This window comes from Serratia sp. NCCP-200, assembly GCF_059697885.1.
The window spans coordinates 1-57,671 of the sequence record NZ_BAAKUJ010000011.1 but is presented as its reverse complement, the minus strand read 5'-3'; the positions used below and the strand labels follow the sequence as shown (position 1 = coordinate 57,671).

50 protein-coding genes (1 of these 50 running past the window's edge) are annotated in these 57,671 nt (G+C 53.0%); 9 read left to right on the top strand and 41 right to left on the bottom strand.

Annotation, left to right across the window (positions count from 1 at the left end; genetic code table 11):
* The 27 genes from phoU to asnC all read right to left on the bottom strand — a co-directional run.
* Window positions 1-608, bottom strand: the 5' portion of a protein-coding gene (gene phoU / locus AC6HVW_RS24495) for a phosphate signaling complex protein PhoU (RefSeq protein ID WP_024484696.1). It extends 124 nt beyond the left edge of the window; 608 of the gene's 732 nt are visible here — the first part of the coding sequence; it begins with the start codon at window positions 606-608; the stop codon falls past the left edge of the window.
* Between the two features lie 12 nt (window positions 609-620).
* Window positions 621-1,391: a phosphate ABC transporter ATP-binding protein PstB gene (pstB, locus tag AC6HVW_RS24490; RefSeq protein WP_370454353.1), complete on the bottom strand. Its 771-nt coding sequence runs from the start codon at window positions 1,389-1,391 to the stop codon at window positions 621-623.
* A gap of 53 nt (window positions 1,392-1,444) precedes the next feature.
* Window positions 1,445-2,335, bottom strand: a complete 891-nt coding sequence (gene pstA, locus AC6HVW_RS24485) for a phosphate ABC transporter permease PstA (protein WP_071682665.1) — start codon at window positions 2,333-2,335, stop codon at window positions 1,445-1,447.
* 1 nt (window position 2,336) lies between these two features.
* Entirely contained in the window at window positions 2,337-3,293 is a 957-nt protein-coding gene (pstC, locus tag AC6HVW_RS24480; protein ID WP_021181416.1) for a phosphate ABC transporter permease PstC, read from the bottom strand.
* Window positions 3,294-3,383: 90 nt separating this feature from the next.
* Entirely contained in the window at window positions 3,384-4,424 is a 1,041-nt protein-coding gene (gene pstS, locus AC6HVW_RS24475) for a phosphate ABC transporter substrate-binding protein PstS (protein ID WP_021181417.1), read from the bottom strand.
* A gap of 327 nt (window positions 4,425-4,751) precedes the next feature.
* A complete protein-coding gene (locus AC6HVW_RS24470) occupies window positions 4,752-5,831 on the bottom strand; it encodes a GNAT family N-acetyltransferase (protein ID WP_071682664.1) in 1,080 nt (359 codons plus the stop codon).
* 1 nt (window position 5,832) lies between these two features.
* Window positions 5,833-6,948: an ATP-grasp domain-containing protein gene (locus AC6HVW_RS24465; RefSeq protein ID WP_071682663.1), complete on the bottom strand. Its 1,116-nt coding sequence runs from the start codon at window positions 6,946-6,948 to the stop codon at window positions 5,833-5,835.
* A gap of 122 nt (window positions 6,949-7,070) precedes the next feature.
* Window positions 7,071-8,900: a glutamine--fructose-6-phosphate transaminase (isomerizing) gene (gene glmS, locus AC6HVW_RS24460; protein WP_021181423.1), complete on the bottom strand. Its 1,830-nt coding sequence runs from the start codon at window positions 8,898-8,900 to the stop codon at window positions 7,071-7,073.
* Window positions 8,901-9,089: 189 nt separating this feature from the next.
* Window positions 9,090-10,460 (bottom strand): bifunctional UDP-N-acetylglucosamine diphosphorylase/glucosamine-1-phosphate N-acetyltransferase GlmU, encoded by a 1,371-nt coding sequence (gene glmU, locus AC6HVW_RS24455; RefSeq protein ID WP_071682662.1) that lies wholly within the window; start codon window positions 10,458-10,460, stop codon window positions 9,090-9,092.
* 294 nt (window positions 10,461-10,754) lie between these two features.
* A complete protein-coding gene (locus AC6HVW_RS24450; protein ID WP_004933814.1) occupies window positions 10,755-11,174 on the bottom strand; it encodes a F0F1 ATP synthase subunit epsilon in 420 nt (139 codons plus the stop codon).
* Window positions 11,175-11,194: 20 nt separating this feature from the next.
* Complete coding sequence (gene atpD, locus AC6HVW_RS24445; protein ID WP_024484688.1) at window positions 11,195-12,577, bottom strand: F0F1 ATP synthase subunit beta; 1,383 nt, start codon at window positions 12,575-12,577, stop codon at window positions 11,195-11,197.
* 32 nt (window positions 12,578-12,609) lie between these two features.
* The gene (gene atpG / locus AC6HVW_RS24440) at window positions 12,610-13,473 is read right to left on the bottom strand and encodes a F0F1 ATP synthase subunit gamma (RefSeq protein WP_059199283.1); all 864 of its coding nucleotides are present in this window, start codon (window positions 13,471-13,473) and stop codon (window positions 12,610-12,612) included.
* Window positions 13,474-13,530: 57 nt separating this feature from the next.
* Window positions 13,531-15,072 carry a F0F1 ATP synthase subunit alpha gene (gene atpA / locus AC6HVW_RS24435; RefSeq protein WP_071682661.1) on the bottom strand — a complete coding sequence of 514 codons (1,542 nt, stop codon included), beginning with the start codon at window positions 15,070-15,072 and terminating at the stop codon, window positions 13,531-13,533.
* A 12-nt stretch (window positions 15,073-15,084) separates the two neighbouring features.
* The gene (gene atpH / locus AC6HVW_RS24430; protein WP_024484687.1) at window positions 15,085-15,618 is read right to left on the bottom strand and encodes a F0F1 ATP synthase subunit delta; all 534 of its coding nucleotides are present in this window, start codon (window positions 15,616-15,618) and stop codon (window positions 15,085-15,087) included.
* A gap of 14 nt (window positions 15,619-15,632) precedes the next feature.
* Window positions 15,633-16,103 (bottom strand): F0F1 ATP synthase subunit B, encoded by a 471-nt coding sequence (atpF, locus tag AC6HVW_RS24425; protein WP_024484686.1) that lies wholly within the window; start codon window positions 16,101-16,103, stop codon window positions 15,633-15,635.
* Between the two features lie 56 nt (window positions 16,104-16,159).
* A complete protein-coding gene (gene atpE, locus AC6HVW_RS24420; RefSeq protein ID WP_004393045.1) occupies window positions 16,160-16,399 on the bottom strand; it encodes a F0F1 ATP synthase subunit C in 240 nt (79 codons plus the stop codon).
* A gap of 49 nt (window positions 16,400-16,448) precedes the next feature.
* On the bottom strand, window positions 16,449-17,228 hold the full coding sequence (gene atpB, locus AC6HVW_RS24415; RefSeq protein WP_065683402.1) for a F0F1 ATP synthase subunit A: 780 nt from the start codon (window positions 17,226-17,228) through the stop codon (window positions 16,449-16,451).
* A gap of 22 nt (window positions 17,229-17,250) precedes the next feature.
* Window positions 17,251-17,634 carry a F0F1 ATP synthase subunit I gene (gene atpI, locus AC6HVW_RS24410; RefSeq protein WP_024484684.1) on the bottom strand — a complete coding sequence of 128 codons (384 nt, stop codon included), beginning with the start codon at window positions 17,632-17,634 and terminating at the stop codon, window positions 17,251-17,253.
* A gap of 634 nt (window positions 17,635-18,268) precedes the next feature.
* The gene (gene rsmG / locus AC6HVW_RS24405; RefSeq protein ID WP_071682660.1) at window positions 18,269-18,889 is read right to left on the bottom strand and encodes a 16S rRNA (guanine(527)-N(7))-methyltransferase RsmG; all 621 of its coding nucleotides are present in this window, start codon (window positions 18,887-18,889) and stop codon (window positions 18,269-18,271) included.
* Between the two features lie 139 nt (window positions 18,890-19,028).
* The gene (mnmG, locus tag AC6HVW_RS24400; RefSeq protein WP_497569723.1) at window positions 19,029-20,918 is read right to left on the bottom strand and encodes a tRNA uridine-5-carboxymethylaminomethyl(34) synthesis enzyme MnmG; all 1,890 of its coding nucleotides are present in this window, start codon (window positions 20,916-20,918) and stop codon (window positions 19,029-19,031) included.
* Window positions 20,919-21,299: 381 nt separating this feature from the next.
* Window positions 21,300-21,740, bottom strand: a complete 441-nt coding sequence (mioC, locus tag AC6HVW_RS24395) for an FMN-binding protein MioC (RefSeq protein ID WP_024484681.1) — start codon at window positions 21,738-21,740, stop codon at window positions 21,300-21,302.
* Between the two features lie 471 nt (window positions 21,741-22,211).
* Window positions 22,212-23,723 carry a basic amino acid/polyamine antiporter gene (locus tag AC6HVW_RS24390; protein WP_071682659.1) on the bottom strand — a complete coding sequence of 504 codons (1,512 nt, stop codon included), beginning with the start codon at window positions 23,721-23,723 and terminating at the stop codon, window positions 22,212-22,214.
* 75 nt (window positions 23,724-23,798) lie between these two features.
* Window positions 23,799-26,168, bottom strand: coding sequence for an Orn/Lys/Arg family decarboxylase (locus tag AC6HVW_RS24385; protein ID WP_166733724.1), 2,370 nt, complete (start codon window positions 26,166-26,168; stop codon window positions 23,799-23,801).
* Between the two features lie 79 nt (window positions 26,169-26,247).
* Entirely contained in the window at window positions 26,248-27,714 is a 1,467-nt protein-coding gene (locus tag AC6HVW_RS24380; protein ID WP_071682657.1) for a basic amino acid/polyamine antiporter, read from the bottom strand.
* 194 nt (window positions 27,715-27,908) lie between these two features.
* Complete coding sequence (hdeB, locus tag AC6HVW_RS24375; protein ID WP_071682656.1) at window positions 27,909-28,223, bottom strand: acid-activated periplasmic chaperone HdeB; 315 nt, start codon at window positions 28,221-28,223, stop codon at window positions 27,909-27,911.
* 48 nt (window positions 28,224-28,271) lie between these two features.
* On the bottom strand, window positions 28,272-28,859 hold the full coding sequence (locus AC6HVW_RS24370; protein WP_071682655.1) for a DUF308 domain-containing protein: 588 nt from the start codon (window positions 28,857-28,859) through the stop codon (window positions 28,272-28,274).
* 394 nt (window positions 28,860-29,253) lie between these two features.
* A complete protein-coding gene (asnC, locus tag AC6HVW_RS24365; protein WP_021181440.1) occupies window positions 29,254-29,715 on the bottom strand; it encodes a transcriptional regulator AsnC in 462 nt (153 codons plus the stop codon).
* A gap of 155 nt (window positions 29,716-29,870) precedes the next feature.
* Here asnC and asnA point away from each other — a divergent pair, with 155 nt between their 5' ends.
* Window positions 29,871-30,863: an aspartate--ammonia ligase gene (gene asnA / locus AC6HVW_RS24360; RefSeq protein ID WP_021181441.1), complete on the top strand. Its 993-nt coding sequence runs from the start codon at window positions 29,871-29,873 to the stop codon at window positions 30,861-30,863.
* A 3-nt stretch (window positions 30,864-30,866) separates the two neighbouring features.
* Here the strand turns inward: asnA and viaA are convergent, their stop codons facing one another.
* Together viaA and ravA are read right to left on the bottom strand one after the other, a co-directional pair.
* Entirely contained in the window at window positions 30,867-32,330 is a 1,464-nt protein-coding gene (gene viaA, locus AC6HVW_RS24355; protein WP_497569722.1) for an ATPase RavA stimulator ViaA, read from the bottom strand.
* A 2-nt stretch (window positions 32,331-32,332) separates the two neighbouring features.
* A complete protein-coding gene (ravA, locus tag AC6HVW_RS24350) occupies window positions 32,333-33,841 on the bottom strand; it encodes an ATPase RavA (RefSeq protein ID WP_497569721.1) in 1,509 nt (502 codons plus the stop codon).
* Between the two features lie 309 nt (window positions 33,842-34,150).
* Between ravA and kup the strand changes: the two genes are divergently transcribed.
* The 7 genes from kup to rbsR all read left to right on the top strand — a co-directional run bounded on the left by kup (window position 34,151) and on the right by rbsR (window position 42,001).
* Window positions 34,151-36,019 carry a low affinity potassium transporter Kup gene (gene kup / locus AC6HVW_RS24345; protein WP_071682652.1) on the top strand — a complete coding sequence of 623 codons (1,869 nt, stop codon included), beginning with the start codon at window positions 34,151-34,153 and terminating at the stop codon, window positions 36,017-36,019.
* Window positions 36,020-36,185: 166 nt separating this feature from the next.
* Window positions 36,186-36,605: a D-ribose pyranase gene (rbsD, locus tag AC6HVW_RS24340; RefSeq protein ID WP_021181445.1), complete on the top strand. Its 420-nt coding sequence runs from the start codon at window positions 36,186-36,188 to the stop codon at window positions 36,603-36,605.
* Window positions 36,606-36,612: 7 nt separating this feature from the next.
* Window positions 36,613-38,118, top strand: a complete 1,506-nt coding sequence (gene rbsA / locus AC6HVW_RS24335) for a ribose ABC transporter ATP-binding protein RbsA (RefSeq protein ID WP_021181446.1) — start codon at window positions 36,613-36,615, stop codon at window positions 38,116-38,118.
* 6 nt (window positions 38,119-38,124) lie between these two features.
* Window positions 38,125-39,093: a ribose ABC transporter permease gene (gene rbsC, locus AC6HVW_RS24330; RefSeq protein WP_071682650.1), complete on the top strand. Its 969-nt coding sequence runs from the start codon at window positions 38,125-38,127 to the stop codon at window positions 39,091-39,093.
* 25 nt (window positions 39,094-39,118) lie between these two features.
* Complete coding sequence (rbsB, locus tag AC6HVW_RS24325; RefSeq protein WP_021181448.1) at window positions 39,119-40,006, top strand: ribose ABC transporter substrate-binding protein RbsB; 888 nt, start codon at window positions 39,119-39,121, stop codon at window positions 40,004-40,006.
* Between the two features lie 62 nt (window positions 40,007-40,068).
* The gene (rbsK, locus tag AC6HVW_RS24320; RefSeq protein ID WP_071682649.1) at window positions 40,069-40,995 is read left to right on the top strand and encodes a ribokinase; all 927 of its coding nucleotides are present in this window, start codon (window positions 40,069-40,071) and stop codon (window positions 40,993-40,995) included.
* 4 nt (window positions 40,996-40,999) lie between these two features.
* Complete coding sequence (gene rbsR / locus AC6HVW_RS24315; RefSeq protein ID WP_071682648.1) at window positions 41,000-42,001, top strand: ribose operon transcriptional repressor RbsR; 1,002 nt, start codon at window positions 41,000-41,002, stop codon at window positions 41,999-42,001.
* Here rbsR and mdtD read toward each other — a convergent pair.
* From mdtD to ibpA, 5 genes are all read right to left on the bottom strand, one after another.
* The gene (gene mdtD / locus AC6HVW_RS24310; RefSeq protein WP_059199295.1) at window positions 41,998-43,416 is read right to left on the bottom strand and encodes a multidrug transporter subunit MdtD; all 1,419 of its coding nucleotides are present in this window, start codon (window positions 43,414-43,416) and stop codon (window positions 41,998-42,000) included. The genes rbsR and mdtD overlap by 4 nt on opposite strands.
* A gap of 37 nt (window positions 43,417-43,453) precedes the next feature.
* Window positions 43,454-44,143, bottom strand: a complete 690-nt coding sequence (locus AC6HVW_RS24305) for a FadR/GntR family transcriptional regulator (RefSeq protein WP_024484665.1) — start codon at window positions 44,141-44,143, stop codon at window positions 43,454-43,456.
* 553 nt (window positions 44,144-44,696) lie between these two features.
* Window positions 44,697-46,355 carry a putative transporter gene (locus AC6HVW_RS24300; RefSeq protein WP_071682676.1) on the bottom strand — a complete coding sequence of 553 codons (1,659 nt, stop codon included), beginning with the start codon at window positions 46,353-46,355 and terminating at the stop codon, window positions 44,697-44,699.
* 167 nt (window positions 46,356-46,522) lie between these two features.
* On the bottom strand, window positions 46,523-46,951 hold the full coding sequence (gene ibpB, locus AC6HVW_RS24295) for a small heat shock chaperone IbpB (RefSeq protein ID WP_021181373.1): 429 nt from the start codon (window positions 46,949-46,951) through the stop codon (window positions 46,523-46,525).
* Between the two features lie 70 nt (window positions 46,952-47,021).
* Entirely contained in the window at window positions 47,022-47,435 is a 414-nt protein-coding gene (gene ibpA / locus AC6HVW_RS24290; RefSeq protein ID WP_021181374.1) for a small heat shock chaperone IbpA, read from the bottom strand.
* 304 nt (window positions 47,436-47,739) lie between these two features.
* Between ibpA and AC6HVW_RS24285 the strand changes: the two genes are divergently transcribed.
* The gene (locus tag AC6HVW_RS24285) at window positions 47,740-48,099 is read left to right on the top strand and encodes a YceK/YidQ family lipoprotein (protein ID WP_021181375.1); all 360 of its coding nucleotides are present in this window, start codon (window positions 47,740-47,742) and stop codon (window positions 48,097-48,099) included.
* On the opposite strand, the gene AC6HVW_RS24280 is transcribed toward AC6HVW_RS24285, so the two are convergent.
* The 7 genes from AC6HVW_RS24280 to dnaA form a co-directional block, all read right to left on the bottom strand.
* A complete protein-coding gene (locus AC6HVW_RS24280) occupies window positions 48,100-49,380 on the bottom strand; it encodes a YidR family protein (RefSeq protein WP_071682675.1) in 1,281 nt (426 codons plus the stop codon).
* 75 nt (window positions 49,381-49,455) lie between these two features.
* A complete protein-coding gene (locus AC6HVW_RS24275) occupies window positions 49,456-50,196 on the bottom strand; it encodes an acid phosphatase (RefSeq protein ID WP_186486402.1) in 741 nt (246 codons plus the stop codon).
* Window positions 50,197-50,525: 329 nt separating this feature from the next.
* Entirely contained in the window at window positions 50,526-51,341 is an 816-nt protein-coding gene (gene yidA, locus AC6HVW_RS24270) for a sugar-phosphatase (RefSeq protein WP_186486403.1), read from the bottom strand.
* Between the two features lie 125 nt (window positions 51,342-51,466).
* Window positions 51,467-53,881 carry a DNA topoisomerase (ATP-hydrolyzing) subunit B gene (gyrB, locus tag AC6HVW_RS24265; RefSeq protein WP_059199267.1) on the bottom strand — a complete coding sequence of 805 codons (2,415 nt, stop codon included), beginning with the start codon at window positions 53,879-53,881 and terminating at the stop codon, window positions 51,467-51,469.
* Between the two features lie 18 nt (window positions 53,882-53,899).
* The gene (gene recF / locus AC6HVW_RS24260; protein WP_179250969.1) at window positions 53,900-54,985 is read right to left on the bottom strand and encodes a DNA replication/repair protein RecF; all 1,086 of its coding nucleotides are present in this window, start codon (window positions 54,983-54,985) and stop codon (window positions 53,900-53,902) included.
* Between the two features lie 154 nt (window positions 54,986-55,139).
* On the bottom strand, window positions 55,140-56,240 hold the full coding sequence (gene dnaN, locus AC6HVW_RS24255) for a DNA polymerase III subunit beta (protein WP_021181393.1): 1,101 nt from the start codon (window positions 56,238-56,240) through the stop codon (window positions 55,140-55,142).
* A gap of 5 nt (window positions 56,241-56,245) precedes the next feature.
* On the bottom strand, window positions 56,246-57,640 hold the full coding sequence (gene dnaA, locus AC6HVW_RS24250; protein WP_021181394.1) for a chromosomal replication initiator protein DnaA: 1,395 nt from the start codon (window positions 57,638-57,640) through the stop codon (window positions 56,246-56,248).
* Window positions 57,641-57,671 lie beyond the last annotated feature (31 nt).

Below are 57,671 nucleotides of genomic sequence, written 5' to 3'. Positions count from 1 at the left end.
CCGATACGCTCGATAGAGCGGGCACAGAACAGCGCCGTCAGCACGCTCGGAATGGTGCGCGTATCTTCCATCATATAGGTCATCAGCTGACGCACGATACCTTCATATTCCTGATCGACCTTCTTGTCTTCGCGGTAAATCCGGATCGCTTCATCCAGATCCATACGCGCAAAGGCATCCAGCACGTCGTGCAGCATCTGCACGGTGTGGCGGCCCAATGACTCCAGGCTGACCAGCAACGGCTGATGCTGGTGCGAGAATTTCTCCAGTGCGGTGCGACAGATCTTATCCGCTACGTCGCCAATGCGTTCCAGCTCGGAAATGGTCTTGATGATCGCCATCACCAGGCGCAGGTCGCTGGCGGTCGGCTGGCGTTTGGCAATGATGCGCACGCAGGCTTCATCGATCGCCACTTCCATCATATTGACCTTGGCATCGCCCTCAATCACCCGCTTGGCCAGTTCACCGTCCTGGTTATGCATCGCGGTAATGGCGTCGGTCAGCTGTTGCTCCACCAGCCCGCCCATGGTCAGCACCTGGGTGCGGATGTGCTCGAGTTCAGCGTTGAACTGGCCGGAAATGTGTTTGTTTAAATTCAGGTTATCCATGATGCATCCTAATCAACCATAGCGGCCAGTAATGTAGTCTTCGGTCTGCTTTTTCTGTGGCGCGGTAAACAGAGTGTCAGTATCGCTGAACTCGATCAACTCACCCAGATACATAAATGCGGTGGAGTCGGAACAACGCGCCGCCTGCTGCATATTGTGGGTCACGATCACCACGGTGTAGTCAGACTTCAGCTCGCTGATCAGCTCTTCAATCTTGCCGGTAGAAATCGGATCCAGCGCTGAGCAAGGCTCATCCAGCAACAGCACTTCCGGGCGAATGGCAATGCCACGCGCAATGCACAGACGTTGCTGCTGGCCACCGGACAGGCTGTAACCGCTTTGGTGCAGCTTGTCCTTGGTCTCGTTCCACAGTGCTGCCTTGGTCAACGCCCATTGGACACGCTCGTCCATATCCGCACGGGACAGCTTCTCGAACAGGCGCACGCCAAAGGCGATGTTGTCGTAAATCGACATCGGGAACGGCGTTGGCTTTTGGAACACCATGCCCACCTTGGCACGCAGCAGCGCGATGTCCTGGTTATCCGTCAGGATGTTTTGCCCGTCCAGCAGGATATCGCCTTCGGCACGCTGCTCGGGGTAGAGCTGGTACATCTTGTTGAAGGTCCGCAGCAGCGTCGATTTGCCACAGCCGGACGGGCCGATAAACGCGGTCACCTTGTTCTTAGCGATATCCAGCGTGATGTTTTTCAGCGCATGGAATTTGCCGTAGTAAAAGTTCAGATCGCGTACCTGAATTTTGCTGCTGGAAGTGGAGTCAACCATACTCATCAAGACTTCTCTCTTTTCACGGTGTCGCCTGAGCGGCACCTAAATTTTTATGAATGCTTTTTCTTGGCGAAAATCACACGCGCCAGGATATTCAGTAACAGTACGCACAGGGTGATCAACAGCACCCCGGCCCAGGCCAGCTGTTGCCATTCGGCAAACGGGCTCATGGCAAACTTGAAAATGGTGACCGGCAGGTTGGCGATCGGCTGCATCAGGTCGGTGCTCCAGAACTGATTCGACAGCGAGGTAAACAGCAACGGGGCGGTTTCCCCTGCTATACGCGCAATCGCCAGCAGCACGCCGGTGATAATGCCGGAAACAGATGCCTTCAGCGTAATGGCGGAAATCATGCGCCATTTCGGTGTGCCCAACGCATAGGCCGCTTCACGCAGCGTGTCTGGTACCAGCTTGAGCATGTTCTCGGTGGTGCGGATCACGATCGGGATCTGTAACAGAGCCAGCGCAATAATCCCGGCCCAACCGGAGAAGTGTTCCATCTTCGCCACCACCACGGTGTAAACGAACAGGCCCACGACGATCGACGGTGCGGATAACAGAATATCGTTGATAAAGCGGATCACTTCCGCCAGCCAGGATTTACGGCCGTATTCCGCCAGATAAATCCCCGCCATGATGCCCAGCGGAGTACCGAAGATGGTTGCCCACAGGATCAGCAAGCCACTACCGGCGATAGCGTTAGCCAGACCACCACCCGCCGTATTCGGCGGCGGCGTCATTTCGGTAAACAACGCCAGCGACATGCCGTCGATGCCCTTGGTGATGGTCGAGAACAGGATCCACACCAGCCAGAACAGGCCAAAAGCCATAGTCGCCATCGACAGGAACAGCGCCAGACGGTTTTTCTGCCGACGCCAGGCCTGCATTTTACGGCGGCTTTCCGCCAGTGCTGCCGGGTTTTGCATATCCATCGTTGCCATGTTAGCGACCCTCACGCTTGGCCAGGCGCATCACCATCAACTTCGACAGCGCCAGGACGATAAAGGTGATCACAAACAGGATCAGCCCAAGCTGCATCAATGCAGAGGTATGTAGCCCGGATTCCGCTTCGGCGAATTCGTTGGCCAGTGCCGAGGTGATGCTGTTGCCCGGCATATACAGCGAGAAACTGTCGAGCTGGTAGGTGTTACCGATAATAAAGGTCACCGCCATGGTTTCCCCCAGGGCGCGCCCCAGGCCAAGCATCACGCCACCGATCACGCCGTTTTTGGTGAACGGCAGCACAATGCGCCAGATCACTTCCCAGGTGGTGCAGCCGATGCCATAGGCTGACTCTTTCATCATCACCGGCGTTTGTTCGAACACATCGCGCATTACCGCCGCAATGTAAGGAATAATCATAATGGCCAGGATCACCCCGGCAGCCAGAATACCGATACCAAATGCCGGGCCGGAGAACAGCTCGCCAACGATCGGGATACCGGACAACACTTCCCCCACCGGGGTCTGGAAATATTTGGCGAACAGCGGGGCAAACACGAACAGGCCCCACATGCCGTAAACGATGCTCGGGATCGCCGCTAACAGTTCTATTGCGATCCCCAATGGGCGCTTGAGCCAGTTAGGGGCCAACTCGGTCAGGAACAGGGCAATACCAAAACTGACCGGAACGGCGATAATCAGCGCAATCACCGAGGTGACGACCGTGCCGTAGATCGGCACCAGCGCACCAAACTGCTCGGCTGGCGCATCCCACTCTTTGGTCCACAGGAAGGCAAAACCGAATTTCTGCATACTGGGCCAGGAGGCGATAATCAGCGAAACGATGATGCCGCCCAGCAACAATAGGGTAATCAGCGCCGCCAGTCTGACCAGCGCGCTGAAGATGATGTCACCGTTTTTACCCGGTGCTTTCATGGTCGGCTTGTACTCAGCCATAGATTACTCTTCTGTTTAAAGCTTGGAGGGCCTGGCACGCCAGGCCCCGACAGTCAGGTTGAGGCGCGGTTTTCCGCACCCCCTACGTTGTTAGAACAAGGCCTTACCGGAGCTGTCTTTGATGTTGGTCTTCCAGGCAGCACGGATTTGCTCAACCACTTCGGCAGGCAAGGCGGCGTAATCCAGTTCGCTGGCCTGTTTGGCACCGGTCTTGTAGGCCCAGTCAAAGAACTTCAGCACTTCTGCGCCCTGCTCAGGCTTCTTCTGCTCTTTGTGCACCAGGATGAAGGTGGTGGAGGTGATTGGCCAGACGTTGTCGCCTTTCTGGTTGGTCAGGTCCTGCGCGAAGGTTTTGCTCCAATCCGCGCCTTTGGCTGCGGCGCTGAAGCTCTCTTCGGTTGGGCTAACCGCTTTGCCATCGGCAGACACTAATTTAGTGTAGGCCAGGTTGTTCTGCTTGGCGTAAGCGTATTCAACATAGCCGATAGAGCCAGGCAGACGCTGAACGAACGCGGCGATGCCGTCATTGCCCTTGCCACCCAGGCCGGTTGGCCAGTTTACGGTTGAGCCTGCACCAATTTTCTCTTTCCACTGCGCGTTAGCCTTGGCCAGATAGCTGGTGAAGACGAAAGAAGTCCCGGAACCATCAGCACGACGCACCACGGCGATAGCCTGATCCGGCAGCTTGACGCCCGGGTTCAGCTTAACGATCGCCGGGTCATTCCATTTTTTGATGTTGCCCAGGTAGATATCACCCAGGGTTTGACCATCCAGAGTCAGCTCACCGGATTTGATGCCCGGAATATTCACCGCCAGTACCACGCCACCGATCACGGTAGGGAACTGGAACAGGCCGTCCGCAGCCAGTTTTTCATCGGACAGCGGGGCATCAGAAGCACCAAAGTCAACGGTGTTGGCGATGATTTGCTTCACACCACCAGAGGAACCGATCCCCTGATAGTTAACCTTGTTGCCGGTTTCTTTCTGATAAGAATCTGCCCACTTGGCATACACCGGAGCGGGGAATGTCGCACCTGCACCGGTCAGGCTAGCAGCAGCGAAGGCGGACACAGAGGCCAAAGAGAAAGTCGCTGCCACAATACTGGCGACGGTGGTACGCATCAGTTTCATAATCCCTCCTAATGGGATATTTCAAAAATCGACGTTGAGTCGTTTTCATCAGAGTAAGTATTGCTGCAGGAGGGAAAATAGGACAGTTTGGTGACAGTAAAATGTACGAAATATGACAGTTATATTACAGTGGAGAGTGATTGATATTTATTTGATTAAAATCAGTGAGATGACGTCATTCTTAGCCGAAAACCAATCTGCAAAAACCTGCCTGTTGCTGCACTACCTCTCTGAATATGAGCAGTTTTCGCTCTTTTTTACACGCTTGTCATATTGCCAATCGTTGGCGCACTATCCCCAAGTTGCAGGGCGATATCTTAGTAATATTCATAACTGATAGCGTTCCAATAACGGCTGATAGACCTTGCGGGAAAGCCAGGAAATTACCGTCCAAATGCTACGCTGATAAACGTTCAGGTGCCGGACATAAACCATGCTGTATTCAATCACCGGTTGGCAACCGCGAACCCGCTTAAAATCTGGCGCGCCAGAACTCAAATTGAGAAACAGCTTACGATCCATGGTGTAGCGTAACGCAAAGGCGATCAGACGACGATATAGCGCCAATGATGCGGGTAATTCCGTCCGATAGCCGACGATCGGCACCGTTACCGTCTGTTCCAACTGAACCATTCCCAACACCCCCACCATTTGCTGCTGGTGGAACAAGCCGTACAGTTGCAACACACCAAGCTGCGAGGCCTGAGATAAATAACCGGCGGTGAACTGCACATTCTGGCGGCTGTATTTATCCAAGTAGAGCTGGTTATAAAGGCGTTCGGCACACTGCATCTGCTCGGGATCATCGACAGACAACCGTTTGAACTCCCATCCCATCTGATGCAGCAGTTTGTCATCCCGGCGCGCATTGATTTTTCCCCACCAGCGTAAAGGATCGTCCAGGCAATAAACCTGACGGCTGACGATAGGCAGCCAACCTTGCCGGGAAAGCCGCGCCAACAACTCGGGGGTCTGCTGCCCATTGAGCGAACGGATCATCAAAGTATGCCGGGGATAGCGCTGCAATGCCTGTTGCCGCAACGTGTCGGTATCCAGGGATTGCCAGTGGCTGCTGGTCATATTGGTGGAAAGGCACTGATTATTCAGCACCTGGAGCCGATCGACGTGTGCCAGCAATAAGGGCCACTTCAGCAACAGCGTCAGCCCATTGCACAGCGCCCGCAACGCGCTGTTATCGATTTTGATAATTTCATCCCGCGCGTAATCGACGATCAGCGCCAGCGGGGAAACCACATAGCAATTACCGGGCACGTAATCATTGACCGTCGCCGGTATCCAGAAGCCATCCTGTTGATACTCGGTCATCGACGTCTGAAGATTGGCAATCATGCCTGGCTGTTGCAACAGGGTCACTTGCAGGCGCTGCCAATGATTAACCTGTTCCATGCTAGCCATCCCACTCGATGTCGAAGGTGCTGGCATCGGTGAGAGGCCGCCGATAACGCAAGCTGCGGTATCCCATTTCCAACAATGCACACCACTGGGCTCCGGCACTTATCGGCCAACGGTGATCGTTGAGCAGATTAGGCGCTTGGCGAAAGTCCCGCCATAGCGTCACCAACTGCTTATCGCGCCAAGCCTGCCAGGCAAAGAATAACAGTATGATCACGCCCACATGTCCTGCCTTGGGCGGCGCTGGCTGGTATTGCAATTGCCCATCGGCAGCGATGGACATTTGAGCCCCCAGCAAATGTAGGCCGCTGGTGGCCCTGGGATTACACTCAATAACAAAAATCACCCCGTCCTGTTCGATAAAATCGAACGCCACCTGGCCATGAAAGCCGGTTTTTTCCCCAAACTGGAGCACAAAGTCGTCCAGCCGCCGATCCTGATGGGGAACAAAGTAGCTGCCTGCAGCCTGATTGAAGCAATATTTGGGTTGATAAGCCTGATGCACGATCAGCCTGCCGTGCTCAAAAACGGCATAGTTGCACAATGCCACGCCGTTTAATTTCTGCTGCTGCACCCAGGGGATATGCTCGTTGAGCTGCCGATCGTTCAATACACCCGGTTTTGGCGTACGGATCACTTGGCGACCAAAGCGTGAATAAACCGGTTTCAAAATGGTCTGGGGATTGTCGGCAATTTGCGAGCAAGAGTTCAGTAATCGGGTCGCGGGAGTCCGCACCTCACCCAATCCCGTTAACAGGCTCAGGCTTTGGTACTTATGATGCAGTTCAAATAGCAACCGCCGTTCAGGCATCAGCCACTCGGTAGGCCCGATATACGCAGCAAACGCCTGAGAGAGGTAGAAGATCTCTTCACAGGTGGGGATAAGCAGCCCAATGTCATGTTGATCGAGATAACCTTGCAGCTGCTGTTGATAACCGGCAAGGTCCTGGCGCGGGGAGGGAAGCCGTAGATAACCTTCAATCCCTTGTAAAAAGCGGCCCAGCGGCCATTTAAGGCTGTCCGCCAACCAGACGCGGTGCCCGCTGCGCAACGCAATACGTGCCCACTCTATTGCGACCGGAGCCCGTGCTCCAGTAATCAAAATATTCATTATCTACGTATACCCTTCCCTGTAGCATCACCCGCCAATCATAGCGTTAATGGTAAAACTGGGGCGAAAAAAATACCGTGTTGAGTCACCCAACACGGTATTCATAGCAGGAAGGTTAATGATTATTCCACGGTAACCGACTTCGCCAGGTTACGTGGCTGATCCACATCGGTACCTTTGATCAGGGCGACGTAATAGGACAAAAGCTGCAACGGCACGGTGTAGAAGATCGGTGCAACGATTTCTTCCACGTGCGGCAGTGGGATGATGGTCATCCCTTCGCTGCTGACGAAGCCGGCATCCTGATCGGCGAACACATACAGCTGGCCACCACGAGCACGTACCTCTTCGATATTGGATTTAAGCTTCTCCAACAGCTCGTTGTTAGGCGCAACCACGATCACCGGCATGTCGGCATCGATCAACGCCAGCGGGCCGTGCTTAAGCTCACCGGCGGCGTATGCCTCTGCGTGGATATAGGAAATCTCTTTGAGCTTCAGCGCCCCTTCCATCGCGATCGGGTATTGATCGCCGCGGCCAAGGAACAGAGCATGATGTTTATCAGAGAAACCTTCCGCCAGCGCTTCGATGCTCTTATCCAGTGACAGCATCTGCTCGATACGCGCAGGCAGCGCTTGCAGACCGTGCACAATGTCATGCTCTACGCTTTCCGCCATCCCTTTCAGGCGGCCCAAACGCGCCACCAGCATCAGCAATACAGCAAGCTGGGTGGTAAAGGCTTTGGTTGAAGCAACACCAATTTCGGTACCGGCCTTGGTCATCAGCGCCAGATCGGATTCACGCACCAGCGAAGAACCCGCCACGTTGCACACCGCCAGAGAACCCAAATAGCCCAGCTCTTTGGACAGGCGCAGCGCTGCCAGCGTATCGGCTGTCTCACCGGATTGAGACAGGGTGATGATCAGGCTGCCTGGGCGTACCGCTGACTTGCGATAACGGAATTCAGAGGCGATCTCGACGTCACAAGGCACACCGGCCAACGCCTCGAACCAGTAACGCGCCACCATCCCGGAGTGGTAGGAAGTCCCACAGGCGATGATCTGCACGTGCTGCACTTTTGACAGCAGCTCGTCGGCGTGCGGGCCAAGCTCACTCAGGTCGATCTTGCCATGGCTGAAACGCCCCTCAAGGGTGTTTTTCAGCGCCATTGGCTGCTCAAAAATCTCTTTTTGCATGTAATGACGGTACGCGCCTTTGTCACCGGCGTCGTATTGCACCTGAGATTCGATCTCCGGGCGCTCAATCGCATTACCCTGCTTGTCAAAAATGCTGACGGTGCGGCGGGTCACTTCTACCACGTCGCCTTCTTCCAGGAAGATAAAGCGGCGGGTTACCGGCAGCAGGGCCAGTTGGTCGGAGGCAATGAAGTTTTCGCCTACGCCACGGCCAATCACCAGCGGGCTACCTGAACGGGCAGCCACCAATACGCTCGGATCACGGCTATCCATCACCACGGTGCCATAAGCGCCACGCAACTGCGGGATCACACGCTGAACCACTTCCAGCAGCGTACCGCCCTGCTTCTGTTCCCAATGCACCAGGTGAGCAATCACCTCGGTATCAGTTTCAGAACTGAAGTGATAGCCACGCTCAATCAGTTGTTCGCGCAGCGGTTCGTAGTTTTCGATGATGCCGTTATGCACCACCGCGATGTAATCTGAAACATGAGGATGCGCGTTCGCTTCTGAAGGTTCACCATGCGTCGCCCAACGGGTATGGGCAATCCCGGTACCACCATGCAGATCCTGTTGCTCTGCCGCTTCAGCCAGTTTTTGTACTTTACCGACACGACGTAGACGGCTGACGTTCCCCTCGCTATCCACCACGGCCAGACCCGCTGAGTCATAGCCCCGATATTCCAGGCGGCGTAAACCTTCCAGCAGGATCTCAGCGATATCACGTTGCGCTACTGCACCTACAATTCCACACATCTGTTGTATTCCTAATTAAACGCCTTGCGGGCGCTTTCGATGTCTCGACCTGATTTTTGCCGGTTTTACCGTGCTTCCCCGAGCCTGTAGAGAATGGGGATTATTATGTTTTTCTCTGTACTCTTTAGCGAAAGTACAGAGCAAAACCCTATCACCACCCCTCTCCCAAAGGAGAGGGAGGTAAAAATATTACTTTTTCTTGGTTGGACGCTGCCAGCCTTGAATGTGCACCTGCTTGACCCGGCTCAACACCAGCTCATTATCCGCAATATCACGGGTCACCGTGGTACCGGCAGCGATCGTCACCCCTTTGCCTACGGTGACCGGAGCCACCAACTGAGTGTCCGAACCGACAAACACGCCGTCGCCGATAATGGTTTTGTGCTTGTTGGCACCGTCGTAGTTACAGGTAATGGTACCGGCACCGATATTCACATCGTCGCCAATTTCGGCATCGCCCAGATAGCTCAGGTGGCCGGCTTTGGAGCCTTTGCCCAGGCGGGCCTTTTTGATTTCCACGAAATTACCAACGTGGGCACCTTCTGCCAGTTCGGCACCAGGGCGCAGACGGGCAAATGGGCCAACGGTACAGGCCGCTTCCAGCTGCGCATTTTCCAGCACGCTGTAAGGGCTGATCTCGCAGTCATCGCCAATCACGCAGTCTCTCAGTACGCAGCCAGCACCGATCTTCACGCGGTTACCCAGCTTGACCATACCTTCGATAATCACGTTGGCATCAATGGAGATATCACGGCCATGATCCAGCACGCCACGCAGATCGAAGCGTGCCGGATCCAGCAGCATCACACCAGCCAGCAGCAGCTTCTCTGCCTGCTCGGCCTGATACACGCGTTCAAGCTGCGACAGTTGCAGGCGGTTATTCACGCCTTCAACTTCGCTCAGGCGCGCCGGGTGTACCGCCTCAATCTTGTTACCCTCGGCATGCGCCAAGGCAATGATGTCGGTGATATAGAATTCACCCTGCGCGTTATTATTATTCAACTTGCCCAGCCAGCGCTTTAGATCGCGGCCATTGGCCACCAGAATGCCGGTGTTGATCTCATTAATCTGGCGCTGCTCATCGTTGGCATCTTTATGTTCGACAATGCCCACCACGGTGCCGTTTTCACGTACGATGCGGCCATAACCGCTCGGGTCTTGCAGCTTCACCGTCAGCAGGCCAATGCCACCCTGAGGTTTGGCTGCCAGCAGACGCGTCAGCGTTTCGACGGCGATCAAGGGCACATCGCCATACAGCATCAGCACGTCTTCATCATCGGCAAAATGCGGGGCCGCCTGCTGCATTGCATGGCCGGTTCCCAACTGCTCGGCCTGCAACACCCAGTTTAGTGCATCATTACGCAGGGTGCTTTTCAGCAGTTCGCCGCCGTGGCCGTAAACCAGATGGACGTTTTTGGCACCCAGCTTCATGGCCGCATCAATGACGTGCTGCACCATTGGCTTACCCGCCAGCGGATGTAACACCTTGGGAAGGTCGGAATACATGCGTGTTCCCTTGCCCGCGGCGAGGATAACCACGCTCATTGCGCTGTTAGACATAAGCAACCTGATAACTCCATTTTGATGGACGAAAGTAAAACCGTTTGATGGCGGAATTACTACATATTTCTCTACACGAATCCGGCGCAACCCCTGTGGCTCTAGGCCTGCCATTATCCGGAGTATTCTTATTCAACCGAAAAAAAACTGTCGGCGATCGGCGACGCTTCACGGCGCCGTCAGCGCTAATACAGCACAATGCCTGGCCGGTTGAAACGCTTATTTTAAAACAAAAAAAAAGCGACCCACAGGGGCCGCTTTCTTATTTCCACACGCTGCAGGCAACGCGGGAGTTTACATCGCTTTTCTGGTGAGCTCGATAACGCGCAGTTTCGCGATCGCTTTCGCCAGTTCAGCAGATGCCTGAGCATAGTCGACATCGCCATGAGAGCTACGGATGTGCTCTTCAGCTTTACGCTTAGCTTCCAGCGCTCTCGCTTCGTCGAGGTCCGTTCCACGGATGGCAGTGTCCGCCAACACGGTTACCACGCTCGGCTGTACCTCAAGGATACCGCCGGACAGGTAGATGAACTCTTCTTCACCGTGCTGTTTAACAATACGCACCATGCCAGGCTTGATGGCAGTCAGCAGCGGCGCATGGCCAGGGAAGATCCCCAGTTCGCCTTCGCTGCCTGTCACCTGGATCTTCTGCACCAGGCCGGAAAACATCTGTTTTTCCGCGCTGACGACATCCAGATGGTAAGTCATAGCCATATCACCCTCCTCTCAAGGCGTTACAGTTTCTTGGCTTTTTCCACTGCTTCTTCAATGGTGCCAACCATGTAGAACGCCTGCTCCGGCAGGTGGTCATAGTCGCCGTCCATAATGCCTTTGAAACCACGGATGGTGTCTTTCAGCGATACGAACTTGCCCGGAGAACCGGTAAAGACTTCTGCCACGAAGAACGGCTGAGACAGGAAACGTTGGATTTTACGCGCACGGGATACAACCAGCTTGTCATCTTCTGACAGCTCGTCCATACCCAGGATGGCGATGATATCTTTCAGTTCCTGGTAGCGTTGCAGAATAGACTGCACGCCACGCGCTACGTCGTAGTGCTCCTGGCCAACTACCAGCGGATCCAGCTGACGGCTGGTGGAATCCAGCGGGTCAACGGCCGGGTAGATACCCAGAGAAGCGATGTTACGGCTCAGTACCACGGTTGCATCCAAGTGAGCAAAGGTGGTGGCTGGTGATGGGTCAGTCAAGTCATCCGCAGGAACGTAAACGGCCTGCACAGAGGTGATTGAACCAGTCTTGGTAGAGGTGATACGTTCTTGCAGAACACCCATCTCTTCCGCCAGCGTTGGCTGATAACCTACCGCCGATGGCATACGGCCCAGAAGTGCGGACACTTCGGTACCGGCCAGGGTATAACGGTAGATGTTATCGACGAACAGCAGTACGTCACGACCTTCGTCACGGAACTTCTCAGCCATGGTCAGGCCGGTCAGCGCAACGCGCAGACGGTTACCTGGTGGCTCGTTCATCTGGCCGTAAACCAGGGAAACTTTGTCCAGTACGTTGGAGTCGGTCATTTCGTGGTAGAAGTCGTTACCCTCACGAGTACGTTCACCCACGCCCGCAAACACAGAATAACCGGAGTGCTCGATCGCGATGTTACGGATCAGCTCCATCATGTTTACGGTTTTACCTACACCAGCACCGCCGAACAGACCGACTTTACCACCCTTGGCGAACGGGCAGATCAGGTCCATTACCTTGATACCGGTTTCCAGCAGATCCTGGGAACTGGACAGCTCTTCGTAGCTTGGCGCCGGGCGGTGAATAGCCCAACGTTCTTCTTCGCCGATGTCGCCCTTCATGTCGATTGGTTCACCCAATACGTTCATGATACGGCCCAGGGTAGCTTTACCTACCGGTACTTCAATTGGGTGCTGCAGGTCGGTTACGGCCAGACCACGACGCAGACCGTCTGAGGTCCCCATTGCGATACAGCGAACCACGCCGCCACCCAGCTGTTGCTGAACTTCCAGCACCAATTTCTCGGTGCCGTTTGCAACCTCAAGAGCGTTGTACACTTTCGGTACGGCATCCTGAGGGAACTCGACGTCCACCACGGCGCCGATTACCTGGATAATCTTTCCAGTAGCCATCTTGAATCCTCTACGTAATTCGTAAACCTAGCTTAAACCGCGGAGGCTCCCGAAACGATCTCGGTGAGTTCCTGAGTGATGCTGGCCTGACGCGCCTTGTTGTATACCAACTGCAGCTCTTTGATCAGGCTACCGCCGTTATCGGTTGCGGCTTTCATCGCGACCATTCGTGCGGCCTGCTCGCTGGCCAGGTTTTCCACGACGCCCTGATAAACTTGCGATTCCACATAACGGCGCAGCAAGGTATCAAGCAGCACTTTTGGATCGGGCTCATACAGGTAATCCCAAGATTTTTTCTTCAGTTCACTGTCATCAGAAGGTGGCAATGGCAGAAGTTGCAGTAACTGCGGTTCCTGGGACATCGTATTAACAAATTTGTTGCTGACAACGTACAGCTTGTCTAAACGACCTTCGTCGTAGGCTTGCAACATCACTTTCACTGGACCGATCAGATCCGACAGGGAAGGGTTATCCCCCATGCCGGTCACCTGGGCAACCACGTTGCCGCCCACGGAACCAAAGAAAGAGGCCGCTTTTGAGCCAATCAGCGCTAAATCAGCTTCAACGCCTTTTTCAGACCAGCGTTTCATCTCTGCCAACAGCTTCTTGAACAGGTTGATGTTCAAGCCGCCGCAGAGACCACGGTCAGTAGACACCACCAGATACCCGACGCGCTTAACGTCACGCTCATCCAGGTACGGGTGCTTATATTCCAGATTCCCTAAAGCCAGGTGACCAATCACCTCGCGCATGGTCTCTGCATAAGGACGGCTGGCCGCCATGCGTTCCTGCGATTTACGCATTTTGGAGGCGGCGACCATTTCCATCGCTTTAGTGATCTTCTGCGTGTTTTGCACGCTGGCGATCTTACTACGTATCTCTTTTGCGCCGGCCATCTCTGCTTCTCCTCATTGCCAGTGGCCTGCCGTCTTACAACGGCAGGCCACTATGCGTTACCAGGACTGGGTTGCCTTGAAGGTATCGAGGATGCCTTTCAGCTTGCCTTCGATCTCATCGTTATAAGCACCAGTTTGGTTGATGTGGTTCAGCAGTTCGGCATGCTCGCGGTCCGCAAAAGCAACCAGAGCGGCTTCGAAGCTGACGACTTTCGCCACTTCTACGTCGTTCAGGTAGCCACGCTCGGCGGCAAACAGCACCAGAGACTGTTGTGCGACGGACATCGGCGCATACTGTTTCTGTTTCAGCAGCTCGGTCACTTTCTGACCGTGGCTCAGCTGTTTACGCGTTGCATCGTCCAGATCGGAAGCGAACTGAGAGAACGCAGCCAGTTCACGATACTGTGCCAGAGCGGTACGAATACCACCGGACAGTTTTTTCATGATCTTGGTCTGTGCTGCACCACCCACACGGGATACGGAAATACCCGGGTTAACCGCCGGACGAATACCGGAGTTAAACAGGTTTGATTCCAGGAAGATCTGACCATCGGTAATCGAGATTACGTTGGTCGGAACGAACGCGGAAACGTCACCCGCCTGGGTTTCAATGATCGGCAGAGCGGTCAGTGAACCGGTTTTGCCTTTGACTTCACCTTTGGTGAAGGCTTCAACGTATTCGGCGTTAACACGCGCAGCACGCTCCAGCAAACGGGAGTGGAGGTAGAATACGTCGCCTGGGTAAGCTTCACGACCTGGTGGACGGCGAAGCAGCAGGGAGATCTGACGGTAAGCAACGGCCTGTTTGGACAGGTCATCGTATACGATCAGCGCATCTTCACCACGGTCACGGAAGTATTCACCCATTGCGCAACCGGCATATGGCGCCAGGTATTGCAGTGCAGCGGATTCTGACGCGGTAGCCACAACCACGATGGTGTTGGCCAGTGCGCCGTGCTCTTCCAGCTTGCGCACCACGTTAGCGATGGTGGACGCTTTCTGGCCGATAGCCACGTAAACGCATTTGATACCGGAATCGCGCTGGTTGATGATCGCATCGATCGCCAGGGCGGTTTTACCGGTTTGACGGTCGCCGATCACCAGCTCACGCTGGCCACGACCGATTGGGATCATGGCGTCGACCGATTTGTAGCCGGTCTGTACAGGCTGATCAACAGACTGACGTTCGATAACGCCAGGTGCGATAGTTTCAACCGGAGAGAAACCGTCGTTGTCAACCGGGCCTTTACCATCGATAGGTGCGCCCAGGGTGTTGACTACGCGGCCCAGCAGGCCACGGCCAACCGGAACTTCCAGAATACGGCCGGTACATTTTACCTTCATGCCTTCGGCCAGATCCGAATACGGACCCATTACCACGGCACCTACAGAGTCACGCTCCAGGTTCAATGCAATTGCGTAACGGTTGCCTGGCAGTGCGATCATTTCGCCCTGCATAACCTCGGCCAAACCGTGTACGCGGATGATCCCGTCGCTGACGGAAACGATGGTACCTTCATTGTGAGCTTCGCTCACTACATTGAACTGAGCAATGCGCTGCTTGATCAGTTCGCTGATTTCGGTGGAATTCAGTTGCATGCTCCAGTCCCCTTAAGACTGCAAGACGTCTGCCAGGCGCTCGAGACGGCCACGTACGCTGCCATCGATCACCAGATCACCGGCACGGATAATGACACCGGCCAGTACAGACTTGTCAATTTTGCAATTCAGCTTAACTTTGCGTGACAGACGTTTTTCCATCGCAGCGACAATCTTGGCTTGCTGTGTGTCGTTCAGTGCGCTCGATGAGAGCACCTCGACTTCGACGGTGGATTCCAGCGCGGCGCGCAGTTCAATGAACTGTTGCAGCACCGCAGGAAGGACCAGTAAACGCCCATTTTCGGCCATTACACGGATAAAGTTCTGGCCATGTTCGTCGAGCTCATCGCCACAAACCGCAATAAACGTGTTGGACAAGGTTTCAGGTGCTACCGCACCGGAAAGCAGTTCCGCCATCTGTTCATTACGCGTGACAACAGCAGTAAACGCCAGCATTTGCTGCCAGCGTTCTACGCTTTGGTTCTCAACGGCAAAGTCAAAAGCTGCTTTGGCGTAGGGGCGAGCTACGGTGATAAATTCAGACATCAGCCCCTCCCTCCTTACAGTTCAGCGACCAGTTTATCAACGATGTCGCTGTTAGCAGCTTCATCCACGGAACGTTCGATGATCTTCTCGGCACCGGCAATTGCCAGCATCGCGACTTGCTTACGCAACTCTTCACGAGCGCGCTTACGTTCGGCTTCGATCTCAGCCTGAGCCTGCGCGACGATTTTGTTACGCTCCTGCTCGGCTTCTGCTTTCGCTTCGTCCACGATCTGAGCTTTGCGTTTGTTTGCTTGCTCAATAATCGCCTGGGCTTCCGCTTTGGCAGTTTTCAGCTGGTCGGTCGCAGTGGCCTGCGCTAAGTCCAAATCTTTTTTGCCACGTTCTGCAGAAGCGAGGCCATCAGCAATTTCTTTCTGACGCTTCTCGATGGCTGCCATAATCGGCGGCCATACATACTTCATGCAGAACCAGACAAACAGGATGAACGCGATAGCCTGGCCGAGGATTGTTGCGTTAATATTCACAGCACAATGCCTCTTTAAAAGTTAATTAATGGTTGTTTGTAGAGGGTTACCCCTACTTACGCGACAGCAAACATCACGTAAAGACCCAGACCAACAGCGATCATCGGGATGGCGTCAACCAGGCCCATAACGATAAAGAACTGTGTACGCAACAGCGGGATCAGATCAGGTTGACGTGCAGCGCCTTCCAAGAATTTACCACCCAGGATGCCGATACCGATCGCAGCACCGATTGCCGCTAACCCCATCATAATAGCGGCAGCCATGTACAGCAGATCCATATTCAGGTTTTCCATGACAGTCTCCAGTTTGTTTCAGTTTAATAGTGCAAGTGTTTTAAGAAAATCAGTGCTCTTCAGACGCCATCGACAGATAGACGATCGTCAGAACCATGAAAATAAAGGCTTGAAGCGTAATGATCAGGATGTGGAAGATTGCCCAAGGCAAACTCAGCATCCACTGTGACCACCACGGCAACAGACCAGCAATCAGGATGAAGATCAACTCACCCGCATACATGTTGCCGAACAGTCGCAGACCCAGTGAAACAGGTTTGGACAGCAGGCTGACACCTTCAAGGATCAGGTTAATGGGAATAAATACCGGGTGGTTGAACGGCTGCATGGTTAACTCTTTGACGAACCCACCAATGCCTTTCATTTTAATGCTATAGAACAGGATCAGGACAAATACGGCCAACGCCATCGACAGCGTGATATTCACGTCGGCGGTAGGCACCGCACGCAGTGCTGGCAGACCGAGATAATTCTCAGCGATAAACGGCAGGAAGTCGACCGGGATAAGGTCCATCAGGTTCATCAGGAACACCCAGACGAATACCGTCAGCGCCAGCGGAGCAATCACCTTGCTCTTGCCGTGGTACATATCTTTAACGCTGTTATCGACAAAGCCAACGATCAGCTCAACGGCGGTTTGCAACTTTCCGGGCACGCCGCTGGTGGCGTTTTTGGCTACCTTGCGGAAAACCGCCAGAAAGACCACCCCGAGGACAATGGAGAAAAACATCGAGTCGACGTTAATCGACCAGAACCCCGTCCCGACCTGAAGCTGCGTCAGGTGGTGACCGATATACTCCTGTGGAGTCAAGACTTCTCCTGCAGACATGATGCCTCTTACCCTTATTTAGTTAAGTTCGGTAACTGTTAATCACGGCTGGTGCCACTATCTGCACAATCAACACCGCTAAATAGGTCAGGCCAAGCGGTACAAACGCCGCTTTGAACACCCCAAGCGCCACGATCAGCAAAACGATGGTGATCACGACCTTTAGCCCTTCACCAATGGCGAACGACCAGGCAACCCGTCCGGGTGCCGGCGTCTGTGCCTGATGACGCAAGGCAAACAGCATAAACATGGCATTGGGTAACCAGGCAGCCAGGCCACCTGCCAGTGCCGAACCGCTCCACTCCAGACTTTTCAGGCCGAAAGCAGCGCTGATCAAAACAAAAGTCATTAACTGCAGCAACAGCAACTTGCGTGCAACTTTTCCGCTGTACAGGGACACAGACATGACGTTTGTTCTCTCCGTACCCCTGAGGGGGTATGCCGACGTATAAAACTGCCTTTGCGGTTCTGAGTCAAGCAGCAAAAAACGTGCAAATTATACGGGCCACTCCAACGAATTCAATCGATAAGTAGCGAAAAGGTGAACAATTATTTAAATTTCCCCTTTTCGGGCTATTTTCACAAGAAAATGGCCGGAATAATCGCTCGTATTTATTTGTCTGACTATTCCACAGTTGCGGTAAGAAACGTGCAACCGATCACAATACTGACTATTAATGAGTTATAGCCCAGGTTCACGAGCTAGGTCTTTAGCTTTTTGGGCGATCAAAAAATATTATAAATCAAATCATTACAACGTAACCGTTCAAAAACAATCCTTATACCCCATAAAAACCTTTTATTGACATTCACAGGAATAATAAAGCAACACTCAATTAACACTGACAGCAAATCGGAATCTTTCACACATTGTTGCTAACGTGACTATCACCCACTGCAATGATGCGTTTTTAGCATAACAATGTTAATTAAAGGTAAACAAACTACGGGAGGCCTATCTGATTAGCCTGCTTGCTATTTACCTTCTGTACCCTACACCAATCGCTGATTATTTGATGCTAAACAATTCTGATTTGGCTTTAGTGAGCTTTCAGGACGATCAAATGGCGCTCGCCCTCCAGCTCCGGCACTTGCAAACGCACCACCGACTCCAAAGCAATCCCTTCTGGCAACTGAGCCAACTCGTCTTGCGGGCAAACCCCTTTCAGCGCATAAAAACGCCCCTGCCCTTTGGCTGGCAGATGGTGACACCAGGCCAACATGTCTTGCAGTGAAGCAAAAGCACGGCTGATCACACCATCAAACGGCGGTTCTGCCACAAACTCTTCTACGCGGCTCTGTACCGGCTCGATATTGTTCAACCCCAGCTCATGCTGAACCTGCCGCAGGAAGCGTACGCGCTTGCCCAGGCTGTCTAACAGGGTGAAATGGGCATCTGGCCGCACTATTGCCAACGGAATGCCAGGCAAACCAGGGCCGGTGCCAACGTCGATAAAGCGTGAACCTGTCAGATGGGCATTCACCACGATGCTGTCCATGATATGACGCACCAGCATTTGCTGCGGATCGCGAACGGAAGTGAGGTTGTAAGCCTTGTTCCACTTGTCGAGCATAGCGACATAGCCCAGCAATTGCTGTTTTTGTTGATCGGGAAGCGAAATTCCAGCCGCCGAAAGCAACGAATCCAATTTTTTTTGCACAACAGAGTCCTCTGACAGGCGTGGAACAGCAGGCCAATCTGCAACTGCTCTCTTAGGCAGTCTATGATAATTCAGGCTTGAGGTGATGTCAGCGACCGTTTGCTCAGCAGATAGGCAAACGGCCACTCGGTAAGCGTATTTATGCGCTGCGGCGCAGTAAGCCCTGCTTTTTCAGCCAGATAAGCAAAATGGAGATCGCTGCTGGGGTGATACCGGAAATGCGCGAAGCCTGGCCGATCGAGTTAGGTTTGTGATCGTTCAATTTGGCGATCACCTCATTGGACAATCCGGAGACCTGACGATAATCAAGATCCAGCGGCAGCACGGTATTCTCGTTGCGTTGCTGTTTGTCGATCTCATCTTGCTGGCGAGCGATGTAGCCTTCGTATTTCACCTGAATTTCCACTTGCTCAGCGGCTTCGGTGTCTGCCAGTGCAGGAGCAAAAGCTGCCACCGCAGTCAGTTGACCATAATCCATTTCCGGGCGGCGCAGCAGTTCTTCGCCGTTGGCTTCGCGTGACAGAGGCGCTTTCAGCAGGACGTTAACCTGTTCGACGTTCTCTGAATGTGGGTGCACCCAGATATCACGCAGACGCTGGCGTTCCTGTTCGATGTGCTCAAGCTTTTCGCAGTAGCGCTGCCAGCGCTCATCGTCAACTAGCCCCAGTTCACGGCCTTTTTCCGTCAGGCGTAGATCGGCGTTGTCTTCACGCAACATCAGGCGGTATTCGGCACGTGAGGTAAACATGCGGTACGGCTCTTTGGTGCCCAGCGTACTGAGATCGTCCACCAGTACCCCCAGGTAAGCCTGATCGCGGCGTGGTGACCAGCCTTCGTCTTCAACGGCATAACGTCCGGCGTTCAACCCGGCCAACAGACCCTGTGCGGCAGCTTCTTCGTAACCGGTAGTGCCGTTGATCTGGCCTGCGAAGAATAGCCCCTGGATAAATTTGCTTTCCAACGTCGGTTTCAGATCGCGTGGATCGAAGAAATCGTACTCGATGGCATAGCCAGGGCGAACGATACGAGCATTTTGCATCCCTTCCATCGAACGCACGATTTGCATCTGAACGTCAAACGGCAAACTGGTGGAAATTCCGTTCGGATAGATCTCGTTGCTGGTTAACCCTTCAGGTTCCAGGAAAATCTGGTGTGCATTACGATCGGCAAAGCGCATCACTTTGTCTTCGATCGATGGGCAGTAGCGTGGGCCGATCCCTTCGATGATCCCGGCATACATCGGGCTACGATCGAGGTTATTGCGGATCACGTCATGTGTTTTTTCATTGGTGTGCGTGATGTAGCACGGCACCTGTTGCGGATGCTGGCTAGCGTTGCCCAGGAAAGAAAACACTGGGATTGGCGTATCGCCATGCTGCTCAGCCAGAACGCTGAAGTCTATGGTACGTGCATCGATACGGGGAGGTGTACCCGTTTTCAGGCGATTGACACGCAGAGGTAGTTCACGCAGACGCTGTGACAAAGAGATCGACGGAGGATCCCCGGCACGGCCACCGCTGTAGTTTTCCAGGCCGATGTGGATCTTGCCATCCAGGAAGGTGCCCACGGTCAGTACTACCGCTTTGGCACGGAATTTCAGCCCCATCTGGGTCACTGCACCCACCACGCGATCGTTCTCGACGATCAGATCCTCAACCGGTTGTTGGAAGATCATCAGGTTTGGCTGGTTCTCCAATGCGGTATGAACGGCTTGGCGATACAGGACGCGATCTGCCTGAGCTCGAGTGGCTCGCACTGCCGGGCCTTTGCTGGCGTTTAGTATCCTAAACTGAATGCCTGCATGGTCGATCGCCTTGGCCATCAGCCCGCCGAGTGCGTCGATTTCCTTGACCAGATGCCCTTTCCCGATACCACCGATCGCCGGATTACAGGACATTTGTCCCAGCGTGTCGATATTGTGGGTCAGTAATAAAGTCTGACGTCCCATACGTGCCGCAGCCATGGCGGCTTCGGTTCCGGCATGGCCACCACCGATGATAATGACGTCAAATTGCTCTGGATAAAACATGGAACAGCACCTCGGAGTACTTGCGAACGATCGTTGTTTGCCCTGGGGGGAGGATTCTACTCAAGTTTAGTCGATCGACCAAGCGGTCAGGATCTTAGGTAATTAAAAGAAGATCTTTTTTATTTAAAGATCTCTTTATTAGATCTCTTATTAGGATCGCGATCCTCTGTGGATAAGTGATTATTCCACATAAAGATCAGCCGATTAAGCAGGATCGTTTGCTGTGAATGATCGGTGATCCTGGCCAGTATAAGCTGGGATCTAAATGGCATGTTATCCACAGGACAGAAAGCATACGACGGTTGTTATTGGGATAACTACCGCTTATACCCTGCTTTCAAGCCTAGTTATACACAATCGTTCGCGCGATCTTTAACCTAATTAGAGTAAAATAATCCAATTCTTCAGCCATTCTTCGGCAGGATCCTCGGGAATTTCATGTTGGGTCACGTCGATCTCGAGACGATCGCCGATCCTTTTCGCTCCACGAGCCTGGAAAAGATCGTCGATCTGTTTGATCGCACCACAGAAGGTATCGTACTCGGAACTGCCCAAACCGACGGCACCAAACTGCACCTGAGATAAATCAGGCTGCTGCTCTGCCAGTTGTTCCAGCAGCGGCTGCAAGTTATCTGGTAAATCACCGGCACCGTGAGTGGAGGAAACCACCAACCAGCGGCCTGACAGCGTCAATTCATCCAATTCAGGGCCATGCAGCATTTCTGTTGAGAAACCTGCTTCTTCGAGTTTCTCGGCCAAATGTTCAGCCACGTATTCTGCGCTGCCAAGCGTGCTGCCACTGATCAGAGTGATGTCTGCCATGAATGAATGATCCCAACCTTAAACTCAAGAGGCCGTATTGTACTCTGTGAATCAGCTGGGATCTACCTGTGGATAATATGGGTATAACGATCGGGGGAACCTGGATCCATCGACAACATCAACGGTTCATCAGACACAATTATGGCGCTATTTTTTCATAATTTATTGATTTAATTAGCTAGGAAATCATTGGACGTGGTCTGAAGCCATCTTGCCAACCTTGCCGTGGTGGTTGCTATGTGAGGATAAGTTTTATTTTTCAACTGGTGGATAAGACAGAGGGTCGGGCGAAAGCCCTGTGCATGAGCGCAGAAGCAGGGGGTTACTGGCGGTATGATGACATGATTAACCGCGGCTATGGTTAACCATGTCACCAATTCCTTAAACACTGGCTCTTTCAATGAAGCCTAAGGTCATCAAATAGCAGCTTTGCTCCCCTAGCTTCTTCCGGGCTAGGGGGCAAAAGATCGGTTATAGCGTGATGCGCCCCATCATTAGCAACCAGATGACGATGGCATCAAGCAGCAACAGGATCGCCAGATAAAAAATTTCTTTATTCTGGAACAGCGGCTGATTGTCGCCCTTCTCTTTACGAGACCATATGAACACCGGTAGCCCGCAGGTCAGCAGAATGGGAACCAGCGCCACATACTGGATTTGGCTGGCATAAAGGATAAACAGGCAGAATATGACGCCAAGAATGCCGCTGACAAGGGCAAATTTACGCCCCTTTTTGGCATACTGATCGTACTCACGATTGAGGCAAATTTTCGCCATATACAAGGTCGTAGTGATATATGCAGGCACCACCATCAATGCACTAATGTTGTACATCGTGTTCCAGGCGTCATTAGAAAAATAGACTAATAACATCGCAGCCTGCATCACAAAACTGCTGACCCAAAGGGAAACATTGGCGGCCTGTTTGCTATTGGTGCGCGCAAAAGCGCGTGGGAAAGCGCCTTTTTGCCCGGCAACCATGGGAATTTCAGCGCAAAGCATCGTCCAGGCTAACCAGCCAGCCAGTACTGAAATAATCAGCCCCACGTTCATTAACCAACCGCCCCAGTGACCGACTACTTTCGCCAGGACGCCTGCGGTCGATGGATTACTGACCTGAGCAAGTTCAGCCTGCGGCATAACGCCAAACGGCAATATTGACATCAGTATGTAGATGATAAGCGCCAACAGAAAACCCAGTAGCGTGGCCTTACCGACATCTTTCTTGTTTTTGGCTCGTCCAGAAAGAACGACTGCGCCCTCTACGCCAATAAATGCCCATAGAGTCACCGTCATTGGGGCCAGAATTTGCGACATCAGTGATACGGGCTTAGCGTGGTTGCCGACCCCTTCAACGATTTGTGGTGCAGTTCCCCAAAAGTTGCTAAACAGCTGAGAATAGTTGATTAAGAAGCCCAGTATGACAACAAACAGCACCAGTGGTACAAGTTTGGCGATAGTACCGAGAGTGTTCACAAAACCTGCAACTTTTGTCCCGGACAAGACCAGGAAGTTGTAACCCCAAATCAAAACCGAACCGCAGATAATAGAATTGAGGTTATTCCCATCGGTGAATACACCGGGGAAAAACTGGTTTAACGCATCCATCAAGATTACGGCGAAGGCGACGTTGCCAAAGGCAGTCATCAGCCAGTATCCCCAGGCGACGTTGAAAGCAATAAATGAGCCGAAGCCCTCCTGGGCATACATATAGACGCCCGCCTGTAGGTCTGGGCGCAGGTCGGACAACAGGCGGAATGAGTTCGCGATAAAGTAGATACCAATACCTGCGATAAGCCACGCGATAATGATCGGCCCTACTGCCGAGGTAGCAGCTGTGTTTTGGGGCAGGCTAAATACCCCACCGCCCAGCATAGAACCTACAACAATGGCGATTAATGCAATTAGCCCGAGCTTGTGCTCGCCGTCCGTCTTTGCTGCGTCAGTAGCACTCGTTGCTGATGTTGAAGATTGATTTGACATAAATAAAACCCTTGCATCGGAATAGACATCACCCCGGCCCTGGCGGGTCGGAGTGATGAGATAACTAGCTGATTATTAGCGACCTTTTTTAATTGTTGGAGAAACCCGGCGTTTGAAACGGATCTGTTCCGGCCGCTTCACAGCTTTGCGTTCATCTTCAATGATGGCTCTTACCCAAAAATCACCATTTTCATCAACGTTGATACCCTGGATCTCATGTTCAAAACCTGGGAAGTGCTTATCAAAGTCCTGTAAAGCACGCAGATAGCCCATAATGCCTTTGTCGCCCACTGGCAGACGTTCACCCGGCATTAAGACTGGGATACCTGGTGGGTAAGGAACCAACATGCTGGCGGCAATACGGCCAGAAAAATCATCCAGGCGGATGTGTTCCGCCTTATAGCGCAGCACTTTCTGATAGGCCGCAGACGGAGTCATCACCGGTTCAGGGTCGGTATTAACCGCCTCATTAATGTGGTTCATCAGATCCAGCTCGCGCATTTTTTCATGCATCTGCTGGCAGAGTTGTTTCAGGGTCAAGTTATCGTAATGCGGTGATTGGCCTTTCAAGGACGCAATAGCGTCAACGGCAAGCGCATCAGAGTCATAGAGTTTTTTAAAGGTCAGCAGGCTTTCAATTAACGTGCCCCATTTTCCTTTGGTGATACCAACAGAAAACAGAATGAGGATCGTGTAATCGCCTGTGCGGGCAATTTCAATCCTTTTGTCATCGAGGAATTTGGTAATCAAATAGCCAGGGATCCCCTGTTCTTGGTAACTACCGTCCAGATTAATGCCTGGGCAGGTAATGGTGACTTTTACCGGATCAAGCATGCTATTGGTATCAACCAGATCTTCATCGTGAAAGCCGTGCCAGCTATCGCCCGCACACAATTCCCAACATTCAGGGCCCTGGTTGAGTAGCTCAAGCGGAGCCTCTTCAAAGCTGTACTGTTTACCCGTTGCCTTATCATGAACCTCCGTCGGTTGTAGAACGTCAAAAAACCAGGCTGATTCGCCCTCTTGCTCACGAATCTGGCGTTTAACGGAAACGACGGCTTTACGGAACGCGATGGCTTCATCGATCGACTCCTGTACCAAGGAACGACCGGAATCTCCCTGCATCATACTTACCGCTACATCAATTGAAGCAATGATCGGATAAAAGGGAGATGTGGTGCCGTGCATCATGAAGGAATCGTTAAAATCATCAAAATCCAGCGGCGCGCGGTGGCTTTTTTTCACATGGATCATTGAGGCCATTGATAGAGAAGGCAGCATTTTATGGGTCGACTGCACGGCAAAAATGGTCGGACGATCGGGAGTGTCTTCAACGTCCATGGCGAAACGGTTCTTATACATCGGATGGAAACGGGCATATGCATACCAGGCTTCGTCAAAATGAATACGTGGTACGCTGGCTCCCAGATATTTCACCACGTCATTAACGTTGTAACAGAAACCATCATAGGTACAGTTAGTGACAACCGCATAAGTAGGCGAGGTGTCTACCGCATCTGAAGTCAGCGAGCTTTTGGCGATCAACTCATCAATACTTTCTTTTTTCAGACGTTGAGTCGGTATTGGGCCAATCAGCCCATAGGCATTACGCGTGGGCTTAAGATAAACTGGACGTGCCTGGGAAAGGGTAAGACCATGATTTAGCGATTTATGGCAGTTACGGTCGACAATGGCAATTTCATCCGCTGCGACCGCACCTTGAGCCACGATACGATTGGAACCGGATGAGCCGGAAACGCCATAGAACGTCCAATCAGCGCCAAAAAGCTCTGCGGCGATGTCTTCTGATTTTTTGGACGGCCCAGCATGAATGAGGTAATCCCCCATTTCAGCTGTAGCGACTCCGATATCGGCCCGCATCATGTTTTCGCCGAAGAAGTTGATAAATTCAGTACCGACAGGATGCTTTAAATAGGCCATGCCGCCCATGTGTCCTGGACAGTCCCAGTAATAGTCGCCGTCTTCGGTAAAGTTTTTTAGCGTTTTAAAGTAAGGCGGCAGCAGGTTTTCAGCATATCGGTGAATAAGCGTATAAATACGATTGGCTGTGAAGGTCGGGGTTTCAGAAAATAAATAAATATACTCATTTACTTCTTTGAGTATAGCAAGGGGTACCCTGTCAGTGACATTGTCTTCAGATAATAAGAAAAGAGGTGCAGTGGCATTTCGCTTACGGAAATCCTCAATGAACTCCTGACATTCAATACCTATTTTAGGATTGCTTGGGTCCCAGTAAATCGCTACTGCACTGTACTTTTGGCTTTCATTAATAACCTTCACGGCATCGCTAATCTGATCCACAATGAAGGTGGTAAATCCTCTGGCTTTAACCGCCGCGTTGAGCTCTTCAAGAGCTTGTATCGCGGGGTTATCTTGTTTTAACCCTTGAGAGGATACAAACAAAATGTTGTGATTAAACTTCATGATTAATTACCTTTTTTAATAAACAAATCAGTAGCCACCGATTAATCGGTGACAAAAAATGATGACTGAAAATAATCGGTTACAGCTTTATCGTACCATTCATAAAGAGAAACCCTGTAAATGCATCAAGAGCGATTAATGATAAGAAAAATTTCATTTCATTATCTTTAAATATGTTTTTAATGCCTCCCTCATGAATTCGTGCCCAAAAGAATAACGGTAGGCCCAGCGTTAATAGCATTGGCACCATGGCAAGATATTTCGGTTCGCTGGCGTAAAACATAAACAAACAAAATAACAGTCCTATCACACCACTGATTAGTGCACTGATACGGCCATTACGAGCATAATTATTATATTCACCATTGATACATAACTTGCATAAGTAAGCGGTGGACAGCAGATAGACGGGTAAAACTGTCAAGGCTGAAATCGAGAGCATGGCTATCCAGGCGTTACTTGAAAAGTAAACCATCAAAACCACAAGCTGCATTAAAGCGCTGCTGACCCATAGCGAAACCGATGCCGCTCCTTGATGGTTTCGTTTAGCAAACTTCTCTGGGAAGGCTGAATTTTGAGCTGCAACCATAGGAATTTCTGCACAAATCATGGTCCAGGCTAACCAACTGGTTAACACCGATATCAGCACACCAATATTAATCAGTCTTTCGCCCCACTCGCCGACAACAATCTTCAGGATCCCTGCCGTTGATGGCGTGGCGATCACGCTCAGCTGTTTTTGAGTCAGGACCCCGAAAGGCAGGATAGAAATCAAGATACATATGATAAGTGAAATGATAAAACCAATTAAGGTTGCCCTGCCGACATCTTTTTTGTTTTTTACTCTTCCAGACAACGCAACGGCGCCTTCAACACCAATAAAACACCATAGAGCAACATCGAGTGGCGACTTTATCTGGGAGAATACCGAACCTAGATACTCCTTAGGAAATAAAGGATTGTTTGCCCAGATGTTACTGGTGAGTTCGTTAACGTTAAGGAAATAAACCAGAACGAATACAAATATCACTAGAGGTATTAGTTTTGCTAACGTCCCTATAATATTTACCGCACCTGCCAGTCTTGTCCCAGACAACACTAAAAAATTGAATCCCCAGATAAGAATAGATATGCCAATAATTGAAGGAATATTGTTCCCGCCGCTAAATCCGCCCGGGATAAAGTAATTCAGGGTATCCATCACCATGATACCAAAGGCGACGTTGCTGAAAATAGTCATCAGCCAATAGCCCCATACGACAATAAATGCGCAGAAGGTACCAAAACCTTCCTGAGCATACATGTAGATGCCAGCCTGTAGGTCTGGACGAATATCCGAAAGAATAATAAATGTACGAGAAATGAAAAACATTCCGAAACCGCAGATTAGCCAAGCTATAGCCACAGAACCCACTGCTGAACTGGCGGACATATTCTGGGGTAGCCCATCAACGCCGCTGCCAATCATCGAACTGACGACGATAGCAACTAATGCCAAAAGACCTAATTTTTGATTGCTATCTTTTCCTGCTATGCCTGTAGGCATAATTTAGCTTCCTCTTATAAAAAATAACGGTATAGATTGTTATTTTTTTAGTGTAAATCCTTTTTCCTTTTAAGGTAGAATTCCCGAAATTAATGCTGAGAGTACTAACTAATTTTGAAGGGTATTAGTGTGGAGTTAATTTTTTATACAGATAAAGTCAGTTATCGTAGATAGCTGACTTTATCTGATAGACATTATTTAATGTCGTTAATCCACTGCTTAAATTCTTCCAGCTTGCTTTCAGGTTTTTGCTTGCAGGCTTTGATGACCAATGGAACGTAGGTGGTTTCTACTTCATTCCAGTCAACATAATCGCCTTGCTGAAAAACATTATCTTTATTGACCACCCAGAATGCTACGGGGGTCATTGCCTTGGGATTCAGATCGATAAATTCTTTGCAAGTCATATCCTGCGGGGTTGTTTTAACCGTGGTTTCTGCGTTGGCAACATTAATGCCAGCTACAACCAAAGTGGAAGCGATAAGGATATTTTTGGTAAATTTAGTCATGATAATTATCTCCTGTTAATAATGAAAATATTGAAAAATGTGTCGAAATTATGCGCCGGAGTAACTGTCCTTATGATGGTTAAAACCATAGCTAAGCATGAAGAAAAACCATGAAGTTAACACCATTTCAAGACCGATTAACATTACGGTTAATAGATATGATGTGTTTTCACCAGCACTCAGCCACAGGAATGCAATAGCAAAATCCAGGATGCCGATAAAAATACACCAGTAACGCCCAATCATTTCACTATTGTTAAATGCTGTGGTCAGACGACTCAATCCCCCTAACAAAAATAGAATGCAAATGAGCATTGAAAGAATATTCATTCCTATCATGGGGCTTGATAAAAAACTCACTCCAAGAAAAACATAGATAATACCGAACAGAAGCAATGAAAAAAAACTCGAAGTGTTTTTTATGAAAGCGAATGCGCTGACGAAGGAGTATATCCCTGAAATAACAAATAAGCTTCCTATAAGATAGCTCAAAGCAATGCCAGAATAGACAGGGATCAGTAAACATAAAGTGCCGCACAGTAAAAATAATACGGCTAAAAACAAAGCTGTTTTTTTATATTTACTCAATATCCGGAGACTGAGTTTGTTAATGGTATTACTGTCAATATAAACCATGATCTCTCCCTTGCTTGCCACGCCTGTTATCAGCGCATGATCAAAGTGTAGTTCTATAAAGTGAGAGAATAATATTTTAAACGACTCGTTAGGTATATAAGAGCATATAACGACAGATGTCGTATGATTCCTACATATGTAAGACCTGCATTTATATTGATTAACAGATTAGTGATATAGACATGTATGATTAAATAAGGTAACAAATAATTCACATATTGCAGCAACATCCTATTGATGAAAACGTGACCTCCGTAGACTCGATTTTCAATCTTTTTTAACCGTTCTATCTTTTACTTTCTAACAAAATTATTTTACTCAATCAGGTTTCGGGCTGCCATGCACAGCACCACGGGCCTATCATTGAGGCTTGTGGGCTGTGAAGAATCGCTTATTAAGGCGTAATGGTACGCATGATAGGATTCTGCAGGGAGATCAGCGTCTCCGTTGACTGGATCTCGTCGATGGTCTGGATCTTGTTGATCAGAACCTGTTGCAACGCATCGATCGAACGGCACATCACCTTGATAAACACGCTGTAGTGGCCGGTGGTGTAATAGGCTTCCACCACTTCTTCCAGGCTTTCGAGCTTTTTCAGCGCCGAAGGGTAGTCCTTGGCACTCTTCAATATGATGCCGATAAAGCAGCAGACGTCGTAACCCAGCTGTTTTGGGTTCACATCAACCCGCGTTCCGGTGATGATCCCGGCCTGCTTCATCTTCTCCACCCGCACATGAATAGTGCCCGGGCTGACGGCAAAATTCTTCGCCAGTTCGGCGTAAGGCATGCGGGCATTCTCCATTAACGCGTTGAGGATGCCGCGATCGAGATTATCGATCTGATAAATTTCTGCCATTAAATGCCCCTTTAATTGCCGTTTGTTGAATTATCACCGCTTAAAAATGACTGATTAAAAGCGAAAAGGCAATATTGATTGATGGATATTGAATTTAGGTGCCATTCTGTTGCTTAATCATTGGCAACTAGACAGGTTATTCAAGAGATACGGCAATGAAAAAGCAGTTTATCCAAAAACAACAACAAATCAGCTTCGTGAAATCCTTCTTCTCCCGCCAGTTGGAACAGCAGCTTGGCCTGATTGAAGTGCAGGCTCCGATCCTCAGCCGACTGGGTGACGGTACTCAAGATAACCTTTCGGGCAGTGAAAAAGCCGTTCAGGTGAAGGTCAAAAGCCTACCGGACTCGACGTTTGAAGTGGTGCACTCGCTGGCTAAATGGAAGCGTAAAACCCTGGGCGAGCACGATTTCAGCGCGGGTGAAGGTGTGTATACCCATATGAAAGCGCTGCGCCCAGATGAAGATCGCCTGACGCCGATCCACTCGGTGTATGTCGATCAGTGGGATTGGGAACGTGTAATGGGAGATGGCGAACGTAGCCCGGCTTACCTGCAAGATACCGTTAAGCGGATCTATGCCTCTATAAAAGAAACGGAAGCCGCGGTGAGCCGTGAATTTGGTCTGGCACCGTTCCTGCCAGAACAGATCCACTTTGTTCACAGCGAAACGCTGCTGCAACGCTACCCTGAGCTGGATGCCAAAGGCCGTGAACGTGCGATCGCCAAAGAATTGGGAGCAGTATTCCTGATTGGTATTGGTGGCAAACTCTCACATGGCAAATCCCATGACGTACGTGCACCGGATTATGATGACTGGACCACGCCAGGTATCGAAGGGCTGAAAGGGTTGAACGGTGACATCGTGGTGTGGAACCCGGTGCTGCAGGATGCGTTTGAACTTTCCTCAATGGGTATCCGTGTTGATGCGGCGGCGCTGCAACATCAGCTGACGTTAACCGACGATCTGGATCGCCTGAAGCTGGAATGGCACCAGTCCCTGCTGCGTGGTGAAATGCCTCAGACGATTGGTGGCGGTATTGGCCAATCACGCCTGGTGATGCTGCTGCTGCAACTGTCGCATATTGGGCAGGTACAGTGTGGCGTGTGGGGACCTGAAGTACGCGAGAGCGTTGCTGGGCTGCTGTAACAGCTAGCGACTCCAACGCCGCAGTAAACGGCTTTTTAACCCGGTATCAAAGCGCCAGATATGATCGAAGATGCGCATGATGCCGGGTTTGCCATAGGCTGACATAGCCACCGCATGAAAGCGTTGTTGGTGGCTGTGCTGCTGTGACTTTACCTTCTTGATCACTTCTTCCGGCAACCGCTGGGCAATAAAATCGGAAATAATCACCGCATCGGCGTCAAACCAGTCGCTTTCCGCCATTTTGCCGACGGTGGCGTTCAGGCAGGCGGCCAAATCCGTCCCGCCACGAAAATGCTGGCCCAGGAACCGCACCGCCTGTTCGATACCGCTGGCGGCCGTCAGTTCATAGTGCACAATCTGGCTGGCAAACAGCATGATGTAGCAGCGGCGATTATCTGCCAGTGCGATGCGCAGCAGTGCCAGGCAAAAGGCCTTGGCGCATTGTTCATTAAAGCCGCCCATTGAGCCGGAAGTATCTACGCAGACAATAAATGGCCCGCGTGGCTGCCGGTCCTGCTGCTGATGAGTGACCTGGCGCATCATGATCTGTTCCTGCCAGGCATCTCCTTGCAGGCGATAGGTCAGCAAGCGTTTTTCCAGCAGCCGCCGGTAAAACTCAAACTCCAACTCTTCAATGCCCAGCGCCGCCAGTTCGGGTGGCATTAGCCGCAGGATGTCGTCACTTTGGTGTATACCGCTGACCTCTTCCGGCTGAATGGCGGGTACCTGCACCATTACCCGGTACGGTTCAGGTTGCGCATCTTGTTGCTGCACAGCTTTGGCTTCATAGCTGCGGCCCAGTTGCTGTGCCAGCTTTTGTAGCTCTGGCTGCTGTTGCAGGAAGTCTCTGTACTCCACCAGCCGTTGGTAGTCACCGCGTTGTAACTGGCCTTTGCTCATATCCCACAATCTGCCTGCGGCCGTGTCGTTCTCTGCCAGCACAGGTTCCAGTGCGCCGCTCAGTGCCAGCCGTTCTTGCAGCTCGGCCATCAGTTGTTCACGCTCCTGCTCCAGTAACTTATGGTGCAGCATCGTGGCCTGCAGCGTCAGGCTAATGCGCCAGCGTTGCAGAAACAGGGTCTGGAAGCTTCCATCGAGCGGATGAGCGGGGAGGCCCGCGGCGTCCACCATGCTCCGTGCCTGGGCGTAAAACGGCGATGCGTATTGGTGTAGCAGATCGAGCGTATCGTCAAGGTTTTGCGAGAACTGGCCGTGGCTTTCCAACTGGCATTGCTGATAACGGTAAAACTCTTGCGCCAGCACCGGAGGCACCACGGCTTGCTGAATGCGATCCTTCAGTTGCAGCTTCCATTGAGGCAGATCGCGGTTGATCGCCCGGCGTATCGCCGGGAATTTATTGAAAAACACCGCCAACTGCGGCGTGGCCAACAGGCCAATGATCAGCTCTTCGATCAGCTCGCCTTCGGAGATCGACAACAGCATATCGAGCGTTTCGAGGCTCAGCATGGTTACTGGCCGCGCATTTGCTGGGACAGCTGTTTGATCTGCTCGGCCACCTGCAACAAGCTGGCTTCAATTTTCGCCAACCCGGCGGCAGGGGTGAACAGGCAAGGCTGATGCTGGCTGAATAACCGCCGCTGCTCTGCCTGGCGCTGGCTTAGCGTTTCTATTTCGTCCAGGAATTCTGGCGGGGTTCCTCCGGTCGGTTTACCCGGCAGGGCCAGCAGGGAGGGCTGGCGGCTGACGTCCAGCACGGTCAGATGCAGTTGCTCATCGACTTCCAGATCGATCTGCTGGGCAAAACCAATGCCGTTAAGCTTGGCGCGTACCTCGCCCCCTTTTTGCAGCCAGTTTTCCAGCATACTGCTTTCGATACTCAGGTGGTTAACCTGGATGTCGTGCAGTTGTAACGGCTTTTGCAGCAGCAGCGTCAAAGTGGTGCCAGTGAGCGGATGCTCCAGCACGTATTGTGGCTTGCGGCTGAACATGCCGCCTTTTTTCACCAGTTGGATGGCCTGACGATGGCTCTGCTGCTGTTGATGCTGCATCCAGCGGGTGTGGATCTGCTGTAGCTGGATCAACAAGGTTTGCTGCTGATAGGCCTGTTCGGTCAGCAACTGATCGATTTGTTGCTGTAACAACTTTAATGATGTCTGATCGTGCCACAGGCAATCCTTCAACAGCATTAAATCCAACGGCACAATGGTGTCGCGGCCGCTGAAAAAGGCGCAGGCTTGCAGTAAGCGCAGGGATTTCTTCCAACGCCGGTCGGAAACATAAGGCGCCTGTTCCAAGGCGTCTAACCGTTGGCGCAGCAGAAAGATCAGTTCAAAGCAGTTTTCCGGCAGTTTGACCTTATCGATCAGCGGTTGCCATTGGTGAAACTCTTCATCGCTGATGCTCAGTGCCTCGGGCACCGGGTTGTCGTTTTCATTCTGGCGGGCCACCAACAGCGAGCGGAAATTCTGCTTATCCTGCACCTTATCGAGCCACAGCCGGATCAACATACGGTCATACAACGCTTCAAGGCTGCTATCGGCCTCGGGTAATTCATTGGAGGCAGTGACCAGCAGGCGTAGTGGGATGGGCTCTTCACTATTACCATTACGGAAGCGGCGCTCGTTGATCGCGGTCAGCAGGGTATTGAGGATAGCCGGGCCAGCCTTCCAGATTTCATCAAGAAAGACGATCTCCGCTTCGGGTAGATATCCCGCAGTCAGGCGCTGATAGCGGCCTTCATCTTTCAGAGCCTGGATCGACAGCGGGCCAAACACCTCTTCCGGTGTGGAAAAGCGCGTCATCAGGTATTCAAAGGAGCGAGCGCTGCGAAAGGCAAATTTCAGCCGGCGGGCGATCAGGCTCTTGGCGATCCCCGGCGGGCCCAGCAGGAACACGCTTTCGCCGCACAAGGCTGCCAGTAAGCAAAGCCTGATAGCCTCTTGCCGTTCATAAAGGCCGCTCTCCAGCGCACTGCTGAGGCGGGAGATCCGTTCTGCCAGAAGTGTTGATGACGCCATAAAATAGTTCGCGTTGTCCGGAGGTTAGAGCCTGCCACCCAGGCCGACAGCCAATCTTGCTAGAGAATCCGATGATAAACCATCATTATTTTTAGCCCTATAGCTGGTTGATTAGTAAAATTTTTCTATGCTCAACAAGGGGGGTGATTCACATTTTGTTTATTTTTGGGACCCGATATAAGAGTAGGCAAGTAGTATAAATGATGCATACTGTGCGCCTTTTACCGGGTGTGACGGATCTTAGAGCCCATATCTTAAGCCTGATGCGGATGCGTCGGTTGACGGATGATCTAGCAAAAGAAGCAAACTATGAGCACAGAACATAAACAGTCTTTATCGGCGGTTACCCTGGCGGCTATTGGGGTCGTTTACGGTGATATCGGCACCAGCCCGCTCTATACCTTGCGAGAATGTTTTTCAGGTCATTACGGTTTTGATGTCCGTCCCGACGTGGTGTTTGGTTTTCTTTCCTTAATCTTCTGGATGTTGATCGTCATCGTTTCCTTGAAGTATCTCACCTACGTCATGCGTGCGGATAACGCCGGTGAAGGCGGGATACTGACGTTGATGTCTTTGGCTGGGCGCCATACCTCGGCGCGGACCACGTCTTTTCTGGTGATCCTGGGCCTGATTGGTGGCAGCTTCTTCTATGGTGAGGTGGTGATCACCCCGGCGATCTCGGTGATGTCGGCGATCGAAGGGCTGGAGATTGCCGCCCCGTCGCTGGATCCCTATATCGTCCCGCTCTCCATTCTGGTACTGACCTTACTGTTCGCAATCCAAAAACATGGCACCGGTAGCGTGGGCAAACTGTTTGCCCCAGTGATGCTGCTGTGGTTTATCGTGTTGGCGGTCCTGGGCGCGCGCAGCATTATCGCCAACCCGGAAGTGTTGCAGGCGCTGAACCCTAAATGGGCCTTCAACTTCTTTGTTGAATATAAGAAGGTGTCGTTCTTCGCGCTCGGTGCGGTGGTACTGTCGATTACCGGTGTGGAAGCGCTGTATGCCGATATGGGCCACTTTGGCAAATTCCCGATCCGCCTGGCCTGGTTCACCGTGGTGCTGCCTTCGCTGGTGCTTAACTACTTCGGCCAAGGCGCATTGCTGCTGAAAAACCCGGAAGCGATCAAGAACCCGTTCTTCCTGTTGGCCCCGGATTGGGCGCTGATCCCACTGCTGATATTGGCTACGCTGGCTACGGTTATTGCCTCGCAGGCGGTCATTTCCGGCGTTTTCTCGTTGACCCGCCAGGCCGTTCGTCTGGGCTATCTGTCACCGATGCGCATCATTCATACCTCGGAAATGGAGTCCGGCCAGATCTATATCCCGGTGATCAACTGGACCCTGTATATCGCCGTGGTGTTGGTGATTGTGGGCTTCGAACACTCCAGTAACCTGGCCGCGGCCTATGGTATTGCGGTGACCGGCACCATGGTATTGACCAGCATCCTGATCACCTCCGTCGCCATCAAGAATTGGCATTGGAATCGCTTCCTGGTGGGAGGCATTCTGGCGATGCTGCTGATTATCGATGTGCCGATGTTCTCGGCTAATGCCCTGAAACTGTTCTCTGGCGGTTGGTTGCCACTGATGTTGGCCCTGGTGATGTTCCTGATCATGATCACCTGGAAGAGCGAACGTTTCCGCCTGTTGCGCCGGATGCATGAGCACGGCAACTCCCTTGAAGCGCTGATTGCCTCACTGGAAAAATCACCGCCGGTTCGCGTGCCGGGTACCGCAGTGTTTATGTCGCGGGCGATTAACGTGATCCCGTTTGCCCTGTTGCATAACCTCAAGCACAACAAAGTGCTGCATGAGCGGGTAGTGCTTCTGACCTTGCGTACCGAAGATGCTCCTTATGTGCATAACGTCCGGCGTGTGACGATTGAGCAATTGTCACCGACCTTCTGGCGAGTGGTAGCCAGCTACGGCTGGCGTGAAACGCCGAACGTTGAGGAAGTCTTCCACCGCTGTGGGTTGGAAGGGCTGCCATGCCGGATGATGGAGACGTCGTTCTTTATGTCCCATGAATCGCTGATTCTCACCAAACGGCCGTGGTATCTGTTCCTGCGCGGCAAGCTGTTTATCGCCCTGAGCCGCAACGCATTGCGGGCGGCCGACCAGTTTGAGATCCCGCCCAACCGGGTCATCGAACTGGGAACCCAGGTCGAAATCTAAAAGAGAGGGCTCAGCATTTGCTGGGCCCTTCTTTTAAGCTACGCTTTATCAAACGTGAGCGAAACGTTTCGATGGCGATCACATTTCCGCTATGACAGGGTTGTCTTCCTCTGCTGATTTTCTACACTGACTCAATAGCGAAACGTTTCGCTGCTGGAGTTTACTCATGAAAAAAGGCGTACTACTGAATTCTGACGTTTCTGCGGTGGTCTCTCGTCTCGGCCACACCGATCAGATCGCGATTTGCGATGCAGGCTTGCCGATCCCGGCCGTGACGCCGCGTATCGATCTGGCGCTGACCCAAGGGGTGCCGACATTCTTACAGGTTGTAGGCGTGGTGACGCAGGAAATGCAGGTAGAGAGCGCCATCCTGGCGGAAGAGATCGTCAAGCATAACCCGTCGCTCCACGAGGCATTACTGGCTCAACTGACTCAGCTTGGCCAACACCAGGGCAATACCATCAGCATCAGCTATATCAGCCACAGCGCGTTTAAAGCGCAAACCGAACATAGCCGGGCCGTGATCCGCAGCGGAGAATGTTCGCCCTACGCGAACGTGATCCTGTGCTCCGGCGTAACTTTCTGAGGCGCCTATGCAACCTTTACTGCAACTGAAAGGGATCGATAAGGCCTTTCCCGGCGTGAAGGCGCTTTCTGGGGCCGCCCTGAGCGTTTATCCCGGCAGGGTGATGGCGCTGGTGGGGGAAAACGGTGCCGGAAAGTCCACCATGATGAAAGTGCTGACCGGTATCTACAACAAAGATGCGGGCAGCCAATATTTCCTTGGCAAAGAAGTGGCCTTCAACGGACCGAAGGATTCGCAGGAAGCGGGTATCGGCATCATTCATCAGGAACTGAACCTGATCCCGCAGCTGACCATTGCCGAGAACATCTTTCTTGGCCGCGAGTTCGTTAACCGCTTTGGCCGCATCGACTGGAAACGCATGTATGCCGAAGCGGACAAACTGCTGGCGCGTTTGAACCTGCGCTACAGCAGCCACCGGCTGGTGGGGGAATTGTCGATTGGCGATCAGCAAATGGTGGAAATCGCCAAGGTGCTGAGCTTTGAATCCAAAGTGATCATCATGGATGAGCCGACCGATGCCCTGACCGATACCGAAACCGCCTCGCTGTTTAAAGTGATCAACGAGCTGAAAGCCGAAGGCCGCGGCATTGTTTATATCTCCCACCGCCTGAAAGAGATCTTCGAAATCTGCGACGATGTGACCGTATTCCGTGACGGGCAATTTATTGCCGAGCGGCCGGTTGCCGAATTGAATGAAGATTCGCTGATTGAAATGATGGTGGGTCGCAAGCTGGAAGAGCAGTATCCACGTCTGAATCTGCCGCGCGGTGAAAAACGCCTGCAGGTGAGCCACGTTTCCGGCCCTGGCGTGCATGACGTCAGCTTTACTTTATACCGCGGTGAGATTTTGGGTGTGGCTGGCCTGATGGGGGCTGGGCGTACCGAACTGATGAAGATCCTGTACGGAGCGGCGCCACGTAAAAGCGGCACCGTGAATCTGGACGGCCATGAGGTGGTGACTCGTACTCCTCAGGACGGCCTGGCCAACGGCATTGTCTATATCTCCGAAGACCGTAAGCGCGATGGCCTGGTGTTGGGGATGTCGGTGAAGGAAAACATGTCGCTGACCGCGCTGCGCTACTTCAGCCGCGCCGGTGGTGGCCTGAAACATGCCGACGAGCAGATCGCCGTCAGCGATTTTATCCGCCTGTTCAATATCAAAACGCCGTCGATGGAGCAGCCGATTGGTTTGCTTTCCGGCGGCAATCAGCAAAAAGTGGCGATTGCCCGTGGCTTGATGACCCGGCCAAAGGTACTGATCCTCGACGAACCGACACGCGGCGTCGACGTCGGGGCCAAAAAAGAGATCTACCAGTTAATCAACCAGTTCAAGCAGGAAGGGCTGAGCATCATATTGGTGTCTTCGGAAATGCCGGAGGTGCTGGGCATGAGCGACCGCATTCTGGTGATGCATGAAGGTCACCTCAGCGGCGAATTCCCGATTGAACAGGCCACCCAGGAAGTGCTGATGGCAGCAGCCGTTGGCAAGCAATACGGCGTAAAGCAGGAGTAATCAGATATGAGTTCACAAAGTGTTGCAGCTAAGCGCTGGTTCAGTAAAGAGTGGCTGTTGGAGCAGAAATCGCTGATTGCCCTACTGGTGCTGATTGCCGTGGTGTCTTCGATGAGCCCGAATTTCTTCACCGTTAATAACCTGTTCAATATCCTGCAGCAAACCTCGGTGAACGCCATTATGGCGGTCGGCATGACCTTGGTGATCCTGACTTCCGGCATCGATCTGTCGGTCGGATCGCTGTTGGCGCTGACCGGGGCGGTAGCCGCTTCGATTGTCGGATTTGAAGTCAATGCGGTGGTGGCTGTTGCAGCTGCGCTGGCATTGGGGGCTGCGGTAGGGGCCTGCACCGGCATAATCGTGGCCAAAGGCAAGGTTCAGGCATTTATCGCCACCCTGGTGATGATGCTGTTACTGCGCGGCGTAACCATGGTGTATACCAACGGTAGCCCGATCAATACCGGTTTTACCGACGTTGCCGACACCTTCGGCTGGTTCGGGATTGGCCGCCCGTTGGGCGTTCCGACCCCGATCTGGATCATGGCCATCGTGTTTATCGCCGCCTGGTATATGCTGCATCACACCCGTCTTGGCCGCTATATTTATGCGCTGGGTGGCAACGAAGCGGCTACCCGCCTTTCCGGTATCAGCGTCGATAGAGTTAAAATCATCGTTTACTCCCTGTGCGGCCTGTTGGCGGCACTGGCTGGGGTCATTGAAGTGGCGCGCCTGTCCTCTGCGCAACCTACTGCGGGTACCGGCTATGAGCTGGATGCTATCGCCGCGGTGGTGCTGGGTGGTACCAGCCTGGCGGGAGGTAAAGGGCGCATCGTCGGTACCCTGATCGGGGCGCTGATCCTTGGCTTCCTGAACAACGGTTTGAATTTACTGGGTGTTTCTTCCTACTACCAAATGATCGTGAAAGCAGCCGTTATTCTGCTGGCGGTTCTGGTAGACAACAAAAGTAACAAGTAACCTCTCCCCTACAGGAATCACGACCATGAAAATGAAAAAACTGGCAACCTTAGTTTCGGCCATCGCGTTAACCGCCACCCTGAGTGCTAACGCCCTGGCAAAAGACACCATCGCGCTGGTGGTTTCTACGCTCAACAACCCGTTCTTTGTTTCGATGAAAGAAGGGGCGCAGTTGGAAGCCAACAAACTGGGTTACAACCTGGTGGTGCTGGATTCCCAGAACAACCCGGCGAAAGAGTTGGCCAACGTGCAGGATCTGATGGTGCAGAACCCGAAACTGCTGCTGATTAACCCAACCGATTCTGACGCGGTAGGTAACGCCATCAAGATGGCCAACCAGGCCAAGATCCCGGTCATTACGCTTGACCGTATGGCAGCGAAAGGCGAAGTGGTCAGCCATATCGCTTCCGACAACCGCGTGGGCGGTAAAATGGCCGGTGACTTTATCGCCAACAAAGTAGGGGCCGATGCCAAAGTGATCCAGTTGGAAGGCATTGCCGGGACATCTGCTGCCCGTGAACGTGGCGAAGGCTTCCAACAGTCACTGGAGCAGAACAAGTTTAAACTGCTGGCCAGCCAGCCGGCGGATTTCGATCGCACCAAGGGTCTGAACGTGATGCAGAACCTGCTGACCGCGCATCCAGACGTGCAGGCGGTGTTTGCACAGAACGATGAAATGGCACTGGGCGCGCTGCGTGCATTGCAAACCGCTGGTAAAACGGATGTCATCGTCGTTGGCTTTGACGGCACCGCAGACGGCGTGAAAGCGGTTGAAGGCGGTAAACTGGCTGCCACCGTGGCACAGCGTCCGGATCAAATCGGTGTGATTGGCGTAGAAACGGCAGATAAGATCTTGAAAGGTGAGAAAGTACCGGCGACTATCCCGGTTGATTTGAAACTGGTTACCAAGTAAGTCATCTCCAGCGCCATCGGAACGGGGCGTGACGATGGCGCGCAATTTAAGGGATCCCTGTGATGGAAACAGCAAAGCTGGTGGTTTTGGGCAGCATCAATGCCGACCATATCCTCAATATCAACCACTTTCCCCAGCCGGGCGAAACGGTGATCGGCCAGCAGTATAAGGTCGCCTTTGGTGGCAAAGGGGCTAACCAGGCGGTGGCTGCCGGGCGCAGCGGTGCGGATATCGCCTTTATTGCCTGCGTAGGTGCAGACGATATTGGTGAACGTATTCGCCAACAGCTGGCAACCGATCGCATTGATACCCAACCGATTGAATCTATTGCCGACAGTACTACCGGCGTAGCGCTGATTTTCGTCAATGCCGAAGGCGAAAATGTGATTGGTATCGATGCCGGTGCCAACGCGGCGGTCACTCCCGAATATCTCAACCGCTATCGGCAACGGGTTATCGATGCCGATGCGCTATTGATGCAGCTTGAGTCACCGCTGGAGACGGTGATTGCCGCCGCCAAACTGGCCAAGCAGCACCAAACCCAGGTGATCCTCAACCCGGCTCCGGCCTGTGAGCTGCCTGACGAACTGCTAGCCATGGTTGACATGATCACCCCGAACGAAACCGAAGCCCAGCGGCTGACCGGTATCGCGGTGAATAATGACGCTGACGCCGAACGTGCCGCCAACATCCTGCATGATAAAGGCATCGGCTGCGTGATTATCACACTCGGTAGTCGTGGCGTATGGTTGAGCGAAAACGGTAAAGGCAAACTGGTTCCGGGCTTTAAGGTCAAAGCGGTGGATACCATCGCGGCCGGTGATACGTTCAACGGTGCTCTGGTTACTGCTTTGCTCGAAGGTAAAGTGATGAGCGATGCAGTGCGTTTCGCCCATGCGGCGGCGGCCATTGCTGTTACACGGCCGGGTGCACAGCCTTCCGTGCCATGGCGTGAAGAGATTGACGCCTTCTTGCAGCAACAGGGATAACGCTTTGGCTACCATGAAAGATGTTGCCCGCCTGGCGGGTGTTTCAACCTCGACGGTCTCGCACGTGATCAATAACAATCGCTTTGTCAGCGACAGCGTGCGTGACAAAGTCATGGTGGCCGTGGAACAGCTAAACTATGCCCCTTCCGCACTGGCGCGTAGCCTGAAACTCAATACGACGCGCACCATTGGTATGCTGGTGACCTCCAGCAATAACCCGTTTTATGCCGAAGTGGTGCGCGGCGTGGAACGCAGCTGCTACGAGCGTGGCTACAGCCTGATCCTGTGCAACACAGAGGAAGATGTGGCGCGTATGAACAGCAGCATGGAAACGCTGTTGCAAAAGCGGGTGGATGGCCTGCTGGTGATGTGTACCGAAAACCACCGCCCTTCGCAGGATGCGCTGAGCCGCTACCCCTCTTTGCCGATTGTGATGATGGACTGGTCGCCGTTCGAAGGGGCCAACGATATCATTCAGGATAACTCGTTGCTGGGGGGCGAAATGGCTACCGATCATCTGATCGCTCGCGGCTATCGCCAAATCGCCTGTATCGCCGGGCCGCTGGATAAAACGACCGCGCGCCATCGCTTGGAAGGTTATCGCCGCGCCATGAAGCGTGCCGGCCTTGAAATCCTGCCGGGCTATGAGGTGTATTGCGACTTTGAGTTTGAAGGGGGCGTGCATGCCATGAAGCAGTTGCTGGCGTTAGCCGAACCTCCTCATGCGGTGTTTGCTGGCAACGATGCTGTCGCCGTCGGCGTTTATCAGGCGTTGTATCAGGCCGGGCTGGTGGTACCACAAGATATGGCCGTGATGGGGTACGACGATATCGAACTGGCCAAATATCTGGCTCCACCGCTCAGCACCATTCATCAGCCCAAAGATTCGCTAGGGGAACTGGCGATCGATGCACTCATCAATCGCCTGCAAAACCCTGAACGGGATGCCCAGATCCTGGTGCTGACGCCAGAGCTGGTGGAGAGAGACTCCGTCGGTTGCCGCTAACTGGTAGCCTTCGCTTCTTTGCGTGATTTCTCTTTGCCGGTGATCAGGTTATTGCCGTCTTTTCTTCTTAACAGCATAAAGACGAAGGCCGAAGCAACGGTCACTATCCCCATGGTAATAAAGGTGTAGTGGAACTGATCGATCATGGTGCCAATCCCCATTGAACCATAGAAGCGCAATACGGCGGCGCTGATCGCCACGCCAAAGCTGATAGACAGTTGTTGCGTCACTGCCAATACGCTATTGCCTGAACTGGCGTTGCCATCGTTCAGGTCTGCCAGGCTGATGGTATTCATGGCGGTAAACTGCGTCGACATCGCCATCCCTAGAACAAACAGCGGCAAAATCATCAGCCACAGCGGCATACCTGGGCTTTGCAGAGAGAACTGCGCAATCAATACGCCGATAATGATAGTGATACCTACCAACGTCTTACGATAGCCGAACCAGCGCAACACCTGGGTAACGGTAGACTTGGCCATCAGGGAACCCACCGCCGTCGGGGCCATCATGCAACCGGCGACAATCGCCGAATAGCCAAAGGCCACCTGCAGCATCAACGGCATCAGGAAGGGAACGCAGCCAGTCCCTAGCCGCGAGGCCACGTTACCGGCAATGCCGACGGAAAAGGTACGGGTCTTGAACAGATCCAGCCCAATCAGTGGCTGAGCGTGGCGGCGGGCGTGAATGATATAGCCAAACAGCATCACAAAGCCGCTCAGGAACACCCCCAGAGAAATGTAATTGGCCAGTACCTGCTCGCCGAACAGCTCCAGGCCGGTGGAGATAAGTACCAGGCTAAGGCCAAACAGTATAAAACCGATGAAATCAAACGGCCGCTTTGGCGTGGTGAAGTCTGGCATATATTTACGGGCGTAGACGATGCCGAGCAAGCCTATCGGGATGTTAATCAGGAAGATCCAATGCCAGGTGGCGTAAGTAACCAGCCAGCCGCCAAGCAGTGGCCCCATTATTGGTCCAACCAGGCCAGGCATGGTGACAAAGTTCAGTACCGGCAACAGCTCACTACGCGGATAGGCCCGCAACAGGGCAAGGCGTGCTACCGGCATCATCATCGCGCCGCCAATCCCCTGTAAAATACGTGAGGCAACCAGGAAACTCAGCGTTGGGGACAAGGCACACAATAGCGAGCCAAAGGTAAACAGGGATACGGCGATAATAAATACTCGCCGAGTACCGAAGCGATCGGCCAGCCAGCCGCTCACCGGGATTAGCATCGCAACCGTCAGGGTGTAACTGATCACCGCAGACTGCATCGCCAAGGGGGAACGGTCGAGGCTGTGGGCTATCGCCGGTAAGGCGGTATTGAGAATAGTGGCATCCAACGCCTGCATAAAGAACGCCATCGCGGCGATCCAAGGCAACCCTGCCATGCTGCGTGCAGATTTTGTCATCGTGATCCCATTTTCCTTCTATATATAGCTGCGGAGTTTACGCATTTCCCTGCAACAATGTTTGGCATGCTGTGAGGGCTGCGGTGCTGTCACTGGCGACTATGGCATCCACAATGGCCTGATGGTGTTGCAGCTTAATCACTTCATTACCGGTGATCGCCCGGAAATAGCTTTGATACACCGAGCTGAACAGGTTGGCAAACGAGGTGAGAAACGGATTGGCGCTGGCTTCATAGATCAGCTGGTGGTACTGGGTATCGACTTCAATCCAGCGTTCGCGGTCAAAATCCACGTGTAGCGCCTGCATTTCTGCCATCAGCGTGACCAATCGCGTCTTTTGCTCCGAGGTGGCGTTGATGGCTGCCAATGAACAGGCCTGAGGTTCCAGCGACGTGCGTAGGATAAGGAAGTGCTGCATGACCTGGTCGAAGTTCTCCCTGGTCATCCACCAGGTCAGCAGATCCTGATCGAGGAAGTTCCATTGGCTTTGGGGCATGACCCTGGTGCCGATGCGGGGGCGCGGTAGCAGCATGCCTTTGGCCGCCAGCATTTTTACCGCTTCACGTACCGCAGTGCGGCTGACGCCAAACTGTTCTGCCAAATCCATCTCGCCTGGCAGGATGCTGCCGGCTTGATATTCACCGGCCAGGATCTGTTGGCCGAGCTTTTCTGCCAGCAGATAAGAAAGATTACGCTGTGCGGCCTGTTGTTGAGCATCGAATTGCATGGCTGCGGTTCCTTTAACTGCATTGTTATCTTTCATTTTACGCCAGGGAGCGCCAGCTTTTACGGCTGTTTTCGGGAAAAAGTGTCAAAAACGACGAACAAGACAGCGTTTTGCCGAAAAAAGCCGCGCTTGAAAAGTTTTTTGCATTTAGGGGTTGCGGCGTTCTGAGAACTCCCTATAATGCGCCTCCACTGACCGGGAACAACGACTCCTCTAACGAGAACCAGTCGCCCAGCCAGGAAGTGTCAAGCCGGTGAAAACACCGAAATAAAGGTTGACTCTTCAGAGGAATCGCGTAGTATACGCCTCCTCGAGTTAGTAAGCGAAAGCGCGTAACTCACTGCTCTTTAACAATTTATCAGACAATCTGTGTGGGCACTCACAAGACGATATCCAGCTGCTTCGGCAGCAAAAAAATATAGGTCAAATGATGGGGTTATGGAAAAATATCGCGATCGCGACCTGCGGTCGCTAAAAAAGACTAACCCCACCTGAAAAAGTGGGGTTAGTCAGCAATCTGTGGGGCTCCGCAAGCGGAGCCCCTTTTTGCAGGTTACATTGCCCAGAACAGCACCGCCAACAGCTGCGGTGACATAATGCGTAGGAACATCGCCAACGGATAGACCGTGGCATAAGAGAGCGCTGCAGCGCCGCTGGTAGGGTGCAGGCCATTGGCAAAGGCCAACGCCGGGGGATCGGTCATTGAGCCCGCCAGCATACCGGAGAGCGTCAGGTAGTTCATCTTACCCACTACCCGAGCCAGAATACCTACGCTTATCAGCGGTATGAAGGTGATGAGTGCCCCGTAACCGACCCACGCCAGCCCATCGCCATGCAGCAGGGTATCGACAAAGTTGCCACCCGACTTCAGGCCAACCACAGCCAGAAACAGTACGATTCCCAGTTCGCGCAGCGCCAGGTTGGCACTGGGCGGCATAAACCAGTACAGCTTGCCGATGCTGCCGATACGCCCCAGGATCAGTGCCACCACCAGCGGACCACCAGCTAACCCCAACCGCAATGCTGCCGGGAAGCCGGGAATAAACAGCGGGATAGAACCCAACAGCACCCCAAGGCCAATGCCGATAAATACCGGCAGCATCTGCACCTGTTGCAGCTTCTGCTGGGCGTTGCCGACAATCGCGGCCACCGCCTCAATGGATTCTGGCCGCCCCACCAGGTTGAGGATATCCCCGAACTGCAGCGTAACATTGCTACCCGCCACCAGCTCGACCCCGGCACGGTTGAGGCGAGAGACCACCACCTCATATTTTTGCTTCAGCTCCAGATCGCGGATTTTTTTACCCAACACCTTTTCGTTGGTCACTACCGCACGAACCACTTGCAGTGAAGTCCCCCGGGTGGAGAGCGATACGTCGACTTCCTCGCCAATCACCAGCCGGGCATTTTCCAGCTTTTCGCGCTTGCCGACCAGGTGCAGGAAATCCCCCAGTTCCAGCGTCTCATGCGGGGCGGGCACCATCAGTAAATCACCGCGCTTGAGGCGCGAACAAATGATCTCATCACTGTTGAGCAACGGTACGTTCTTGATGGCCATGCCTTGTAGATTGGGGTTACGCACCGCCACGTTCATGGTCTGCAACAGTTCGCGATTGCTCCCCAGACTGTCTTCAAATTCCTGCGCTTCCTTATCGATATTGATGCGAAAGAACAGCCGGATCAGCCACATCACCAGCAGAATGCCGCAGATACCGAACGGATAGGCCATCGCATAGCCCATCCCCATGCGGTTAACCAGCGCCGGATCGGAACCCAGATCGGTGAGTATCTGCTGCCCGGCACCGAGCGCCGGAGTGTTGGTAACCGCGCCGGAGAACACGCCGAGAATGATCGGTAACGGCACGGCAAACAGCTTATGGACAATCGCCGCCACCACGCCGCCCACCAGCACCAACAGAATGGCAAAGCCATTGAGCTTGAGGCCGGAAACGCGCAGGGACGAGAAGAAACCAGGGCCAACCTGAATACCGATGGTGTAAACAAACAGGATCAGACCGAACTCCTGAATAAAGTGCAGCATGTCGCCGTTGAGAGTGATCTGGTAAGTCTGTGCAAAGTGTCCGACGATGATGCCGCCGAACAAGACGCCGCCTATCCCTAAACCCACGCCATACACTTTCCAGTTGCCAATCCATAACCCGAGAATAGCCACCAACGCCAACATGCTGACGGTCAGGGCGATATCACTCATACGTCACATCCTTACCCAAAGTTTAACAATCGGTATGCGATTAAATGCCTGCAATTAATAGGGATTCTGACATAAGGCGTAGGGGGGTAATGTGGGGTATGCCACAGAATGCGACGGGGGAGGCCCGAATGGACCTCCCCCGCAAGTTTTTGTGTTTTTTCAGCCGGTTATTTTGCTTCCAGCTCCGGAGTGCTGCCGATGCTGATGCGTTGTGGCTGCAAGGCTTCCGGCACGTGGCGTACCAGATCGATGTGCAGCAGGCCGTTTTCAAATTTGGCTTCGGACACCTGCAGGTGCTCTGCCAGGGTAAAGGTCAGGCTGAACTCTTTGCACACCAGCCCCTGATGCAGATACTCCACCTGTTTTTCCGGCGGTGTGGGGTTGCCACGCACGGTCAGGCGCGGGCCTTCCACTTCAATATCCAGTTCGCTTTGTTTGAACCCGGCTAACGCCAGGGAAATGCGATAGTGGTTATCGTCGCTTTTCTCAATGTTATAGGGCGGGAACCCTTGTGGCTCCTGGCCTCCCATTGAACTGGCCAGCTTGTCAAAACCGATCCATTGACGCAGAAGTGGGGATAAATCGTAGTTACGCATAATACTCTCCTTCCAAGAAGCGAGGTTTAAAGTTTGCCCCCTAACGGCAGGCACGGTGATACAACAACAATTACTTAATTTCGATCCGACGCGGCTTTAACGTTTCCGGCACGATACGTTCCAGATCGATATACAGCAGGCCGTTTTCCAGTTTGGCGCCTCTAATTTGAATATGCTCGGCAAGCTGGAATTTGCGTTCAAAGTTACGCTCGGCAATACCTTGATATAAATAGGTTCTCTCAGCAGGTTCGTTGGTGTGAGCCCCGCGCACAATCAACAGATTGTCTTGCGTGGTGATCTCCAGTTCCTGCTCGGCAAACCCGGCCACCGCGATGGCAATGCGGTAATGATTTTCATCAACCAGCTCAACGTTATACGGCGGATAGCCACCGTTACCCTGGCTTTGGCCAGCCTCAAGGGCGTTGAACAGACGATCAAAACCGATCGCGGAACGGTACAGCGGGGAAAGATCAAAGTTGCGCATAAAACAGCCTCCTAAGGCACTTCAGCGAGGTTGATAATGAAGCCTTCCATCATGGACAGGCTATAAGGCTTGAATTCCCTTACGGCAAATTCTTAATTTGGCCTTGTAAAGAAGATGGGGTTTGCTTTCCACATTTCAACTGGTGATGATTAAATAATTGCCAATGGAAACGGCGAAAATTTGTTTATCACATACACTCAAAGTGAGATAGCCGCCACAGTGCGGAATGTTGCATCTTTCAATGCTTTGGCTGGATGTTATAAATCAGCAAATTTCAGGGGATGTCTCCCCTCAGGATGGACGAATGAAACCAATAAAAAAAATGATAGCGACCGGTTGCCTGCTGCTGACCACTAACGGTTGCTCCAGCGTAGCCAGCCACACCGGGGCCGACCAGGGTTATTACTCCGGTACGCGCGCCAATGTCGATATGATGAAGAGCGAAGATACCAGTTGGGCCATGATGCCCCTGCTGGCGATCGACCTGCCCCTGTCGGCGGCGATGGACACCATTTTGCTGCCTTACGACTACCTGCGTTCTGGCAGCGATAAAGCGGCAGCCTCACCCAAAGCCCGTATCCAGCATGATGAAGAACGAAATCTGGCTGTCAGCGGCAATCCAGGCCAGGGCATGGCAACCTCGCCAGCACCGGCCGGGTTGTAGTTAAACCGCCACCACAAAAATCTGGTTAAACCCGGCGACTTCACGCATAAAGGCCACCTGTATGCCATCTGGTGAGAACACCACGGCGTCCCCCAGTGGTGGCTGCGCAGTCCGTTTGGTCAGGCGCTGCATATTGCCGTTGGCGATATCGCACAGCATCACGCTGTTATCACACACCAGCGCAATCTTGCCCCCCTGCGGATGCCAACTGAAGGCCGACTGGATGCTGTGATCCGATTGTGTCACCTGATTCGCCTCCCCGCCATTGGGGGAAACAGTCCACAGTTGCACTATGCCCCGATCGTCTTGCATCAGGAAGGCGATGGCACTGCCGTCTGGCGAACTCCGCAACCAATGGCGTGGCGTGGTGGCAACCCCAGGATAGTTGCGTTGGCCGGTATAGGTTAACCGCCGTTGTCGAACGCCTAACGGTGGGGCAGGTAAGGTCGTTGCCGTTCCCTGCAAGGGAGCCTCCCCGGCTTTGGCATAGTCGGCATCGTTTTCAGGTAAATCCACCACAAACACTTCCGGCAGCTTTTCCCCCTGCGGCGAGAGGGTATCGCCGATAAACGCCAACGCCCAACGCTGGCGGCTGCCATCGGGTTTGCTGTAGCCTTGCTCACCCACCCAGCCCTCTTCGTAAGCCCGATTGATTTGATCGCTGCCCGGCTGCGGGATTGGCGTGGTTGCGCTGACCAGTACGCAGTAATGGCTACCGTCGTATTCACGTGGGTGCTGCTTGGGCGGATTCACCCCTTGCAGCGGCACAGCTACGCCAACGTTGCGCAAATCCAGTGCCGGATCGAGTTCATGCATCACATGGTCGTTATAGGTGAAGCTCAGACGGCTACCATCTGGGCTGAAGACATGCACGTGGGTGCCGCCACGCAGCGCTCCTGGAGTATAGGGGGCGGTAATGTCCAATGCGTCCAGGGTGATCGCCAATTCACGATCCGGCTCGCTGACGATCACGCCACGGCGATGGTGGAAGTCATAATGCCAGAAGCTATCTGGGTGTTCCGGCCCATGGATAAACGCGTAGCGCGCTGGCTCATCCGGGCTCACCGTTACCACGCCGACATGGGCTCCATGCTGCGCCCGATAAACCACCTCTACCTGACCGCTGGCAACGTTCACCCGTTCAATACTCAGCCCGGTAAAGGATGCACCGCTTGGCCGTACATCATATGCCAGCCATTGGCCGCACGGCGTCCAGACGTTAATGTTGGTGAGTTGATGACCTCGCGGATCAAAAGTCAGCTGTCGTTCCTGATGGCTCATGGCGGCTCCTGTATACCGGCTGGCATAGAACCGCCATAGTACCCGATCGGCCTGGCTGTTTCACACCACCCAGGTTTAAGGCGCTTTTGCTAATCGCAGGTATTCAGCCTTGGCTTTTTGTAACTGGTCAACAAACGTTGGCTCGGCGTGTAAACGTGCCACGATAGCCGCCCCAACCAGGCGCCCGGCGCTGACGTCACTCTGCCAATGATAGCCGCAAATCACGCGGCTTTGTCCCATCTCATAACCCCGTTTGAGGATCTCCCCTTGGCGAGCAGGATTGATCTCCGCCAGCACGAGTGCGGTAGCCCAACCGATGCTCGTATGGCCAGAAGGGTAGGAGCCGTTGGTTGATAGCACACTTTCTTCTTCCGGGCGGCAGGTCGCCTGATGATAAAAAGCAAAAGGCCGGGTCCGCATATAATGCTCCTTGGCGCTGCGGGTCGCCAAATCACCGGTATCCTCACGCATTTTGGTTACCAGGCGATATAACTCTGGCGTTTTCTTGCGTGTTATTTCCATGCCGAAGGCGTTGAAAAATGCCAGTGGTATGCCATCGCCGTAAATCTGCGCATCGTTATAGGCCTGCTTGCCTCTTGGCGTATTCCTCAGCAACTTACCGGCGTCATACTGAGCTTTGTCATTGAGGAAATCGATACTGTCAACGGCCGGTGGCGGGGGCAATAAAGAGAGGCTATCAATAGACTGCGCTTCCTTAAGATAGAAGAAGTCCGGTACCGTCGTCACGTCTCTGGCGGCAAAGGATATTTGCGTCAAGGCAATATAAGCCAATGATGAAATTATGATTTTTTTCATATTATCTCCTAACGAACTTTATTAGTTGTTTTACAATATAGCGAACAAGCTAAAATGAAAGATGAAGTGATAAATAGCTATTTCGTCATTTAAAATACAATAAAAAATACAGATCGCAAAAATAATTTTTATTTATACCATTTAAATTAACGCGATTAATTAACGAGAATATTTATATTAATAAAATATGAACTCACTAGAAATTTTCTTTTAGGAGCGACTTAGTTATTTCAGTAAAGAAATAACACCAGCAGGCCATCAGCCATGAGGCGTTAATACCTGATTTACGTGGAAGCATCTAAGCCCCCAGGGAAGGGGGCTGGCAGGCATTAAACGTTCAGCACAAACTTCTCAATTGCCTGTGCGACGCCGTCTTCGGTATTAGTGCCGGTCACGTGCTGGGCAATTTCCTTTAATTCTGGAATAGCATTGCCCATCGCCACGCCAAGCCCAGCATACCCGATCATCGCAATATCATTAGCCTGATCGCCTAACGCCATCACGTTTTCCTGCTTGACGCCCAAATGCTCGGCCAGCATTCTGACGCCCGCACCCTTATCAACATTCTTATGCAGGATCTCCAGGAAGTAAGGGGCGCTTTTCATAATGGTGTAGCGATCCCAGGCCTCTGCGGGCAAGCGGGCTATCGCGCTATCCAGCAACTCTGGCTCATCAATCATCATCACCTTCGGGAAGCGCATGGTGCGATCCATCTCTTCCACGCTGCGGTATTTCAGCGGGATACCGGTCATCTGCGATTCATGGACGGTATATTTGCCAATGTCTTTATTTGGCGTGTAGAGGGTATCGAAATCAAAGGCGTGGAAATGTACGCCAAACTCCCGTGCCAACTGCTCAAAATAGAGGTAATCGTCAAAGCCGAGCGTTTCTTGCAGCACGCAGGCCCCGTCCGTCGCCTTCAGCACCAGAGCACCGTTATAGGTGATGCAGAAATCGCCCTCCCCCTGAATATCCAACTGACGCAGATAGTCCTGCACGCCGACATATGGCCGCCCGGTAGCCAGTACCACATGCACGCCTTTAGCGCGCGCGGCGGTCAGCGCCTGCTTTACCGCTGGCGTAATCTGGTGCTGCGGATTGAGCAGCGTACCGTCCATATCAATTGCAATCAGTTCAATAGCCATTCGAGCGTCTCCCAGTGGTTTTTTCTCATGCTAACGCGTTTCAGCTTGCCTTGTTAGTGCTAAAAACGGCATAAAAAAATCCGCGCGGGCGAACCGGCGCGGATTGTTAATAGCCAGATAAGGCGTTAGATATCGATATTCGCCGCTTTCAGGGCGTTTTCTTCGATAAAGGCACGGCGTGGTTCAACCGCATCGCCCATCAGGGTGGTGAACAGCTGATCGGCCGCAATAGCGTCTTTCACCGCTACGCGCAGCATACGCCGCTGATCGGGATCCATGGTGGTTTCCCACAGCTGGTCTGGGTTCATTTCGCCCAGCCCTTTATAGCGCTGGACCGACAGGCCACGGCGCGACTCTTTCACCAGCCACTCCAACGCCTGTTCGAAGCTGTCTACCGGCTGGCGACGTTCGCCACGTTCGATATAGGCATCTTCTTCCAGCAGGCCGCGCAGTTTTTCGCCCAACGCACAGATCCTGCGGTATTCACCACCGCGGATAAATTCAAAGTCCAGCGGGTAGTCTGTATCAACACCATGGGTACGGATACGCAGCACCGGTTCGAACATCTGGCGTTCACGGTTTTCAACCAGCACAGAACTGTAGCTGCTACCGTGCTGCTCGTTATCGTTGAGCAATTTCACCAGCGATTCGATCCAGCTTTCCACCTTGGCACGGTCGCTCAGATCGTCTTCGTTCAAGGTTGGCTGGTAGATCAGGTTGTTCAGTAACGCACGTGGGTAACGGCGTTCCATCCGGCCAATCTGCTTCTGCACGGCGTAATGCTCAGCCACCAGCTTCTCTAACGGCTCACCCGCCAAGGCTGGTGCAGAACCGTTGGTGTGCAGGGTCGCGCCGTCGAGGGCGATGGAGATCTGATACTGATCCATCGCTTCGTCGTCTTTGATGTACTGCTCCTGCTTGCCTTTTTTCACCTTGTACAACGGCGGCTGGGCAATATACACATGGCCACGCTCGATGATTTCCGGCATCTGACGATAGAAGAAGGTCAACAGCAGCGTACGGATGTGCGAGCCGTCGACGTCGGCATCGGTCATGATAATGATGCTGTGATAACGCAGTTTGTCCGGGTTGTATTCGTCACGGCCAATGCCGCAGCCCAGCGCGGTGATCAGCGTGGCAACTTCCTGTGAGGACAGCATCTTGTCGAAGCGGGCTTTCTCAACGTTGAGGATTTTCCCTTTCAGCGGCAAGATCGCCTGGTTCTTACGGTTACGGCCCTGCTTGGCTGAGCCGCCCGCGGAGTCCCCTTCCACCAGGTAGAGTTCGGACAACGCCGGGTCACGTTCCTGGCAGTCCGCCAGTTTGCCTGGCAAGCCAGCCAAATCCAGCGCGCCTTTACGGCGGGTCATTTCACGCGCTTTACGCGCCGCTTCACGAGCACGGGCCGCATCGATAATTTTACCAACCACGATCTTGGCGTCCGCTGGGTTTTCCATCAGGTAATCCACCAGCTTCTCGTTCATCAGCGATTCGACCGCCGTTTTCACTTCCGAAGACACCAGCTTGTCTTTGGTCTGGGAAGAGAATTTAGGATCGGGCACTTTCACCGAAACCACGGCAATCAGACCTTCACGCGCATCGTCACCGGTGGCGCTGATTTTGGACTTCTTGCTGTAGCCTTCTTTATCCATGTAGGTGTTCAGGGTACGGGTCATCGCGGCACGGAAGCCAGCCAGGTGAGTCCCCCCATCACGCTGCGGGATGTTGTTGGTGAAGCAGTAGATGTTTTCCTGGAAACCATCGTTCCACTGCAGCGCCACTTCCACACCGATATCGTCTTTCACGGTTGAGAAGTAGAACACCGTTGGGTGGATCGGCGTCTTGTTCTTGTTCAGGTATTCCACAAACGCACGGATACCGCCTTCGTAATGGAAGTGGTCTTCTCTGTCGTTGCGCTTGTCTTTCAGGCGAATAGAAACGCCCGAGTTGAGGAACGACAGTTCACGCAGGCGCTTGGCCAGGATGTCGTACTCAAACTCGATGTTATTGGTGAAGGTCTGGAAGCTCGGCCAGAAGCGCAGGGTGGTACCGGTCTGATCGGTTTCACCGACGACTTTCAGCGGGGCCTGTGGTTCGCCATGCTTGTAGGTTTGCTCATGGACCTTGCCTTCGCGGCGGATCACCAGTTCCAGCTTTTCTGACAGGGCGTTAACAACAGAAACGCCCACGCCGTGCAGACCGCCGGAAACCTTATAGGAGTTGTCGTCAAACTTACCGCCGGCGTGCAGTACGGTCATGATGACCTGTGCCGCAGACACCCCTTCCTCTTCGTGGATACCGGTTGGGATACCACGGCCATCATCCTGCACCGAGACGGAGTTGTCGGCGTGGATCGTCACCTGAATGTCGCTACAGTGGCCAGCGAGTGCTTCGTCGATAGCGTTGTCCACGACCTCGAATACCATGTGGTGCAGACCGGTGCCGTCATCAGTATCACCGATATACATGCCCGGACGCTTACGTACCGCATCCAGCCCTTTTAATACCTTGATACTTGAGGAGTCATAAGAATTCGACATCAACGTTTCTCGCTCATTTTAGTCCTGTGGTTGAACCTCTATTTTACCTTGTTCCACGCGGAACATCTTGCCCTTTTCACCCATCATGTCGGTTACTTGTTCAGCGCTTACCGCACTGACAAAAACCTGTGCCTGGGTGGCTTTCAGGCGATCGGCCAGCAACCGGCGACGGCCGGTGTCCAGCTCGGAGGCAAAATCATCAATCAGATACAGGCAACGCCGCCCGCTCTGGCGGGTGAGAAACTCACCCTGCGCCAAGCGCAATGCGCACATCAGCAGTTTAAGCTGACCGCGCGATAACAAATCCTCTACCGGCGTACCTTCGGCACGAATGCGGAAGTCCGCTTTATGCGGCCCCACCGCGGTATAGGTTAACGCCCTGTCGCGCTCAAACTGGCGCTCCAGCAGCTCTCCGTAGTCACTCTCTTTGTCCCAGCCGCGCTGGAAAGAGAAACTCAGGGCAAATTCGGGCAAAAACTGCGCGCAGGTCGCGGTGATATCCGCGGCAATTGCATCGCTGTAGGCTGCCCGCCACTCGCTGATACGCTCGGCCAACGGGATCAGTTCCTGATCCCAGGCGCGGATCTGCGCATAGCGATTGACCTGGCGCAGCGCGGCATTGCGCTGCTTCAGTAACCTTTTCAGGTTGCTCCAGGCGGTGAAAAAACCGGGTTCATTATGAAAACAACCCCAGTCCAGGAAGGCACGCCGATACTTCGGCCCGCCATTAAGCAGGGTAAAACCTTCGGGGGTGATCAACTGCATGGGCAATAGCTGTGCCAGTTCTGCCACCTTATGGCCATCGCTGCCATCGATGCGCACTTTGCTGTCACCCTGACGGCTTTTACTCAGTCCTACCGATAATTCGCGCCCGCTGCCTTCGATCCGGCCATGCAACACAAACTCCGGCTGATCGTGGCGGATCACTCGCCCGGCCTGCAGGCTGCGAAACGCGCGCCCATGACCAAGGGTATAAACCGCCTCCAGCACGCTGGTCTTGCCGCTGCCGTTGGCCCCCACAAGGAAGTTAAACCCCGGTGCAGGCGCCAGATCGGCAGATTCGATATTGCGGAAATCTTTAATCAGTAAACGCGTCAGAGCCATACTGTAGTTGTCTTAATCATCTAACAATCCAGGGCGTTATCGTCGCAGGTCATTTGCGTGCGGCCAGCGCACAGCAACCGCAGCGTACTTAAAGTACGTGAGGATTGCGAGCACTGCCCAATCGCAAAGGGGCAAGTAAGATAGCCCGATAATTCTACAGTCGCATTGGCATAACCACGTAGGCGGCGGACTTGCTGGCACCGTCCTCGATCTGCACGCTGGAGACGGAATCGGTCAGCAGCAGGCGCACATCTTCACACTTGAGCGCGTTCAGCACGTCCAGCACATAGCTGACGTTGAAACCAATTTCCATCTCGGTGCCATCATAGCTGACATCGAGGATCTCTTCCGCCTCTTCCTGTTCCGGGTTGTTGGCGGTGATCTTGAGCTGGTTCTGGCTGACGTACAGGCGCACACCGCGGAACTTTTCGTTCGACAGAATGGCCGCACGAGCAAACGCCTGCTTGAGCAGATCACAGCCCGCTTCCAGCGTTTTATCCGGGTTCTTCGGCAATACGCGGCGATAATCAGGGAAACGGCCGTCAACCAGCTTGGAAGTGAAGATAAAGTCACCGACGTGGGCGCGGATGTTGTTGCTACCAATCTGCACCCGTAGCGGCGTATCGCCACCGTCAAGCAAGCGGACCAGCTCCATCACCCCTTTACGCGGCACGATCACCGAATGGGTAGGCAACTGTTGGCCAATCGGCATTGAACACACCGCCAGGCGGTGGCCATCGGTGGCGACGGTGCGCAGTTCTTCCCCTTCGGTTTCAAACAGCATACCGTTCAGGTAATAGCGCACATCCTGATGAGCCATCGAAAATTGGGTGGCTTCAATCAGGCGCTTTAGCGTCGCCTGCGGCAAGGTGAACTCCACCTCGCTCTGCCAATCATCCAGATTCGGGAAGTCTATCGCCGGCAGCGTGGACAGTGAGAAGCGGCTGCGGCCAGAACGCACCAGCATACGGTCGCCTTCGAGGATCACCGTAATCTCCGCACCTTCCGGCAGGCCACGGCAGATATCAAAGAATTTACGCGCGGGGACGGTCGTCGCGCCCGCTTCATGGGGCTGAGACAGGGCAACGCGGGCCACCATCTCCATCTCCAGATCGGTCCCTGTCAGCAACAGGGAACCTTCCGTCACCTGCAGCAGCAGGTTACCCAGAATTGGCAGCGTCGGGCGGCCACCCAGTGGGCTGCTCACCTGTTGCAGCGGTTTTAGCAGATGCTCACGTTCAACGATAAATTTCATATGGGCTATGACGACAATGTTCTGATTAAATTGGAGAAATCTTCTTTGATGTCGTGACTTTCCTCACGCAGCTGCTCGATCTTCCGGCAGGCGTGCAACACCGTAGTATGGTCGCGGCCACCAAACGCATCGCCGATTTCTGGCAGGCTGTGGTTGGTGAGCTCTTTTGCCAATGCCATCGCCATCTGGCGCGGGCGGGCAACCGAGCGCGAACGCCGTTTAGACAGCAGGTCCGCGATTTTGATTTTGTAGTATTCGGCCACCGTCTTCTGGATATTGTCGATGGTGACCAGCTTTTCCTGCAACGCCAGCAGATCCCGCAGCGCTTCACGCACGAAATCGATGGTGATGGCGCGGCCGGTAAAGTTGGCGTTGGCGATCACCCGGTTCAGCGCCCCTTCGAGCTCACGCACGTTGGAACGCAGGCGTTTGGCGATAAAGAACGCCACTTCGCCCGGCAGACGGATATCGTTCTCGTCGGCCTTTTTCATCAGGATCGCTACACGGGTTTCCAGCTCCGGCGGCTCGATCGCCACCGTCAGGCCCCAGCCGAAGCGGGATTTCAAACGATCTTCCACCCCGTTGATCTCTTTTGGATAGCGATCCGAGGTCAGGATGATCTGTTGATTACCTTCCAACAGGGCGTTAAAGGTGTGGAAGAACTCTTCCTGTGAACGCTCTTTGTTGGCAAAGAATTGAATATCATCGATTAGCAACGCATCCACCGAGCGGTAGTAGCGTTTGAATTCTTCAATGGCGTTATTTTGCAACGCCTTGACCATGTCCTGCACAAAGCGTTCCGAGTGCATATAGACCACTTTGGCATTGGCCTTACGCGCCATGATGCCGTTGCCTACCGCATGCAACAGGTGCGTTTTACCCAGGCCGGTACCGCCATACAGGAACAGGGGGTTATAAGCGCCCCCCGGATTGTCTGCCACCTGCCGCGCCGCAGCACGAGCCAGCTGGTTAGACTTACCCTCAACGAAGTTATCGAAGGTGTGTTTGGGGTTGACGTTGGAACGATAGGACAGCTCAGGCGGCGGTGCCGCGTTGTCCCAGCTTGGGCGGGACGGTGCAGCCGTGCGCACCACCGGGGCTACCGGAGCGCTGTTGACGCTGGCCATCACGGGCTGGCTGAGGGTTTGTGTCAGTGGCTTGCTGCCCACCTCAAAACGCAACAGCGGCGCATCCGTACCGCAGAAATCATTCAACAGGCCATTGATATTGTTTAAGTACTTATCGCGAACCCAATCCAGCACAAAGCGATTGGGCGCATACAGCGCCAGGGTATTGTCACTCAGTTCCGCCTGCAATGGGCGTATCCACATACTAAATTCTGTGGCAGGTAACTCATCCTGCAATCGGGCAAGACACTGCTGCCAAAGCGAAAGTGACACGGCGGACTCCACTCGAACAAGATCAATAAAA

What these genes read in the sequence shown, in the direction of transcription:
- pstB (WP_370454353.1), bottom strand. Translation starts at nt 1,391, where the DNA reads ATGGTTGACTCCACTTCCAGCAGCAAAATTCAGGTACGCGATCTGAAC.
- pstA (WP_071682665.1), bottom strand. Translation starts at nt 2,335, where the DNA reads ATGGCAACGATGGATATGCAAAACCCGGCAGCACTGGCGGAAAGCCGC.
- pstC (WP_021181416.1), bottom strand. Translation starts at nt 3,293, where the DNA reads ATGGCTGAGTACAAGCCGACCATGAAAGCACCGGGTAAAAACGGTGAC.
- pstS (WP_021181417.1), bottom strand. Translation starts at nt 4,424, where the DNA reads ATGAAACTGATGCGTACCACCGTCGCCAGTATTGTGGCAGCGACTTTC.
- AC6HVW_RS24470 (WP_071682664.1), bottom strand. Translation starts at nt 5,831, where the DNA reads ATGGAACAGGTTAATCATTGGCAGCGCCTGCAAGTGACCCTGTTGCAA.
- AC6HVW_RS24465 (WP_071682663.1), bottom strand. Translation starts at nt 6,948, where the DNA reads ATGAATATTTTGATTACTGGAGCACGGGCTCCGGTCGCAATAGAGTGG.
- glmS (WP_021181423.1), bottom strand. Translation starts at nt 8,900, where the DNA reads ATGTGTGGAATTGTAGGTGCAGTAGCGCAACGTGATATCGCTGAGATC.
- glmU (WP_071682662.1), bottom strand. Translation starts at nt 10,460, where the DNA reads ATGTCTAACAGCGCAATGAGCGTGGTTATCCTCGCCGCGGGCAAGGGA.
- AC6HVW_RS24450 (WP_004933814.1), bottom strand. Translation starts at nt 11,174, where the DNA reads ATGGCTATGACTTACCATCTGGATGTCGTCAGCGCGGAAAAACAGATG.
- atpD (WP_024484688.1), bottom strand. Translation starts at nt 12,577, where the DNA reads ATGGCTACTGGAAAGATTATCCAGGTAATCGGCGCCGTGGTGGACGTC.
- atpG (WP_059199283.1), bottom strand. Translation starts at nt 13,473, where the DNA reads ATGGCCGGCGCAAAAGAGATACGTAGTAAGATCGCCAGCGTGCAAAAC.
- atpA (WP_071682661.1), bottom strand. Translation starts at nt 15,072, where the DNA reads ATGCAACTGAATTCCACCGAAATCAGCGAACTGATCAAGCAGCGCATT.
- atpH (WP_024484687.1), bottom strand. Translation starts at nt 15,618, where the DNA reads ATGTCTGAATTTATCACCGTAGCTCGCCCCTACGCCAAAGCAGCTTTT.
- atpE (WP_004393045.1), bottom strand. Translation starts at nt 16,399, where the DNA reads ATGGAAAACCTGAATATGGATCTGCTGTACATGGCTGCCGCTATTATG.
- atpB (WP_065683402.1), bottom strand. Translation starts at nt 17,228, where the DNA reads ATGTCTGCAGGAGAAGTCTTGACTCCACAGGAGTATATCGGTCACCAC.
- atpI (WP_024484684.1), bottom strand. Translation starts at nt 17,634, where the DNA reads ATGTCTGTGTCCCTGTACAGCGGAAAAGTTGCACGCAAGTTGCTGTTG.
- mnmG (WP_497569723.1), bottom strand. Translation starts at nt 20,918, where the DNA reads ATGTTTTATCCAGAGCAATTTGACGTCATTATCATCGGTGGTGGCCAT.
- mioC (WP_024484681.1), bottom strand. Translation starts at nt 21,740, where the DNA reads ATGGCAGACATCACTCTGATCAGTGGCAGCACGCTTGGCAGCGCAGAA.
- AC6HVW_RS24390 (WP_071682659.1), bottom strand. Translation starts at nt 23,723, where the DNA reads ATGTCAAATCAATCTTCAACATCAGCAACGAGTGCTACTGACGCAGCA.
- AC6HVW_RS24385 (WP_166733724.1), bottom strand. Translation starts at nt 26,168, where the DNA reads ATGAAGTTTAATCACAACATTTTGTTTGTATCCTCTCAAGGGTTAAAA.
- AC6HVW_RS24380 (WP_071682657.1), bottom strand. Translation starts at nt 27,714, where the DNA reads ATGCCTACAGGCATAGCAGGAAAAGATAGCAATCAAAAATTAGGTCTT.
- hdeB (WP_071682656.1), bottom strand. Translation starts at nt 28,223, where the DNA reads ATGACTAAATTTACCAAAAATATCCTTATCGCTTCCACTTTGGTTGTA.
- AC6HVW_RS24370 (WP_071682655.1), bottom strand. Translation starts at nt 28,859, where the DNA reads ATGGTTTATATTGACAGTAATACCATTAACAAACTCAGTCTCCGGATA.
- asnC (WP_021181440.1), bottom strand. Translation starts at nt 29,715, where the DNA reads ATGGCAGAAATTTATCAGATCGATAATCTCGATCGCGGCATCCTCAAC.
- asnA (WP_021181441.1), top strand. Translation starts at nt 29,871, where the DNA reads ATGAAAAAGCAGTTTATCCAAAAACAACAACAAATCAGCTTCGTGAAA.
- viaA (WP_497569722.1), bottom strand. Translation starts at nt 32,330, where the DNA reads ATGCTGAGCCTCGAAACGCTCGATATGCTGTTGTCGATCTCCGAAGGC.
- ravA (WP_497569721.1), bottom strand. Translation starts at nt 33,841, where the DNA reads ATGGCGTCATCAACACTTCTGGCAGAACGGATCTCCCGCCTCAGCAGT.
- kup (WP_071682652.1), top strand. Translation starts at nt 34,151, where the DNA reads ATGAGCACAGAACATAAACAGTCTTTATCGGCGGTTACCCTGGCGGCT.
- rbsD (WP_021181445.1), top strand. Translation starts at nt 36,186, where the DNA reads ATGAAAAAAGGCGTACTACTGAATTCTGACGTTTCTGCGGTGGTCTCT.
- rbsA (WP_021181446.1), top strand. Translation starts at nt 36,613, where the DNA reads ATGCAACCTTTACTGCAACTGAAAGGGATCGATAAGGCCTTTCCCGGC.
- rbsC (WP_071682650.1), top strand. Translation starts at nt 38,125, where the DNA reads ATGAGTTCACAAAGTGTTGCAGCTAAGCGCTGGTTCAGTAAAGAGTGG.
- rbsB (WP_021181448.1), top strand. Translation starts at nt 39,119, where the DNA reads ATGAAAATGAAAAAACTGGCAACCTTAGTTTCGGCCATCGCGTTAACC.
- rbsK (WP_071682649.1), top strand. Translation starts at nt 40,069, where the DNA reads ATGGAAACAGCAAAGCTGGTGGTTTTGGGCAGCATCAATGCCGACCAT.
- mdtD (WP_059199295.1), bottom strand. Translation starts at nt 43,416, where the DNA reads ATGACAAAATCTGCACGCAGCATGGCAGGGTTGCCTTGGATCGCCGCG.
- AC6HVW_RS24305 (WP_024484665.1), bottom strand. Translation starts at nt 44,143, where the DNA reads ATGCAATTCGATGCTCAACAACAGGCCGCACAGCGTAATCTTTCTTAT.
- AC6HVW_RS24300 (WP_071682676.1), bottom strand. Translation starts at nt 46,355, where the DNA reads ATGAGTGATATCGCCCTGACCGTCAGCATGTTGGCGTTGGTGGCTATT.
- ibpB (WP_021181373.1), bottom strand. Translation starts at nt 46,951, where the DNA reads ATGCGTAACTACGATTTATCCCCACTTCTGCGTCAATGGATCGGTTTT.
- ibpA (WP_021181374.1), bottom strand. Translation starts at nt 47,435, where the DNA reads ATGCGCAACTTTGATCTTTCCCCGCTGTACCGTTCCGCGATCGGTTTT.
- AC6HVW_RS24285 (WP_021181375.1), top strand. Translation starts at nt 47,740, where the DNA reads ATGAAACCAATAAAAAAAATGATAGCGACCGGTTGCCTGCTGCTGACC.
- AC6HVW_RS24280 (WP_071682675.1), bottom strand. Translation starts at nt 49,380, where the DNA reads ATGAGCCATCAGGAACGACAGCTGACTTTTGATCCGCGAGGTCATCAA.
- AC6HVW_RS24275 (WP_186486402.1), bottom strand. Translation starts at nt 50,196, where the DNA reads ATGAAAAAAATCATAATTTCATCATTGGCTTATATTGCCTTGACGCAA.
- yidA (WP_186486403.1), bottom strand. Translation starts at nt 51,341, where the DNA reads ATGGCTATTGAACTGATTGCAATTGATATGGACGGTACGCTGCTCAAT.
- gyrB (WP_059199267.1), bottom strand. Translation starts at nt 53,881, where the DNA reads ATGTCGAATTCTTATGACTCCTCAAGTATCAAGGTATTAAAAGGGCTG.
- recF (WP_179250969.1), bottom strand. Translation starts at nt 54,985, where the DNA reads ATGGCTCTGACGCGTTTACTGATTAAAGATTTCCGCAATATCGAATCT.
- dnaN (WP_021181393.1), bottom strand. Translation starts at nt 56,240, where the DNA reads ATGAAATTTATCGTTGAACGTGAGCATCTGCTAAAACCGCTGCAACAG.